Here is a 57,671-nt window from a genome sequence, read left to right as displayed (position 1 = left end):
TGCGGATGTTTGTCTTTTAATGGTAGATGCGTATCGTGGATGGGAAAAACAGGATATGAATATTTTTAAACTAGTGAAAAAAAATCATAAAGGTATTATAATTCTTATTAACAAATGGGATCTATTTTATAATAAAAATTTTTATACACAAAAAGATTACGAATTATTTATAAGAAAAAAAATTTCTCCATTTGATAATGTTCCCATTATTTTTATATCCGCTAAAAATAAAGATGGAATACACAATATTCTTCCCATGGCTTATCAGGTTTTAAAATCCCGTAAAAACAGATTAAAAACGAATATTTTAAATAAAATTATGTTACCAATTTTAAAAAAAAATCCTCCTACTCCTAATAAAAAAAATAAATTCATAACTATAAAATATTGTACTCAATTACCTTCATGCACGCCAAAATTTATTTTTTTTTCTAATTTTCCTCAACACATAAAAGAATCTTATAAAAGATTTGTTGAAAATCAAATTCGTTCTCATTTTGATTTTATCGGAGTTCCTATACAAATTTTTTTTAGAAAAAAATAATAGGATTTATTATCTATTGATGATATCGTGATAACACACTTAAGAGGAAAGTTAATAGAAAAAAATCAATCTTATTTAATTATAGATTGTCATGGAGTAGGATATCATATTCATATATCCTCATATACCTATTCTTCTTTGTTAGAAAAGGAAGGGAAAGATATTTGCGTACATACTTATCTGTTGATAAAAGAAAACCAACATGTTTTATATGGCTTTTTTGACAAAAAAGAAAGAAAAATATTTTCTTATTTGATATCCGTAAATGGAATTGGTCCAAGTTCTGCTATCATGTTATTATCATCTCTTACTCCATATGAAATCGAAAAATCTATATCTAAAGAAGATATAAAAATGTTTAACCAAGTTAAAGGAATTGGAACAAAAACAGCTCAAAGAATTATTATTGAACTAAAAGATAAAATTATTCAAGATCCTAAAAAAGGAAAAAATGTAAAAATTTTGGAAAATACATCTTATTTCATAAAAAAAGAAGCTTTAAGTGCTTTGAGGGTGCTTGGATTTTCTTCTCAAGAATATCAAAAAGTTTTGGATGATATTTTAGATGAAAATCCAGAATTTTCTGTAGAAAATCTTATTAAAGAATCTTTAAAAAAAATTGTGAAATCATAAAAATTATTCACTTATAAAAAACAAATTTGAATAAAATACTTTTGTTTTTTTTTAATTCAATAATACCTCTTATTATGAAACTTTTTTATCCATCAATTATAGTGGTTCTTTTTTTCTTATCTATATTTGATCTTATTGTTGGTTTAATTAATGATGCTGTTAATTTTCTAAATTCTGCTATTGGATCTAAAGTAGCATCTCGTAGAACTATCATGATTTTTGCTAGTTTGGGTATTTTATTAGGAGCTTTTTTGTCTAGTGGAATGATGGAAGTAGCAAGAAAAGGAGTTTTCGATCCTTCCTATTTTTATTTTTCAGATATTATTTTTATTTTTTTATCGGTTATGATATCCGATATTATTTTACTGGATGTATTTAACACTTTAGGATTACCCACTTCTACTACAGTCTCTATGGTCTTTTGTTTATTAGGCGCGGCTTTCAGTATAGCCATGATAAAAATGACTTCTCCATTTAATAATGAACCCTTTCATCATTTAACTCTATACATTAAAGCTGAAAAAACATTAACCATTAGTATAGGTATTTTTTTATCTATTATTATTTCTTTTACTTCCGGTGCTTTCATTCACTATTTTATTCGTTATTTATTCAGTTTTGAATATAAAAGTAGATTAAAATATGTAGGGGTAATATGGGCTGCAATTTCATTGAGCAGTATGACTTATTTTCTTATTGTAAGAGGATTACATAGTACTTTACAGGGTTTTATTGATGAAAATTTAACAGGATTTTCCTTATTCATTCAACATTTCATAAAATGGATTCACCATAATTTTTTTGTTTTTTTGTTGATATTATTATCAACGTGGACTATTATAGCAAAAATATTTGTTTCTTTAGGATACAATATATTAAAATTTGTCGTATTATATGGGACTTTTTCTTTAGCTATGGCTTTTGCAGGAAATGATTTAGTCAATTTTATCGGTATTCCTATAGCTAGTATACAATCTTATAATATATGGAAAGAATCGGGAAGTCCTCCTGCCGAAAAATTCAATATGAAAAGTTTATCTGGAAATGTACAGGTTCCATCTTCTATTTTAATTTTTGCAGGAATGATTATGATATTCACTCTTTGGTTTTCCAAAAAAACAAAAAACATCACAAGTACAGAAATTAATTTAAGTAGACAAAATGAAGGACCAGAAAAGTTTTTATCCAATTCTTTTTCTAGAGGAATTGTTAGATTTTTTTTATATTTAGGATATCATTTATTTAAATTTTTTCCTAAAAGACTTCTAGTTAAAATAGAAAGAAACTTTAAGCAAAAACAAAAAGAAGAAAACGTTGCTTTTGATCTTGTTAGAGCTTCTGCTAATTTGACTATATCCAGTATATTGATATCTATAGCGACAGTTCAAAAACTGCCATTATCTACCACTTTTGTTACTTTTATGGTATCTATGGGGACTTCTCTTTCAGATAGAGCATGGGACAGAGAAAGTGCTGTTTATAGAGTTTCAGGTGTTTTAAAAGTTATAAGAGGATGGTTTTTAACAGGTTTAATAGCCTTTACCATGGCAGGAATTACAGCTACTTTTTTATATTTTTTGAAAGCATGGGCTTTATCCTTTCTTATTTTTTTAATTTTATTTGTTTTTTATAGAAGTTATAAAAACTATAATAAAATGCAATATCAAAAAATAGAAGAAAAACCGTTTTTTGGTATAGTGAATTTAACTTTAGAGACGACTTTAAGTAATACCTTAGATATTATAAAACCTATACTTGAATATATTGAAAGTATTTACAAAAAAAGTATAGAAGGAATTACTCAAGAAAATTTAAAAATACTTCAAGAGAGTCGAAATAATTTTTTAAAAGTAAAAGAAAACTTTACAAATATACATCATTCTTTAATTAAAGTGATTAGAAAAACGAAGAATAGCGAACCAATTGCTGGAATCTTTTATCTACATATATACAATAAAACTAAAGAAATCATAGAATCTTCAGATATTATTACGAATCATACATTGTTTCATGTTATCAATAGCCATAATCCTATAAAATATAGACAAAAAAAGAATTTACTAACACTTGAGCATCTTATGATTGAACATTTCAACATTATAAAAAGAATAACAAATGATAGAAATTGTAAAAAAATTCAATACACTATAAAAAATAAAATTATAAAAAAAATTGAGGAACAAATGAATCAACAGGTGATGGGAATTATCCATAATAAATATGGAACAAAAAACACATTTTTAATGTTGGATATTCTTTTACAATCAAAAAAAATTACGGAAAATATAGAAGAGATCATTCTATTGTATAACGATACATTATCCCATATTTCATCTGAATCAACAAAAAAAGACGCATCCTTTTTGGCTTTCTAATAAATAGTCATGAGATTACATCCTCGCATGTCTGAAAAATCTATTCTTCCTAATACTTCGAATTCATTATCATTGATTTTTTTTCCTAGATCTTCGGTAGAAATAAAAGGACAAGATAAATAATTCGATAAATCTATAATATCAATCCCTCCTATTTTATTATTATCTACATGTATAAAAGGATCTTCCGGATCTCTTATATATATTTTCATCCAAGGAGGACATTGAAATATCCCATTTTTTTTTGCATATGCTTGAGAAAGCAATTCTGTCATTCCATATTCCGAATGAATTTCCTTTACACAAAAAAAATTTTTTAAAATATTGTGTAATTCTTCTCTAATGATTTCTTTTCTTATTCCCTTCATTCCTCCTGTTTCCATAATAATGACTTTGTTTTGATGTTCATTTTGTTTCATATGATTATTTTTTTCTATAAAATCCAATAAAGAAAAACTTAGTCCGAAAATTAAAATATTTTTATCATTTTGAGCAGGAACAATACGTACATCTTGATAAGAAGTATAAGGCACAAAATGACTTCCATTTTCACAGGTTTTTTGTATAAAATATTTTATCATATAAATTAAAGAAGAATCTTTTCTATTTGTAGGAAAAAATCCTAAGAACTTAAATTTTTCTATTGGACCATAAAAAAACTCAAAACCCTTTCTAATACTATCAATATATACATTTAAGTTTTTTACATAATGTTTACTTTTGATCCCAGTAGTTCCACTGCTGTTAAAAATGACATCGTAACACCTACTACTACAAATACGATGCGTTTTAAAAAAAGAAATAGGTAAAAAAGGAATTTTAGAAATATTTTTTATTTTAAATGGATCTACATCTAAAAATTTTAGATAATTTTTATAAATTTTGTTATTTTTAATTTGATAATGGAATATATCCCATGTCAAATTATCAAATTCTTTTTTTGATAATATAGAAAAAATCTTTTTTTTAAAATTCATAAAATTTAAAATACAATTCTTTCAATTTATTCAATAAAGATCCTTTTTTATAGAAAAAAAATTGAAATTCTTTTTCAAAGGAATTTTTAAAAAAGTTATAAGGAAAGAGATCTACTTTTTCATTTGCTTCTTTTAGAAAAAGAATACATATTGAAAGAAAAAAAAAATATTTAATCATACCTAATATTACACCTCCTAATCTATCTAGGGGTTTCATCCATGTGATTATCATTATAATTTCTATTATTTTTTTAGCTATAAAAGCTAAAAAAATAATAGAAATTAGAGAAATTATTAAAGAATAAATTATAAAAATATAGGATTTTTGGCTTACTATATTGACTTCTTTGAAGATTTCTTTTACAAAATCATAAACATAAAAACCTTTGAAAATCAATATAAAAAATATCATAAATATGAATAATTGAGAAATTAATCCTTTTTTATATCCATGGTATCCACCATATAAGACTAAAATTATAATAATTATATCTAACATAACTATTTTTTTATATATACTATATACTAAATAAAATGGAAAAAAAATTTATGCAACAATTTCATATCAAATGGAATAAAGTCATGTCATATATACAAAATAATTTTTCTATAGAAGGAAAAATTGATATAATTGGAATTATTTATCTAATAGGAATTCAAGAATTAGGAAAAGGTAAGAATCAATTTTTAAATAGAGAAGATAAAATCAACATTCTACATATTGCAATATGTAGAATACTAGAACCTTTTGGTTATTATTTGTTTATTGGAAAAGATAAGGAAGGATGGCCTCATTATATATTGAAAAATAAGATTCCTTTTAACCAAGAAGAACAATTATTCTTAATTAAAAAAGCTATTATTCGTTATATGAATGAAGAAAATATTATTGAATAAATTAAATATGGACAAAGAAATAGAAAATATTAAAAAAGAAATAAAATGTTTTCACATTAAAACATATAATGATTTAGAAACATTCAGAATTAAATTTTTAGGTAAAAAAAAAGGAATTGTAACAATTTTATTTAAAGAGTTAAAAAAAATTACTATTTGTAAAAGAAAAATTTATGGAAAAATTATTAATGATTTAAAAAAAGAAGTTCAAAATAAAATAAAGATTTTTAACTCAAAAAATGATATTCAAAAAAATGAAAAAGTACTAAAATTAGATCCTACTATACCGGGAAAATCTATAGAAATAGGATCCATACATCCCCTGTCTATTATAAGAAATAGAATCATAGATATTTTTATCAAAATTGGATTTACTTATGTAGATGGACCTGAAATAGAGGATGATTGGCATAACTTTACGGCTTTAAATATTCCTATATTTCATCCATCTAGAGATATGCAGGATACATTTTTTTTGTGCAAAAATCCAGATATTTTATTACGTACACATACTTCCTCTGTACAAATACGGTATATGAAAAAACATAGTCCGCCTTTTCGTGTATTATCTATAGGAAAGGTATATAGAAATGAAACCATATCATCACGTTCCAATTTCATGTTTCATCAAGCGGAAGGATTTTATATAGATCAAAAAGTTTCTTTTTCAGATTTAAAACAAACGATTCATTATTTGATTACTTCTTTTTTTGGAGAAGTAAAAATCAGATTCCGTCCTTCTTATTTTCCATTCACAGAGCCGAGTGCTGAAGTAGATATATATTGTAATGGTGAATGGTTAGAAATCATGGGCTGTGGAATGATAGATCCACAAGTTTTGGAAAACGTAAATATTGATTCAGAAATTTATTCTGGATTTGCTTTTGGATTGGGAATTGAACGTTTAGCTCTAATAATTTATCAAATAAAAGATATTAGAATTTATTTTGATAATGATATTCGTTTTTTAAGACAATTTAAAAGCGAGTTTTAGATTTATATTTTTCTTTGTCTAAAAATCTCATATAAAATAATGCCACAAGCTACAGACACGTTTAAAGACGATATTCCTTTCATTGCTGGAATTTTTGCTTTTTCGCAGGAAATTTTTAAATATTTGTAAGAAATTCCTTTTTCTTCATTTCCTAATATTAAAGCTGTTGGACCTGAAAAATCAATATTGTACCAATATATATTGGATTTTTCTGTAGCAGAAACGATTTTCAATCCAGAGTTTATCAAAAATTCTATTGTGTTCAATATATTTTTTTCTTGACATATTGGAACTTTAAATAAAGCACCTGAAGAAGTTTTTATAGAATCGGACCCAATCATCGCTGTATCTTTTTTTGGAATAATGATAGCATCTGCTCCTGCACATGCAGCAGTACGTATTATAGATCCAAAATTTCTTACATCTGTAATCCTATCTAAAATGATCAAAAGTGGATTTTTCCCTTTTTCATAAAATATAGGAAGCAAATCTTCTATATGATAAGTTTCTATAGGAGAAAGAATAGAAAAAACTCCTTGATGATTTTTATTTTTCAATTGATAAAATTTTTGTTTTGAAACGGTTTGAATTGGAATATGCTCTTTTTTGGAAAGATTTATTAATTTTTTGTAAGCATTTGATTCTTGTTTTGATCCTATTTGAAAAAAAATCTTTCTAATAGTTTTTTTAGCTAGAATTGCTTCTATCAATGGATGTATTCCATAAACAATTTCTAATTTTTTCATAATAGATTATTTATCAAAAATTTTAATAAAAGATTTATTCAATAAATTTTTTATAAGAAATCGTGTCATATTTCTACCAAAAAAAAATATGATAATAAAAATTATCAAATATAAAATAGTTAGAATTCCAAATCCTATAACATAATTTCCAAAATAAAAAGAAAGAAAAAAGCATAAAGAAAGGCTGACTAAAAAAAAAATAATAATGCAAAATATCAATAATAAAAAATTCAAAAAAACCTCTGTCATAATGGAAATCAATATTTTAATGACTTCATTTCTAAAAATACACCATTTCTTATGAATAAAATTTCTAATAAAAATGAACATTTTAAAACAATAAATAACTTATTATATTAAGTTTTAAGTTCCTAATTCATCTTCTACTTGATCCATTTTTTCTATTTTATTTTTTTTCCACTTAGCTTCAAAATTTGATTTAATTTTATGCACTTTTTTTCCAATTTTTTTACCAATTTCCTGTAAGTTATCTCTGAGTTCTTCTGTTTTTTTTTCTAGTATATTTTTGATTTTATCCTCTTTTTTTGGAGCTAATATCACACTCACTATTAAACCAGCTATGGTTCCTAGAATAACTCCCCAAAAAAAACTTCCTCCTTTTTTCATAAAGAATAATAATTTTATATTTTTACTTTTACTACGGATAAATTTAATCATACAATATTTACATACAAAATTGTATTTATGTATTTATGAAATATTTTTTACATGTTCATTAAACAAAACTTTCAAAATTGTATTTATGTATTTATGAAATATTTTTTACATGTTCATTAAACAAAACTTTTCTCTCAAAAAATTTAATACATTTGGAATAAATGTTTATGCTCGTTATTTTGTAAAAGTGAAAAGAATAGAAGAAATTCAAAAAATTTTGAATATATATCCATCTATTCCAAAACTTTTTTTAGGAAATGGAAGTAATATTCTTTTTTTAAAGAATTATTATCCGGGACTAGTAATGAAAATGGGTATTAAAGGAAAAAAAGTCATTCAAGAAAATGATTATCAAGTTATTGTTCAAGCTTTTGCTGGAGAAAATTGGAATGAATTTGTAAACTGGACGATCAAAAAAGGATTTGGTGGTTTAGAAAATTTATCATTTATTCCTGGTACAGTTGGGGCTGCCCCTATTCAAAACATTGGAGCATATGGAACAGAAGTAAAAGATACTTTGATAAAAGTACAAGCATATGAAACATATAATAGAAAAATAAGAGAATTTACACTTGAAGAATGTCAACTAAAATATCGTGATTCTTTCTTTAAACATCCTCATTGTATAAATAAATTTATAATTTTATCTGTTTTTTTTCTTTTAAGAAAGAAATATAAACAATTAAATACATCTTATGTGGAAATTCAAAAAGAATTGGAAAATATGAATATTAAAATGCCTACTATTAATGATTTAAGTCAGGCTATTTTTAATATTAGACATAGAAAACTTCCTAATCCAAAAAAAATTGGAAATGCTGGTAGTTTTTTTATCAATCCTGTAGTAGGGATATTGGATTTTAATAAACTAAAATATAAACATCCTACTATTACAGGCTATAACATTTCTAATAATCAAATTAGACTATCTGCTAACTCATTAATTGAAAATATAGGATGGAAAAGAAAAAAAATTGGAAATGTAGGAATATATAAAAAAAAACCTATCATTTTAGTAAATTATGGAAAAGCTACTGGAATGGAAATATATTCTTTTTCAGAAACAATAACGAAAAATATAAAAAAAAAGTTCGGTATTCCTTTATCAAGAGAAGTAAATGTCATACAATAAGTCAAAATGAATCAAATGATAAAAAAATAAATAATGAAACAATTTACCTTTGTTTTATTTTTACCTTTTAATTGGGGTGGGGGGTTAGTGTAATTTGATAAAAACTTGAATTTATGTCAATGACTATGACTTTAGAAAAATCAAAACAATACATACAAAACAAAATCAAAGAAAAACCTGATTTTGGAATTTTATTATTAGGAAGTCAATTCGATAAACTGATAGAGGAAATAAAAAATCCTATATGCATTTCTTATGAAGAAATACCTATTTTTTCAAAAAATAATTTATATGGAAAATTTTTATTCGGTAAAATAGAAGATAAAAATGTAGTTTTTTTAATAGAACCTTTTTATGAAAAAAGTAAAACCAACAATTTCCCTATTGTATTGTGTAAAAATATAGGAATAGATAAATTAATATTGATTAATATTTCTGGTGGGGTGAATCCAAACTACAAAATGGGAGATGTTATGTTGGTTAAAGATCATATTAATTTTTTTCCAGAAAGTCCTAATATAAAAGAATTTATAAAAAATAGATTTTTTGAAATTATAGAACCATATGATAAAAAAATGATAGAAATTGCAGAAAATATTGCGATGAATCATAATATCATTATTCAGAAAGGAGTATATGTTGCTTCTCCTTATCCTAATTATAAAACCTATGCAGAGTATGCTATGATACGATCTATGGGAGGGGACTGTGTAGGCATGAATATAGTAAAAGATGTCATAACAGCCAGATGTATGAATTTACGAGTTTTTGCTATATCTATTGTAATGGGATTATATGAAAAACCTAAGGATAAGGGATATAATTCAGATGAATTTTTAAAGCCATTTTGTCAAGAAATAGAAAAATCTATATCTCTTCTAATATTAATAATAAAAGAATTTATAAAACTTTGTTTATAACAATAAATATTCATTCATGCAATTGATTGATAATATTTTTCGTAATGTTTAGAAAAATATTTCTAATATATTCGTTTTTTAGAACAATAGGAATTCCTAAATCTGAATATTCTCGTATTTTTTGTAACATAGGAATTTCTCCAAGAAAAAAAATATTCATTTCTTTGGAAAAATTTAATACTCCATTTTTTCCAAAAAAATAGCATTTTTCTTTAGTTTTCTTTGAAAGAACATAAGACATATTTTCTATAATTCCAAGTATGGGAACATAAATAGATTGAATACGAAACATTCCTACAGACCTATTTACATCCGATAAGGCTATTTTTTGAGATGTGCTTACTATAACGATTCCTTTTAATGGAATTTCTTGCAAAAGAGATAGATGAATATCCCCTGTTCCTGGTGGCAAATCTACAATTAAAAAATCTAAATTTCCCCAATTTGTTTCATGCATAAATTGTCTCAAAACTTTAGTGACCATGGGCCCTCTCCAAACAATAGCCTGTCCATATTTTGAAAAAAAACCTATAGATAAAATTTTTACCCCATAACTAGTAATAGGATTCATAATCCCATTTTTATGTTGTAAATTAACAGGTTTTTCTTCAATATTAATATTAAACATTAATGGAATAGAAGGACCATAAATATCCGCATCTAATAATCCAACATGAAAACCCATTTTAACTAAAGAAACAGCTATATTTGTTGCTATTGTGGATTTTCCAACACCTCCTTTTCCAGAAGCTATAGCTATTATGTTTTTTATTACAGGTTCTATTTTTTTATCTTTATCTGATTTTACTTCTATTTTTATGCGTATTGTATCTGAAATATTTTTATTTTTTATAGAATTGGTAATATCTTTGATGAGTTTATTTTTTATATGCATAGCAGGATTGGATAAACTCAAATAGATTGTTATTTTATTATTTAATAAATCTATTTTTTTTACCAAACCAGATTCAACAATATTTTTATTATCAACAATAAAAACATTTTCTAACGCTTTTTCAATTTTTTTTTTCATATATACATACATCATATATTCGCAATAGTACAAAAAAAAATGGTTAGATTTAAAGAAATTATAAAATAAAAATAGAGTGTTAAAAAAATGAATTTTGGGACCTATAAGTTTCGTAACTATCATACGATAATCATAGTTTTTAAATGGAAACATTTTTTTAACACTATGTTTTTAAGAAAACTTTTTCTTTCAGATAAGGATAAGATGTTTTTTTTATCATTATCAGAAAAACGAAAAAGAGAATTTTTAGGGATACGTTATGCTTTGAAATATATAGGCATAAAAATGAATATTTTTTATGATGAAAAAAGAAAACCTTTTCTTTATCCTGAAGGAAAACATATTTCTTTAAGTCATTCTTTTGAAAAAATAGCCATAGCTATAAGTTCTTATCATATAGGAATAGACATAGAAAAATTACGAAAAGATAAAAAAATAGTGAAAATAAAGAAAAAATTTATTAGAGATGATGAATCTCTTTTTATTCATACAAATTATGAAGAAGATTATCTACATATTATATGGGGAATTAAAGAAAGTTTGTATAAACTAGAAGGAGGAATTTTCTATAGTTTTTTAGATCATTATAAAGTTTCTCCTTTTTGCCTTCAAAAGAATTCTTGTGTATCATGCTGGATTATAAAAAATTCCTATAGTAAGCGGTTTTCTGCTTTCTATAGAAAAATAGAAAAATATTATTTAGTTTATATTATAGACAAATGAATATGAATCTGATGAATGATTGGATAGATCATATTTTATCTCCCTATTATTATAATAATAGTTTTTTTCACATAATTTTAGAATTTACAGCTGTAGCATTTACAATATTTAGTGTTTTTTTTGCTCAAAAAAATAATATATGGGTATATCCAATAGGAATAGTCAGCACTACCATATATAGTTATTTAACTTTTATAACTTCTCTTTATGGAGATTTTATTATTAATTTGTATTACACGTTGATGAGCTTTTATGGATGGTATGCATGGATGTATAAAAAGGATAAAAATCAAAAAATACCTATTACTTTTTGCAATAAAAAAGATTATTTTTACACTTTTATTTTATTTATATTCTCTTGTATTTTCAGTATGATGATTTATTTTTTTTATGGAAAACTTCAATCTCATTTTGATTGGATGGATGTACTTACAACGGGTATTTATTTTTCCGGAATGTATCAAATGGCTATGAAAAAAGTAGAAAATTGGATATTTTGGATAATTGGAAACGGAATTTCCGTTCCTCTTTATTTTTTTAAGGGTTTGGTATTGACAGGAATTTTATTTATAATTCTTGTTCTATTGGCTATAGTAGGATTTTTTATTTGGAAGAAAAAAGCACTCAATCAAATTTTATCATAATCTTTTTGTTAATTGATTTACAATATCATTAATGTTATCGTATTCTTTTTCTGTTCTTTCTTTAAGATTTTTCATTTTGATTTTATTTTTATTGATTTCATTTTTTCCTATACTAATAGCAAATGGAATATTGTTATCATTAGCATATCTAAATTGTTTTCCTATTTTATCCGCATTAGGATATAATTGAGTATAAATTCCTTTTTTTCTCAAAAATTTTATTATTTTGTATGCATATAAAACCTCTTCATTTCCAAAATTAATAAACAATACTTTTGAAGTATAATTAGATATAGTTTGTAACAAATTTTCTTGCTCCATTGCTAAATAAATTCTATCCAAACCCAAAGAAATTCCTACTCCATAAATATTGTTCATTCCAAATAAATTAGCTAATGTATCATACCTACCTCCTCCTCCAATAGAAATAGAGTTTCTATTGTTGAATGGAACAATTTCTAGTATTGTACCTGTATAATAATTCATTCCTCTGGCTAAAGAAAGATTCCATTCCAATCTTGTCTTTTGTAAAGAAATATTATTTATATTTTTATAAATAAAACTCAGATCTCGGATCCCTTTTTTTCCTTTTTCAGAATCTTGTAAGGCTACAGTCAAATATTTTTCTTTATTATAGAAATTTTCTTCCATATCGAAAAAAAATGCTACTTTATCAAATGATTTAGATGAAATCCCTTTATAAAGCATTTCTTTTTTGACTAAATTTCGTCCAATTTTATTCCATTTATCTAAAGATGTAGTAAAATCTTTCCATAAATTATATTCTATACCAGCCATTTCAACTAATCCTCCTAATATATCTCTATGATTAATATAGATAATGATAGGAAAATTTAATTTAGTAAAAATTTCGTCACAAAGTTGAATTAATTCTATTTCTTCCCATAAAGACCAAGATAACGAGATCACGTCCGCATCACATTGATAAAATTCTCTCCATCTTCCTTTTTGAGGTTTATCTGCACGCCATACAGGTTGAATTTGGGATCTTTTAAAAGGAAAAACAATTTCATTTTTATGCATCATTACATAACGGACAAAAGGAACCGTTAAATCATATCTCAGTGCCTTATTAGATATATATTCAGTTAAACATTTTGCAACATGAACCGTTTTTTTATTATTCTTGATTTCTTTTAAAAAATCCAAAAAATTTTTTTTTAAAAAATTACCTGAATGGAGCAATTTAAACATTAAATAATCTCCTTCTTCTCCATATTTTCCAACAAGAGTGGAAAGATTTTCAATGGAAGGTGTTTCTATAGGATAAAAACCAAAAAGCTCAAATTGTTTTCGAATAGTCTGAATTAAATAATTTCGCTTACTCATCTCAATGGATGAAAAATCCCTGGTCCCTTTGGGAATATTAGGAAGCATCAATTGAATTCTTTATTTGTATTATTTTCTTTTTTACGAATGCTATTTTGTATTATTTTTTCATTTTCATCTTTGTATGAAATAGGAAGATCAAAACTATCTTCTAGCATATATTTTTTATGTTTTTTTTCTATAAAAAAACTTGAATTTATAGACTGATCAAAAATATTTTGCTTTTGATTCAATGTAAAATCGTTTTTTTTATTATTATTATAATGTTGTTCTAAATGACTTGATTTAGAATAATTTTTTGAAAAAAAAGGATCTATACGTTTAGAATAAGAATGAATTTCTTCCATTTTTTTTAATCTTTGTTCATAAGGTTCTTCTAATTTATGAAATATTTTTTTTTCTTCGTGATTAATAGCCCGTTGGATTTCCGTAGGAAAACCTGTAGCCACTATGGTAACAGAAATACTTTCTTCCAAATCTTCGTCTTCTCCTATCCCCATAATAATGTTCGCATTATTCCCTGCTTCAGCTTGTATATAATCACTGATAATTCCTATTTCATCTATAGTAATTTCTATTTTTCCTGAAACAATAAGAAGAAGAACGTTCTTGGCCCCTGTAATTTTATTATCATTCAATAATGGAGAATCTAAAGCTTGTACTACAGCTTCCTTTGCTCTATTTTCTCCAACAGCAATAGCAGAACCCATAACAGCCGTTCCACTTTCTTTGAGAACAGTTCTTGTATCTCTTAAATCTATATTTTGTTTATAATGATGAGTGATAACTTCTGCAATACCCTTAGCTGCAGTTGTTAAAACTTCATCTGCTTTTGCAAAACCGGCTTTAAATCCTAGATTCCCATATAATTCTCTCAATTTATCATTATTAATAACAATGAGAGAATCCACATTTTTTCTTAATGCCTCTATTCCTTTTTGAGCCTGTTGTAATCTCATTTTTCCTTCAAAATGAAATGGAATTGTTACAATTCCTACAGTAAGAATTCCTTTTTCTTTAGAAATTCCAGCAACAATTGGAGCTGCACCAGTTCCCGTACCTCCACCCATTCCTGCTGTAATGAAGGTCATTTTCGTATTAGAATCTAAAATACTTTTTATTTCCTCCAAACTTTCTAATGCGGCTTTTTCTCCTACTTCTGGATCTGCTCCAGCACCTAATCCTTCTGTAATAGAAGCTCCTAATTGAATTTTTATAGGAACTGGATTATTATTTAATGCTTGTGCATCCGTATTACACGCTATAAAATCTACACCAGTAATTCCTTGTTCAAACATATGACTTAAAGCATTACTTCCTCCTCCTCCTATTCCAATTACTTTGATTGCAGCTGAACGATTTTTTGAAAATCCAAATTGAGGGTTTTCTTTTTTTGGTATAAAATCTTCTTTTTTCATTTCATGGTTTATTATTCTGAGTCATTCAATATTTGACGGAACTTATCTGCCCAAATTTCAAGAAAAGATTTTGATTTCGTTTTATTTTTTTTCTTTTTATGATCCTCATCATAATTTAATCTACGATTTTTATCATAAAATTTTGTAGAAATAAACTCAAAATTTTCATCATGTCCATATTTATGTCCCATATCTGCGGTAGTACAAAGATATTTTTTTTTATCATCAAGTCCTTTAATGACTAATCCTATAGACGTGGCATATTCTGGATTACTTATAAGACCGTTTTCATCTCCTGCTATGTGTTCATTAGAATAACCTATACGAACGTCCATTCCAGTAATATATTCTGTTAATGGACGAACATGTTTAAGTTGAGAACCTCCACCTGTCATGACTAATCCTGCAATAAGTCTTTTCTTTTGTTCTTCATTCCCATAATTTTTTATTTCTACATTTACTTGTTCTAGAATTTCACATACTCGTGTATGAATAATTTGTGAAAGGTGTTTTAAAGAAATTTCTTTAGGGTCACGACCTCGTAATCCAGGAATACAAACAATTTCTGTTTCTTTATTTTCTCCTGGCCATGCAGATCCAAATTTTATTTTTAATAATTCTGCTTGCCGTTCAATAATTAAACAATCTGTTTTTATATTTTCAGTGATGACATTTCCTCCAAAAGGAATAACGGCAGTATGACGGATAATGTTGTCTTTAAATATAGCAATATCCGTAGTTCCTCCTCCTATATCTACTAAAGCAACACCTGCTTCTCTTTCTTCAGTGCTTAATACAGCTTCAGCAGAAGCTAAAGGTTCTAAGGTCATTCCAGATAAATTTAATCCTGCAGCTTTTACACATCTTCCAATATTCCGTATTGAAGAAATTTGTCCTACTACTACATGAAAATTTGCTTCTAAACGACTTCCATACATTCCTATAGGTTCCCTTATTTCGGCTTGACTATCGACTTTATATTCTTGTGGAAGAACATGAATTATTTCTTCTCCTGGTTGCATGACCAGTTTATGAACTTGATCTATTAATTTTTGTATATCTTTTTGACTAATAACATTTTCAAAATCTAATCTAGTAATATAATCATTATGTTGTAGACTTCTAATATGTTGTCCTGCTATTCCAACAATAACTTCTTTTATTTTTAAACCAGAACTCTGTTCTGCTTCAGATACAGCTTCACGAATAGCTTCAATGGTTTGAGTTATATTATTTACAACTCCTCTATGCACACCTATACTTTTAGATCTCCCTATGCCTAAGATCTCAATTTTATTATATTCATTTCTCCTTCCTACCATAGCTACAATCTTCGTGGTTCCCACATCAAGACCTATAGCTATATCTTGATATTCCATAAACTTATCTTTTTTTTGCGACTACTTGGTCTTTATATTGTAAATCAATACTTTTATATTGGTTAATATCTATTTTATTTAGGTATTGCTTATAAAATGCTTTTAATTTATTCAATTTATTTTTAAAATCCTTTATATTTCCTAATATAATATAATGATTCCCTATTTTTGGAATCAAAACAAATGAATTTTTATTATTTTTTTTTATGCTAATAATTTGGTTTTTTAATAATTCATCTGAGTTTATGAATTTGACTAAATTCGTTAAATATTTTTTTTCTTTTTTCAAAAAAAGTCCTTTTGCTAAGATAACTTTTGATGAATAAAAAGAAGAAAGTTCTAAATTTTCCGCATCTTTAGTAAGATAATATTCTTTATTTCCATTTTTGATTCTTAATATGGGTTCTTTTTCCCAAATTTTAATATTAAGGGTCCCATCTACACTGAGAAACACTTCCGATTTTTTTATAAAAGGGTAATTATTTAATTTATTTTCCATTCTCAATATACATAATTGACCGATTTTTTTTTCAATTTTTTCTGTTTTATAAAATAGAATATTTTTAATAATTTCTTCATTTACAAAATGATCTTTAGATAGGGGATCAATGACAATATTAATTTTTTTTAAAGTTCTGTTTTGATGTATTTTTTTAGAGAAATAAAAAAGCGATATGATACAAATCATATATAATAATAAAATAAGGATGAAGAATGTTTTATTATTTCTCATTTATTTTTATTTATATTTATCCATATCGTTTATACAACCATTCTTTTATAGGAATAATTAAGGAATCTATATCCCCAGCTCCTATTGTCAAAATAATATCAAAATGTTTTTTTTCAATTTTTTCTAAAACTTTAGGTATAGTAGATACTTCTTTAGAACTCATTTTTATTTTTTTTAATAAACTATTGGAATTAATCCCATTTATGGGGAATTCTCTAGCTGGATAAATATCTAGTAAAATTAAAATATCAAGATGTTCTAAACTTTTTGCAAAAGATTCTTCAAAAAATTTAGTTCTACTAAATAAATGGGGTTGAAAAATTCCCAATATCTTTTTATTTGGAAAACATTTTCTTACAGTATCGATCAAAGCATTGATTTCGGTAGGATGATGTGCATAATCATCTATATATATTTTTTTTGAAGATTGATAGTGAATGGAATATCTTCTTTTGATCCCTTTAAATAAAAATAAAGCTTTTCTGATTTCTTCTTTAGGAATTTTTAGATAGTCAGATATAGATAATGCTGCAGTAAGGTTTTTTAAGTTATGTATACCTGGAATAGGTAAAGGTAAAGATTCCCATATTTCTGTAGGAGTATGAAAATCAAAATACCACTTATTTTTTTTTACATAAAGATGATGGGAATAATAATTTTCTTTTTTTATCACGGAATAATATATAGCGTTATTGGATAGAAAAGATTCTTCTTCGCAAAGAAATATTTTTTTATATGGTTTTTTTATTCTCTTGGAGAAAGCTATATAAGCCTTTTTCAAGGCTTCTTTTTTTGGATAAATGTCTACATGATCTTGGTCAAAAGACGTTATACATGCTATATTAGGAGATAAATACAAAAAAGAATGGTCAAATTCGTCAGCTTCCACCAAAAAAATTTTTTTTCCATTCAATACATTATTCAATATCAAATTGGATTGATAATTTTCAGAAATTCCTCCTAAAAAAGCAGTTACATTCATTCCAACACTATATAAAATGTGTCCTAACAAGGTACAAGTAGTTGTTTTTCCATGTGTTCCTCCTATAGCTATACAAATTTCATTTTCTGTAATTAAAGCTAGTACTTGAGAACGTTTTTTTATATTTTTTCCATACTTTTTTAAGTATATCCATTGTTTATGATGACTAGGAATTGCTGGTGTATATACAATCAAACATTGTTTAGATAACACCCATTTGGGTAAAATTTCTATACTATCATTATAATTGATGGATATTCCTTCTTTTTCCAATTCTTTTGTTAAAAAGGTTTTCTTTTGATCATGACCATAAACAGTTTTACCCATAAGATTAAAATATCTAGCGAGGGAACTCATTCCAATTCCTCCTATTCCTATAAAATAAAAAGAATCAATTTGGTTTAAGTTCATAAAATAATTTGTAAAATCTCGTTTACAATATCGTTTGTTGCTTTAGGTTTTCCTAATTCTAATATGTTTTTACTCATTTTTTGTTTCATGATGGAATCATTCATTAATTGTATAACAGAATCCACTAATTTTTGTTCTATTTCATCATTTTTTATAATTAAAGCTGCCTCTTTTCCTTCTAATATTTTAGCATTTTGATTTTGATGATCATTTGAAGACCAAGGAAAAGGAACCAATATATATGGTTTTCCTACTAAACATATTTCTGATATGGTTAAAGCTCCAGCTCTAGATACAATGATATCTGCAGCCGCATAACATATCGGTATATTTTCAATAAATTCCATGAAAATAATATTAGAATGATGAGAAATTTTATTTTTTTTAATCTTATGAAAATCTAATTTTCCTACCTGCCAAATAAGTTGAATGTCCAATTCTATTAATTTTTTTAATCCTTTTATCCAAGCATTATTTATACTATTGGAACCTTGACTCCCTCCTATAGATAAAATAATAGGTCTTGTTACTTTTAATCCTAAATGAATACAGGCTTTTTCTTTACTAGGCAATTGTAATATTTCAGATCTTACTGGATTTCCAGTTATGATTGTTTTTTCTTTTGGAAAATATTTTTTTGCTTGCTCATAAGCTATGCATATCCTATTCGCGTAACGAGAAAATATTCGATTGGTTAATCCAGGAAAAGAATTTTGTTCTTGAATCAAGATAGGTATTTTATTTTTTTTTGCAGCATACAAGGTAGGAAAACTAACAAATCCACCTGTTCCGATAACTATATCTGGAGAAAATTTTTTAATAATTTTATTTGCCAAAAAAAAGCTATATATTAATTGTATAGAGACAGTAAAGCCTGATATAGAAAAAAATTTATCTTTTCCACCTGAAATACAAATTTTTTCAATAGAATATCCGAATTTTGGAATTTCTTGCATTTCCATATGATTTTTAGATCCTATAAACAAAATATCGGTTTTTGGAATTTTTTTTTTAAGTTCATTAGCAATAGCTATTCCCGGATATATATGACCTCCGGTCCCTCCACTTCCAATAATTATTCTAGGATAAATATTATGGTTCATGATGAGTTATAATTTGAATGGTGTTAGTCGAGTTTTTATATATCATTCGACTGATACTTAATATAATGCCAAAACTAAAAAAAGTAACCCACATAGAAGTCCCTCCAGCACTAATCAGCGGCAAAGTTTGTCCTGTAACTGGAAATAAACCAACAGCTATTCCCATATTAATGAGTGCTTGATTGATAATAGGTAAACCTACAGCAAGGACCAACAAAGAACAAAAATAATTTTGAACTTTCGTAGCTATTATCATAATTCTCATTAAAATTAGTATATAAATAAATAAAAGTATTATTCCTCCAACAGATCCATATTCTTCTATGATAATAGCATATATAAAATCTGAAGAAGATTGCGGAAGAAAAGCTTTTAAAACACTCTTTCCAGGACCACGACCAAATTTATTTCCTAAAACGATAGCCATTTTAGATTGTTTCATTTGATAACTTTCTTCAGATTCATGATCTATAAATTTTTCTATACGACTTTTCCATGTGTAAACTCTATTTATAGGTTTTTTATCTCCCCATTTTATAACAGAATAAATATATATTCCTGAAAATAAAATACCCATTAAAAAAACTCCTATAACACTTGTTAATGGATATCCTCCTATAAATAGTAAAATTAAAACAGATATAAAAACAATAGCAGCAGTAGAGCCATTAGCGGGAAAAATCAGTCCAGTGATAAAAAATATTGGAAATAACAAGGGAAAAAAAGAATTTATAAAATTTATTCGTTCTTTCTTTTTTTGAGCTAAATATCTGGCACAATAAATGAAAAGGACTAATCCAGCGATACTGGAAGTTTGAAAAGATATATTAATAATAGGAATATATAACCAACGAGAAGCATTAACCCCATCTAATTCTTTTCTTTGACTCATAGTAAAAATTAATAAAACGAAAACTATAGGCATAGAAAAAATAGACATGCGATAAAAATATTTATAGTCTATAAATTGAGTGAAAAAAAGTATACAAAAGCCAATTAACAAAAAAAGAGCATGTTTTAATAAATAACGAAATACTGTATTCGTTCCTCCATATGTAGTTACCAAGTTTGTACTAGCAGAATAAACGGGCAAAAAGGAAAATATAGCCAACAAAGATATGAATGCCCATAAATATCTATCTCCTTTTATATATCTATTTAAAAATAGATCTATTTTTTCAGAAATTTTCATCAATTAGTTTTCTTACTTCTTGTTTAAATTTGTTTCCTCTTTCTTTATAATCTTTAAAAAGATCAAAGCTAGAACAAGCAGGAGAGAATAAAACATTATCTCCATGAGAAGATAATATATAAGCCATATAAACAGCTTTTTTAATATTTTTTGTTTCCCAAATAATATCAATGATATTTTTAAAAAAATTTAAAATTTTTTCATTGTTGTTTCCTAAACAAATTATAGCTTTCACTTTTTTTTTAACCAAAGGAATTAATTCTATATAATTATTTCCTTTATCTTCTCCTCCTGCTATCCATATAATAGGCGCATTTATACTTTTTAATGCATAAAAAACTGCATTGACATTAGTGGCTTTAGAATCATTAATAAATTGTACTCCATTTATATTTAATATTTTTTCCATCCGATGTTCTATAGGTTTCAATTTCAATAAGATGGAAATTATTGATTCTTTTTTTACGTTTAATATTTCGGATATAATTAATGAAGCCATAATATTATAGAGATTATGATCTCCTATTAAAGGAATATTGTTTACATTTAAAAAACATATTTCCTTATTTTTTTGATTTCTAATAAATATTTTGTTATCTTTCACATAAGCACCCATACGTAATTCTTTCTTTATAGAAAAAGGAATACAATGAGACATAATAGGATATTTTTTTATCCTTTCTCTTATAATAGGATCATCATGATTATAAATGAAAATATCTTCTTTTTTTTGAAAGATTGCGATTCTAAATTTGGAATGGATGTAGTTTTCAATATCATCATATCTATTTAAATGATCTCTTGTTATATTTAATAAGACTGCAATATTCGAACGAAAATTGAAACAATCATCTAATTGAAAACTACTCATTTCTAATATATAAACATCTTTTTTTTTATGACTTTTTTAGAAAAACTATGGCCAATATTCCCTGCTATTCCTACATTTATTCCTTTTTTTTTGAGTATTTGATAAAGAATGGAACAGGTTGTTGTTTTTCCATTGCTTCCTGTAATTCCTATTACATAAGAATTTTCAATATAACTTTTACCAAATTCTAATTCAGATTGTAGAGGGATCCCTAAAAAATTGATTTTTTTTATCAAAGGATTATTTCTGGAAATTCCAGGACTTTTTATCACTTTAATAGCATTTTTAATGATTATATTTTCTGTATGTCCTTTTTCTTCAAAAGGAATTTTATTTTTTATTAAAATTTTTTTGTATTTTTTTATAATAATTCCAGAATCCGATAAAAATGTTTTTAACCCATTTTTCTTAGCTAATAAAGCTGCTCCTACTCCACTTTCTCCTCCACCCAATATAACTATGAATTTTTTTTTCATTGCTTATTTTTATTTTTTTTTTATATAACTAATAAAATAAATACTAACATAGAAAGCATCATTTGTATAATAATAAAACGATTGAAAATTTTATTTTCATGATATCCTAGTTTTTGAAAATGATGATGTAAAGGTGCCATGAGAAAAATTCTTTTTCCTATGCCATATTTTTTTTTGTAATATTTAAAATACAATACTTGTATGATTACAGAAATATTTTCTATAAAAAAAATTCCACATAAAATAGGCAATATTAATTCTTTTCTATTTATAATAGCTAGTGTAGCGATGACTCCTCCTATAGTTAAGCTTCCAGTATCTCCCATGAAAATTTGAGCTGGATAAGTATTATACCAAAGAAAACTTATTAAAGATCCTAAAAAAGAAAAAGAAAATATGATGATTTCTTCTAAATGAGGAATATATATAAAATTAAGATAGGAAGAATATATTTCATTACTGGAAATTATAGATAATAAAGATAAAGTAGCAAAAATAATAGAAGAAATTCCAGCTGTTAAACCGTCTATTCCATCAGTTAGATTAGCTCCATTCGATAAAAATGTAATAATGACAATAACAATAGGAATGAACACAATCCAGGCATATTTTTCCCATTTTTTATTATACCAATTTAAAAGATAAGCATAGTCAAATTCATGATTATGATATATGGAATAAAAAATGGGAATAGTGGTTTTGAATCCATATTTTTTTTCTTGAAAAAAGTGTGAATTTTTTGATTCTATTTTTTCCTTTTGAATAGAAATGTTTGTGTTAAAGTACATAATACTTCCAATAAAAATTCCTAACAGAATCTGACTTAATATTTTACCCATAATACTAAGTCCTTTTTTATTATATTTTATTTTAATATAATCATCTATAAATCCAATACAACCCATATACAATGTAGTCATAATCAACATTAATACATATATGTTATTCAAAGTAGAAAAAAATATTGTAGAAATTAATGTGGAAAATATAAGAACAACACCTCCCATTGTTGGAGTCCCTTCTTTTTCTTTTTGACCAAAAAGTCCAAGATCTCGTATTTTTTCTCCTATAATACTATTTTTTTGATTCCAACATATAATTCTTTGATACAAAATCAAAGCCATACAAAACGATAAAAAAAAAGCTAAAATAGCTCTGTAAAAAACAGAATTGTTATTGATAAAAAAATTAATCATCTTACTTATCGTAAGTTTTTAACAAATTTTTAGCTATTTTCATGTCATTAAAAGAATAACGTATTCCCTTAATTTCTTGAAAAGTTTCATGTCCTTTTCCAGCTATTAGAATAATATCTTTTTTTTTGGCAATTTGAATTGCAGTTTGAATAGCTTCTTTTCGTCTCACAAAGGTTAAAATAGATTTTTTTTTTAGATATGATTTAAAATTTTTCATATCATTGAATATTTTATTTAAATCCTCATTTCTAGGATTATCGGATGTAAAAATAGAGATATCACATGTTTCATAAACAATTTTACCCATTAAAGAACGTTTTTTTATATCTCTATTTCCTCCACAACCTATGACACAAATTAATTTTTCATCATTTTTTTTGATTGTTTTAATAGTATTCAAAATGGATTTTAATCCATCTGGATTGTGTGCATAATCTACAATAATATGAATTCCTGAACTGGATAAAAATTGCTCAAAACGTCCTTTTATGGGTTTAATATATTGTATTTGTTTCAGAATATTATCTTTTTTTTTACCTAATAAGATGGCTGTAGCGTAACTAGCTAATAGATTATAAATATTAAATCTTCCTATCAAATGGGTAAAAACTTTATGACCATCAATTAGGAATTGATTTCCATGAATATTTTCTTTTATAATTTTAATTTTAAAATCTGAATTTTTTTCTATACTATAAAAATAGGTTTTAGCTAAAGTTTTTTTTATTATTTTATGCGAATTTTCATCATCGGAATTAATTAATGCAAAAGCTTTTTTAGATAAATTTTCAAAAAAAAGCCTTTTGGTAGATAAATAATGATCAAAAGATCTATGATAATCTAAGTGATCATGTGTTATATTAGTAAAAACTCCTCCTTTAAATAACAATTCTGCAACTCTTTTTTGATGTATTCCATGTGAACTTACTTCCATAAAAGCATATTTGCATCCTTTTTGTATTGAAATATTTAAATATTTATTAATTTCAATAATATTCGGAGTTGTATGTGTAGTAGGATATTTTCTAGATAATATTTTTATACCCATAGTAGAAATCAGAATATTTTTTTCTCCCATTTTAGAAAATAACTGATGAAGTATAGTAGCTACAGAGGTTTTTCCATTCGTTCCGGTAATTCCTATTAATTTTATTTTTTTTGTAGGATGATCATAAAAATTAGATGATATAATCCCTAAAGCTTCCATGGAATCAGGAACGAGTACATAAGTGATATGTTTATGAATATAAAAAGGATTTTTTTCACAAATTATAGTACTAGCACCTTTTTGTATAGCATCTATAATAAATTTATGTCCATCTGTTATTTTTCCTTTTTTGGCTACAAAAATCATATTGTCCTGTACTATTTTTGAATTAATAGAAATTCCTTCTATAAATTTAGAAGTATTTTTGCCTATCATTTTTAACACATGTACTTTTTTTAAAACATCTTTTAATAATTTTTTCATTCTTCTAGTTTCAAAAATATAATCTGATTTTTTTTCAATTTTTTTCCTGGTTTAACAGATTGAGTAATTACTTTTCCTATTCCTTCATATCGTATGTTAAACCCCCTATTTTCTAATATAGGTATGATTTCTTTTCCAGGAACAGATATGATATTAGGCATAATCCATTTATCGATAAAAAAATTTTTTGATTCTATAATTTTATTTAATAGATTTTCTTGATTTTTTAAAAGTGTTTTTTTTTCTATTCTTGGATAAATAGACTTGGCTATTTTGTCAAATACAGGAACAGCCACTTCAATACCGTAGTATCCTTTTTCTGGTTTTGAAATAACTACAATACAAGAATATTTTGGGTTTTTAGCAGGAAAGTATCCTACAAAAGAACTATTGTAAGATAAAGGTTTTCCTTTTATCCAATAATTTAACTGTGTTGTTCCCGTTTTTCCCGCATAAGGATATTCTGGATTATAATATTTTTTAGCTGTTCCATTTTTTACTACTCCTTCTAACATATTTTGAATTTTAATTAAAGAAGATTTTTCAGCTATAGAAGGATTCATTACGATAGGTTTGGTATATTTTTTTATACTTTTTCCATGATGTTTTATCTCTCTAATAAATAGAGGTTTAATCATCTTTCCCTGGTTTGCTATAGCATTATAGAAAGTTAGTATTTGTAAAGGAGTTAGTTTAATATTATATCCAAAAGTCATCCATGGCAAGGTAATGCTGCTCCAATTTTTTTTTCCAGGTTTTGGTATAAAAGGCATACTTTCCCCCGGAATATCTATCCCTATTTTTCTATCTAATTTCCATTTACATAAGTGTTTTATAAATTTTTCCGGATTTTCTTTATAATTTTCATAAATAATTTTTGCTATGCCTACGTTTGAAGATAATTCTAAAATTTGTTTGGGATTTATTTTAACATATCCATTGTAATGACTATCGCGTATTTTTTTTCCTCTTAATTTCATGACTCCGCCTTGGGTATTTACAATCATATCCACATCTATTTTTTTATCTTCTAAAGCGGCAAGAATAGACATAGTTTTAAAAGTAGATCCAGGTTCACTTCCTTCCCATACTGCAAAATTTCTTAAATCTTCGTAAGTATTTTTTTTTGTTTTTTCCAGATTAATCATAGCGGGAATTTCTCCACTTTTTACATCCATCAAAATAACACATCCATGATCTGCTTGAGAAATGAATAATTCTTGAAGTAATGCATGATAGGCTATATCTTGTAAATATATATCTATAGTGGAATAAACATCCTTTCCATCTTCTGGATTAATCTCGTTTTCTGATTTTAATGGTTTCCATATTTTGAAACTAATACGTTGTTCTAATCTTTTTCCATCTTTTCCTTTCAAATATTTGCTAAAGGCTCCTTCTAATCCGGCTTTTCCTCTATGATCATCATATCCTAATATTCTTTTTCCAATATTTTCCAGTGTATGAATTCTACATATTTTTTTTTCTACAATAAACCCGCCTCGTATTTGTCCCTTATTGAAAATGGGAAAATTTCGTAATATTTTAAAATGTGGATAATCTAAATTTTTTGCCAATAAGAAATATCTATTTCCCTTTTTTTTTTCATATTGAAATTTTTTATAGAAAAAAGATTTTGGTTTTTTAAATAAAGATTCTAAAGAATGACATAAAGAATAAATATTTTTTTGAAACAATTCTTCAGATATAGATCTAAAATCAATGTGAATATCATATCTAATGACAGACATGGCTAAAATACTACTATCTGACGCATAAATATTTCCACGTTTAGCCTTAATTAAATTGGTTCTAATAGTTCTCTCTATAAAAGATTTTTGATATCCTTCTGAATAATTTTGAATATAGAATAAATTGAAAATAATTAGTGCGGCAATAAATATGAATAAAAAACCAATTAAGTAAGATTTATATAATAAAGTATATCTTTTTTGTTTCATTCTTTATTTTATTGTACTTTTTGGTCTTCTATGATTAATTCGTATGGAGGAGATTCTAAATGTTTTAATCCATTCACCAATTTTTTTCTTATAAAAGAGGCTAATTGCATTTTCATACATTTACTATGTATATCTGCATATTCAGATTTTAATTCCTTTATTTCTTCACTAATTTTAGTTATTTTTCTAATTTTTCGGTCCATCATATGTGAACTGGTAATACTAATTAAAGATAGTATTGTAAGAAAAACAATAAAATTCCAACTACGATAAGCATCTTCTTTTACTAAAAATTTTCCTTTCAGGATATCTTGTATATTCGTTCTCATTTTTTTTTTTGTTATTTTTTAAGCCTTTTCTGCAATTCTTAATTTAGCGCTTCTAGATCGTGGATTATTTATGATCTCTTGAAAACTTGGTTTAATGACTTTTTTATGTATCATTCTGAATGGTATAGTTTTAAAATTAATTTCATTTATTATAATACCCTTTTTAAAAAAATATTTTATGATTCTATCTTCTATAGAATGATATGAAATAACGGCTATCCTTCCTCCTGGTAAGATAATTTTAGAAGATTCTAATAAAAAATTCTTTAAAGCATTTATTTCATTATTAACTTCTATTCGTATAGACTGAAAAAGTCTAGAAAAAAATCTTTTTTTCTTTTTAAAAGATCCTTTTATGAAAAAAAGATCAACTAAATCCAAAGTAGTAGTAATGTTTTTTTTAAAACGTTTTTTTAATATTTTATCTGCAATTTTTCTTGCATTTTTAAATTCTCCATATTCATAAAATATATGAAATAACTCTTTATTTGAACATTCATTTAAAACATTTTGAGCAGAATAAGAAGATTCTTGGTTCATTCTCATATCCAAAACACAATTGAATCGATTCGAAAATCCTCTTGCAGGATTATCTATTTGTAAAGATGAAATCCCTAAATCTGCTAATATACCTGATACTTTATCAATGCGATTTTGATTCAAAATATCACGTATGTGAATAAAATTATTGTGAAATAGATGAAAACGTTTATCTTTAATAAAATTTCTTTTTATGGATTCCTTGTCCTGATCTAAAGCTATTAAAGTTGCTTTTCTACTCAATTTTTTTAGAATAGCATAAGAATGCCCTCCTCCACCAAACGTAGCATCTACATAAATACCGTTTTGATCTGTAATTAAATTTTTTATACTTTCTTTTATAAGAACTGATTTATGATGGTATTGAAAATTCATTTTTTATCTTATCTATATTCCTATAAGGACGAAATTATGTTTTATAATTATATGTTGCATATGTCATTTAAATTTAAAAAAAATGAAATTTAACTTAATTAAAACGGATAGTTCTTCCAAAGCAAGAATAGGGATTTTAAAAACGGATCATGGTAAAATAGAAACCCCTATTTTTATGCCAGTCGCTTCAAAGGGTTATGTAAAATCTGTTCCAATACATGAACTTTATAAAATATCTAAAATAATTCTTGGAAACACTTATCATTTACATTTTCAACCCGGTATTCAAGTATTACATAAAGCTGGAGGAATTCATTCTTTTATGAATTGGAAGGAATCTATATTAACAGATAGTGGAGGATTTCAAATTTTTTCTATGAAAAAATTAAATAAAATTACTGAAGACGGAGTTTTATTTAAATCTATTATAAATGGATCCTATCATTTTTTTTCTCCCGAGAAATCTATGAAAATTCAACGTTTCATAGGTGGAGACATTATTATGGCTTTTGACGATTGTCCCCCTTTTCCCTGTAGTCATACAGAAGCTAAAAAATCTCTAAAAAAAACACATCATTGGTTAAAAAAATGTTCTTCTTATTTAGAAAAAAATCCAGAAATATATAATTATAAACAAAGTTTTTTTCCTATTATACAAGGAAGTATTTATACAGATCTAAGAAAATATTCTGCAGAAGAGATATCCTTGTTAGAAGCTGAAGGGTATGCTATAGGGGGTTTAAGTTTAGGAGAAGAAAAAGAACAAACACATACTATTACTGATTTATTAACAGATTTTTTACCTAAAGAAAAACCTAGATATTTAATGGGAGTAGGAAATCCTGTAGATATTTTAGAAGGAATTGCTCTTGGAATAGATATGTTCGATTGTGTTATTCCTACAAGAAATGGACGTCATGGAATGCTATTTACATGGAAAGGAATCATGAACATAAAAAACAAAAAATGGGAAAAAGATTATTCTTGTTTAGATGAATTCGGAAATTCTTATGTAGATCAATTATATAGTAAATCTTATGTAAGACACCTTTTTTTGTCTAAAGATAATTTAGCAAAAGAAATAGCTTCTATTCATAATCTTTCTTTTTATTTTAATCTTATTCAAGAAGCAAAAATTCATATTATGCATAATGAATTTTTTTCTTGGAAAAAATCAATGATTCCTTTATTACAAAAACGTTTATAAATATGAAAATTATTGATCGTTATATTATTCGTAATTTCATTGGTACTTTCATATTTATTACTATTTCACTGCAATTATTATCTGTGTTGATAGACATTTCTCAACGAATGCATCGTTTAGAAAACAATCAAGGATCAATTAAAGAAGCTTTAATTTTTTATTATCCTTTTTGGTCCATATGGTTAATTAATACTTTTTATCCTATTTCCGTTTTTTTGTCTGTTATTTTTTTCACATCTAAATTAACCCATAATTCAGAAATCATAGCGATTCTATCAAGTGGAATTAGTTTTAGAAGATTGACTTTTCCTTACTTAATGTCAGCTATTGTGATAGGAATTTTAGCTTTAATAACAAATTATTATTTTTTACCTGTGGCTAACAAAAAAAAAAATGAATTTCATTATCAATATCTTTTAAGTCCAAAATACAAAAATAAATATGAAAAAAATCAAACAATAAGTACTCAAATTTCAAAAAATGAATATATTTTTATTAGAAATTTTTCAAAAAAAGAAAATATAGGAAAAGAATGTGTATATCAGAAATATAATGGAAAAAAGTTAATATACATTCTAAAATGTAGAACTATTTTTTGGTCTAAAAAATATAGAATATATATTTTATTTGATTACATAGAAACTATAATAAAAAAAAATCATGATTTTTTAACTGTAGGAGATTATAAGATTAAGAAATTCCCCATAACCCCTGAACAATTTTTACCAGAGGAATATATAGCAGAAACAATGAATATTCATGAATTGAAAAAATTTATTGATATAGAAAAAGACAAAAAAAATATGAACATACATTTAAATGAATATTATCAAAGAACAAGTTTACCCTTTTCTACTTTAATATTTACCCTTTTGGGATTATCTATATCTACATCTACAAAAAGAGAAAAAGGAGAAATTGCTTATAATATTATTATAGGAATTGTATTAGCTTTTTTTTATGTTTTTTTTATAGAAATAACAAAAACATATTCTAACAAAGATTACATTCCTTCTTATTTAGCTGTTTGGCTTCCTAATATTATTTATGGAATAATTACATTGTTTTTTTATTGGAATAGAAGTATGAATTAATTCATTTCAAATCCTGCTATATATACTTGTCCATTTTGTTTAATAGATTTTATGGTAACATCTCCTGAATATTTTTTTAAAACTCTATCAACATCATTAGGTTTTTTCATTTTTTCTCCATTAATAGATAAAATTATGTCTCCTTCTTCCAAACCTATAGCACTTAAACGACCTGTTCTTATCTCTATAATTCTAATCCCATAACCAATACCAAACTCTTTTTTAGACTCTTTACTAAGTGGTTCAAATATAGCCCCTAATAATTCAGATGGAGTAATTTCCTCTTTAGTCCTTATTTTTATTCTTCCTTGCAAATCTTTCAAAGTTACGTGAAAAGTTTTTTTCTGTCTATTGCGTATAATATTCACTTTTACTTTATCCCCTGGATGTTTTGTTCCGACAATAAATGATAAATCTGCAACATTTTGTATAGGTTTTCCATCTATGCTTTTTATAATATCTCCTTTTTTAAGTCCGGCATCTGCTGCTCCACTTTTTTCAAAAACTTCTCCTATTAAAAAACCCGGTTGTGATTTTATATTTTGATGTGTTTCTTTATTATAAGCTTTTAGATATTCTGTTTTAGAAAGATCCATTCCTTTCACTCCTAAATATGCACGTTGTACGGTTCCGTATTTTTTTATATCCTGTATCACTTTTGCTACCAAGTTAGAAGGAGCTGCAAAACTATATCCTATAAAACTTCCTGATGCTGAAGAAATGGCAGTATTAATTCCAATTAACTCTCCATTAGTATTGATTAAAGCCCCCCCACTATTTCCAGGATTTACAGCTGCATCTGTTTGAAAAAAAGATTCAATAGCTGATTGTGTTTCTCCTCTTAATATCCCCAAACTTCTATTTTTTGCGCTTATGATCCCTGCTGTAACTGTAGAGTTTAAATCAAAAGGATTTCCTATCGCTAAAACCCACTCTCCTACTTGTACTTTATTGGAATCCGAAAAATAAATAAAAGGTAAATTTTTTTCATTAATTTTTAATAAAGCAATATCCGTACTAGGATCTGTTCCTATTAGTTTAGCTTTATAAGTTCTTTGATCGTTAAGAGAAATTTCTATTTTTTCTGCATCTTTTATGACATGATTATTAGTTACAATATATCCATCAGGGGATATGATGACCCCAGACCCATGAAGTCCAGGAATATCATTTTTTTGAGGTTTTCTTCCTCTATTATTTCCAAAATCATCAGGAAATCCAAAAAAGAAATCAAATGGATCAAACTGATTATTATATTTTTTTGAATAATTTTTTATATTGACTACTGCATGTATAGTTTTAGATACAACTCTGGTAAAGTCAGGAAATCCTGCAGAACTAACCAATGGGGAAGTATCTGAAGAGGTGAACTTTGTTTTTGATAAAGATGATGTGTATGGAAAAAGTATAGGTTCTTCTTTAGTGTATTGTTTATATGCAGCAATAGTTATTATTGAACTCATAATACTGCTTAGTACAATATAAAAAACTATTTTCTTCATATATATTAGTGATTTAAAACAAACAAATATATGGAAATTAATAATTTTATAGTTCTAAAAATAATATTAACTTCGTTGCTATGGAATTAGATTTTTATAAATATCAAGGAACGGGAAATGATTTCATACTTCTAGATTATAGAAAAAAAAAAGAAAAAATAGGAAATCCTTTTTTGTTCAAAAAATTGTGTGATAGACATTTTGGTATTGGAGCCGATGGAATTATTTTAGTTAAAAATGATGATGAAGATGAAAGTGATTTTTATATGAAATATTATAATTCCGATGGACAAGAAAGTACAATGTGTGGAAATGGGGGAAGATGTGCTATTTCTTTTGCTTATAAATTAGGAATCATAAAAAAAAATAAAATTCATTTTCGAGCTATAGATGGATATCATGATGGATTTATAATAAAAACTAAGGATTTAGTTTCTATAAAACTACTTGATGTAGATAAAAATACAATAGAAATTCATAAAAAATACGTTTTTTTAAATACAGGATCTCCACATCATATTCAATTTGTAGAAAATATAAAAGAAAAAAATGTATCTGAAGAAGGTAAAAAAATTAGATTTCAAAGTCCTTACTTGAAAAAAGGAGTCAATGTTAATTTTGTAAAAGTACTTGAAAATAATACGTTACAAGTACGTACTTATGAAAGAGGTGTAGAGAATGAAACTTTATCCTGTGGAACAGGAGTTGTTGCTTCTGTAATTGCCGCATATAAAACGGATAAAATAAAAAATAATCTAGGAGAGATTTTAGTTCAAACTCTTGGAGGTAAATTATGGGTTTCACTAACGGAAACAAAAAATGAATATAAAAATGTTTCCTTAATTGGACATGTTAAATTTATATTTAAAGGATACATTATTATTTAATTTTTAATTAATAAATAGAAAAAAAAATGAGTAATTATTCAATTAATAGTGATTCTATTAAATTCCTAGAGAAATATTTGAATGAATATTCTCCAACAGGATGTGAAAATGAAGGGCAAAAAATCTGGATGAATCATATTAGTTCTTATGTAGAAAAAGTACAAACCGATTTATATGGGACAGCAGTAGGGATTATTAACCCTAATTCTCCATATAAATTAATTATTGAAGCTCATGTTGATGAAATATCATGGTACGTTAATTATATCACAGAAGAAGGAATAATATATGTTTCTCGTAATGGAGGATCTGATCACCAAATTGCTCCATCTAAAAGAGTAATTATTCATACAGAAAAAGGATTCGTACATGGAGTATTTGGATGGCCTGCTATTCATACAAGAAAACCTTCAAAAGAAAAATCTCCTAGTGTAGATAATCTATTTATAGATATTGGTGCTTCCTGTAAGACGGAAGTAATTAATATGGGTGTTCATGTAGGTTGTGTGATTACTTATCCTGATAAATTTTTTGTTATGAATAACAATTATTTTGTATCTAGAGCATTAGATAATAAAATAGGAGGTTTTATTATAGCAGAAGTAGCAAAAATGCTAATAGAAAATGATATTGATTTAAAATTTGGATTATATATCGTGAATTCAGTTCAAGAAGAAGTAGGATTAAAAGGGGCTAAAATGATATCTCAAACTATAAAACCCAATGTGGCTATTGTTACAGATGTTACACACGATACTTATAGTCCTATGATTGAAAAAAAAATACAAGGTGATATTAAATCTGGATTAGGACCTGTAATTGTATATGCACCTTCAATACATAAAAATATTAGAGAATTAATTATTAACACAGCTAACAGTAAAAAAATACATTTTCAACGTTTAGTATCATCTAGATACACGGGAACAGATACAGATGCTTTTGCTTATTCCAATAAGGGGGTATCGTCCGCTTTAATTTCCATTCCTCTAAAATATATGCATACCACAGTAGAAATGGTTCATAAAAATGATGTAGAACAAGCTGTATTACTAATTTTTGAAACTTTGCAAGCAATTAATAATAATAATCAATTTTTTATTGATTGAATCGAAAATGAATGATATCTCCATCTTGAATGAGATAATTTTTTCCTGCTAATAATATTTTTCCTGCTTTTTTAACATTTTCTTCAGATCTATATTTGATAAAATCATCATAATGAATAACTTTTGCTCTAATAAATCCTTTTTTAAAATCTGTATGAATAGCTGAAGAGGCTTCATAAACTGTGCATGGATTAGGAACAGACCAAGATCTAATTTCTTTTTTTCCTACCGTAAAAAAACTTTGTAAGTTTAATAACTTATAGGTTTTTTTTAGTATCTTATCAATTCCTATATAATTTTTTTTCAACGATAGAATTACCAAAGTAGAATTTTCCATTTTTACCATTTTTTTCATATTTTCTATATATGAATTGGTTGTATAATTTAACTCATCATCTATATTACATACATAAATAATAGGTTTAACAGTTAATAACTGTAAATCTTTGATATGTTCTTTATCATCTTTTTGAAATGGATACATTCTAATGTTTTTTCCTTTTTTTAAAAAAGAAAAAATACTTTTCAATATATGTGTAGATTTATTGACTTTATTTTTTGTATGAATTTTTTTTAATCTTTTTTCTATTGTTTCCAGATCTTTAAACTGCAATTCCATATCAATAATCTCTTTATCTCTAATAGGATTAACGGATCCTTCTACATGCATCACACTTATATCGTTAAAAAAACGTATCATGTGAATAATGACATTGGTTTCACGAATATGAGATAAAAATCTATTTCCTAAACCTTCTCCTTTATGCGATCCTTTAATTAATCCAGCTATATCTACTATTTTTATTTCGGATGGAATTATTTTTGTAGGATTAATGATTTTTTTGAGTTCATGCAGTCTTTCATCTGGAACTTTTGTAATTCCATAATTAGGTTCTATGGTACAAAATGGAAAATTTTCTGATAAAGCTTTAGAATTAGAAATCAAATTAAAAAATGTTGATTTTCCTGTATTTGGAAGACCTATAATTCCACATTTCATTTTTTTTCTTTCTGATGAAAATTACAATTTTTATCGAAAAGAAATATTATTTTACCAAAATTTAATTTTTTTTATGAATGAACGAAAATAAAATGCCGTTCTGGAAACATATTGATGAATTAAGAAAACATATAATCCATTGTTTTTGTGCAATAGTCATTGCTATGATTATTTTAATGAACAATAGAAAAATTATATTTGATTGCATTATTTTTGGTCCAGCAAAAACAGATTTTATTACTTACCGTATATTTTACAAATTGACAAATTCTTTTTTAGGTATCCATTTTAGTTCCGTTTCTTCTTCTTTTCTGTATAAAAATTTAGAGATACAAAATAGACAAATATTCGGACAATTCAATATTTATGTATGGACTTGTTTTATAGGAGGTGTAATTTTATCTTTTCCTTATGTTTTTTATGAATTTTGGAAATTTATAGAACCGGCTCTTTCGGAAAAAGAGAAAAAATATTCTATATGGATACTGATGTTAGTATCTTTTCTATTTTTATTAGGAATTTTTTTCGGTTATTTTATATTATGTCCATTTTTAATTCATTTTGGATATTCTTTTAGAATAAGTCATGTTCCAAAAAACATATTCGATTTATCAGATTACATATCTTTAATCGTTCATTCAGTGCTTTCTATGGGAATTATTTTTTTATTTCCATTTTTTATATTCTTTCTTACTAAAATGGAATTAATATCCTATACATTTTTAAAAAAATACAGAAAACATGCTTTTATGATTATGTTAGTTATAGCTTCTGCTATAACACCTGGAGATATTTTAAGTACAATTATCGTATTAATTCCTCTTCTAATACTTTATCAAGTAAGTGTATACATATCTTTTCACACAAACAACAAATAAAAAAGTCTCTTGATCAAGAGACTTTTTTATTTGTTGTATTGTATATGTTATGATTTTCGTATTGTGATTTCAACACGTCGTCCTTTTTTCTTTCCTACTCCTAATCCTCTAACTTCTATTCTAGAAGAATCTACTCCTTTAGAAACTAAAGCTTCAAATACGGCATGAGCTCTTTTCACAGATAAAATTTTATTATAATAGGATTTTCCATTAGCATCTGTATATCCATTTATGTAAAATTTAGAATTAGGAAGATAGTTTCTCATGATTTCAGCAATTTCATTAATAATTTTTAAGGAACGAGAAGATAATGAAAATTTACCCAAATCAAATAAAATGGGGTTAAAAACTACATCAGGACATCCTTTATTTTCTTTTTTTCCAAATTTTTGAGGACATTTATCTTCATAATCCGGAATATTATCTGAATCTGTATCAGGGCATCCTTTAAATTTTTTTAATCCAAATTCATTTGGACACAAATCTTCTTTATTCAAAACTCCATCATTATCTGAATCTTCTTGATTATCACAACAAATTTTCTTTTCTTTTTCTTCTACAAAATGTTTTTCTTCATTTTTTTTCTTTTCCTTTTCCTCGTAATAAGTATCTTTTTCTGTTTCTGCTACGATTTTATGATCAGGATTAATTTTTAAATTTCCAAAACGAAAAATCAATCCTACATTATGTTTCCAAAAATTCAAATAATCTTTCGATTGTTTTGCAAATACATGATTATAAGTACTTTGTAAGTTAATCCCAAAATTAGATACCAACCATAAATTTAACCCTAATCCTCCATCTAACAAAAAGAAGTTTTTCTTATTCGTTCTAAAATATTTTGTTTCTGAAATTCTCAATTCTCTGTTTATATAATTATTGAACTTATGATAACCTCCTCCTAATCTTAAATAAGGATCAAACTTGTAATGAGGTAAAATATATAAATTAACCCCATGACTTAACTTTAGAAAGAAACTGTTTTCTACCAGCCATCTCATATTATCTACCATACCTAATGAAGCATCTAAATACAAACCTATATGTTTCTTAATATTATGTTCTAATTCTATACTAGAAATAACAGGATTAAAACTATTATTTTTTTTAAGAAAAAAATCTTTAAAAGGAGACGTTATAGGATGATAATTGATGTCATGTGCTCCTATTCGAATAAACCATTTTTCTTTCGAATCTTGGGAAAAGACAGACGAAAAAAAAGCAAATAAAACAACAATAAAAAAATTTACGTTTTTCATAAAACTATAATTTCTTTAAATCTAAACAAATATAAATATTTGATTTTAAAAATAATTTGATTTTAAAAATAAATTAAATACGATTTTTTAATTTAAAAGATTGCTTGATTTCTCTAATCAAATCTTTTTTTCGCAAAGATTCACGTTTGTCATATGTTTTTTTTCCTTTAGCTAAAACTATTTTGATTTTTATATATCCTTTATCATTAAAAAATAATTCTATGGGAATTAAAGTTAAACCTGGATTCTTCAATTTCTTATTTATTCTTATTAATTCTTGTTTTTTTAATAATAATTTTCTTTCTCTTACACTTGAGTGATTCCAATTGGTTCCAAATTTATATTCAGCTATATACATATTAATAGAATATAACTCTCCATGTTTCATTTGACAAAAACTTTCCATTATATTGACCTTATTTTGTCTTATTGATTTAACTTCTGTTCCAAACAGTTGTATTCCAGCTATATAATGTTCCAAGAAATGATACCTAAATCTTGCTTTTCTATTTAGAATACTCATAATTAATCGTTATTTTTGTGAAATAGTCAAACGAAAATACAAAGATATACAAACACAAAAATTGAAAAAAATGAATGTACGTTATTTAAAAGATTTGTGTATTCAAGTGAGAAGAGATATTTTACGTATGGTAAATGATGCGAAATCTGGACATCCTGGCGGATCTTTAGGATGCACAGAGTTTTTTGTGGCTTTATATCAAAAAATTATGCATTATAATCCAAGTGAATTTTATATGGATGGAATAGGGGAAGATCTTTTCTTCTTATCTAATGGACATATATCTCCTGTTTATTATAGCATATTAGCTCGTTCTGGATTTTTTTCGATTAAAGAATTATCTACCTTCAGAAAATTAAATTCTCGTTTGCAAGGACATCCTACAGTACATGGAGGACTTCCTGGAATACGAATTTCTTCTGGCTCCTTAGGACAAGGAATGTCTGTATCCATTGGTGCTGCTTTATCAAAAAAACTTAACAAGGAATCTCATAGTATTATTTACAGTTTACATGGAGATGGAGAATTAAATGAAGGACAAATTTGGGAAGCTGTTTTGTATGCGGGGTCTAGAAAAATAGATAATTACATTGCTACTGTAGATTATAACGGTCAACAAATTGATGGAACAACAGATGAAGTATTACCTCTAGGTAATTTGAAAAAAAAATTTGAATCTTTTGATTGGAAAGTTATAGAAGAATTAGAAGGAAATAATGTTGAAAAAGTGATTAATATTTTAAATAAAGCCAAAAATGAAACTGGAAAAGGTAAACCTGTTTTAATCATATTATATACTCAAATGGGGTACGGTGTAGATTTTATGATGGGAAATAATGCATGGCATGGAAAGTATCCTAATAAAGAAGAATTAGAAAAAGCTTTATCTCAACTTCCTGAAACTTCTTTAGAAGATTATCCATTATAAAAAATATATATTATGAAACAATATAAAAATCAAGGGCTGAAAGAAACTAGAGCAGGCTTTGGTAAAGCTTTAACTTTTTTGGGAAGAAAAAATAATAAAGTGGTCGCATTATGTGCGGATTTAACTACCTCTCTATTTATGGATCAGTTTTCTAAAGAATTTCCTGAAAGATTTTTTCAAATAGGAATAGCAGAAGCTAATATGATAGGAATAGCAGCTGGACTTAGCATAGGTCAATATATTCCATTTGCTGGAACATTTGCAAATTTTGCGACATCTCGTGTTTACGATCAAATACGTCAATCTATTGCTTATTCTTACAAAAATGTAAAAATATGTGCTTCTCATTCTGGGTTGACCCTAGGAGAAGATGGAGCTACACATCAAAGTTTAGAAGATATAGGAATGATGAAAATGTTACCTGGGATGACTGTTATTAATACTTGTGATTATAATCAAACTTATGCAGCTACTTTAGCTATATCGAATTACTTAGGACCAGTGTATTTACGTTTTGGTCGTCCTGCTGTAGCTAATTTTACAGATGAAAATCAGATATTCGAAATAGGAAAAGCCGTAGTCTTAACAGAAGGAAAAGATGTGACTATTGTTAGCACAGGACATTTGGTATGGGAATCTTTAGAAGCATCTAAAATTTTATACAAAAAAAAGGGAATAGAATGTGAAGTAATTAATATTCACACAATAAAACCATTAGATGAAAATACGATTTTGAAATCTATTAATAAAACAAAATGTATTGTAACTGCAGAAGAACACAATTATTGGGGGGGATTAGGAGAAAGTATTGCAAGAGTATTGACCACACACAATAAAAAATGGTCAGTTATTCAAAGTATAGTAGCTGTTAATGATACTTTTGGAGAAAGTGGAAAACCTATGGAACTTTTAAAAAAATATAATATTGATCGTGATTCCATTATAAATCATGTACAATTTGTTTTGAAAAATAAACAAAAAAAAATATAAGTTTTGGAAATCAAAAATTTACAAAAATTAGTTCATGATTGGATAGAAAATCATGGAATTCGTTATTTTGATGTGTTAACTAACACAATTCTTTTGTCTGAAGAAGTAGGTGAAGTTTCTAGTATAATTGCTAGAAATTATGGGGAACAATCTAAAAAAAAAAATTGTAAAAAAAATGAAGATCTTGGAGAAGAATTATCAGATGTCTTATTTATTATAGCTTGTTTAGCAAATCAGACTGGAATTGATTTAGAAAAATCCTTTTATAAAAAACTAAAAAAAAAGGAAATTAGAGATCATGCTAGACATCATGAAAATAAAAAATTAAAATAAAAATATGTCTTCTTACATTAAAATTTACAAAAATAGAAGTTCTTTATATGGTTCTATATCTATAACGGGATCTAAAAGCATATCTAACCGTCTTTTAATTTTAAAAGCTATTTATAAAAATGATATTCATATTGAAAATATTTCTAACTGTGAAGATACAGAAGTATTAAAAAAAAGTTTAATTAGTACTTCTAATATATTGGATATTCATCATGCTGGAACTGCTATGCGTTTTTTAACTTCTTATTTATCTATACAAGAAGGAAAAAAAGTAATATTAACAGGATCAGATAGAATGAAAGAAAGACCTATTTTTATACTCGTAGAAGCTTTAAGAAAGCTAGGATCCGAAATTGATTATTTAGAAAAAGAAGGCTTTCCTCCGATAAAAATTTTTGGTAAAAAAATTTTAGGAGGAGAAATAGATATGAATGCAAAAATTAGTAGTCAGTATATCAGTTCTCTTATGTTAATAGCTAGTCAATTTAAAATGGGGTTAAAAATTTTTCTAAAAGGGAATATTACATCTATTCCCTATATAAAAATGACTTTTGATTTATTGACTTTAGCCGGAATAAAAGCAAATTGGAAAGAAAGAATGATCCATATTTATCCAGTAAAAAATAAGGGGGAAAAATATTTTTATGTAGAATCAGATTGGAGTTCTGCTTCTTACTATTATTCTATGGCTGCTATTGTAAATAAAAGTAATATTGTTTTACGATCATATAACAATGTTAGTTTGCAAGGAGATAAAGAAGTTTCTTATATATATGATAAATATTTTGGAATTTCTACTATTTTTGATAAAAATGTAATAACATTAAATAAAAAATTAAATTTCGTATTACCAAAATTTATTGAATTAAATTTAAATAAAACACCAGATCTTGCTCAGACTATTGTTGTTACTTGTGCTGCTATTGGTATAAAATGTAAATTAAAAGGATTAGAAACATTGAAGATTAAAGAAACTGATAGATTGCAAGCATTAAAAGAAGAGCTTTTAAAATTTGGAGTGATCACAAAAATTACAGATTCTTGTTTAGAAATAACAGGTTTTTATAGAGAAAAAATTGATTCTTTTATAAGAATTAAAACTTATCAAGATCATAGAATGGGAATGTCTTTTTCTACATTTGGATTATGCTCTAATTTTATAGAAATAGAAAATCCAAATGTTGTAGAAAAGTCATATCCTAATTTTTGGAAGGACTTAGAATCTTTAGGTTTTTTAATTGATTCTTATGAAGAATAAAGAATTCTTCTTGCCACAATGAATCTATGATTCCAATATTTTTGATATAATTGAGATATAACTACCCCATTGGATGTAGATGCGTGAATAAAAAATATATTATTATTGCTAGCATTTATCACCATACCTACATGATTTATTTTTTTAGATGTTCCTGTTGCAAAAAATAATAAGTCTCCTTTTTTTATTTTACCTTTTGGTACAAAAGAACCTTTTTTAGCTTGATTGTAAGAAATACGTGGTAAAAATATATGATAAGAAGCAAAAATATTTTTTATAAAAGCAGAACAATCTATTCCAGTTTTAGTACTCCCTCCATACCTATATGGAGTATACATATAATTTTTAGCATTTTCTATAATACATTCTGTCTTTTCTTGAAAAAAAAGTTTTTGATTCAAAAATTGAAAATAAATTTTTGAATTATTTTTATATAACTTTTTTTTTCTGAAATAAATTTTTTCATATTTTTTCTTACATTCTACATTTCCATATAATGAAGTAGAAATAAGATGATAATAAAAAATTATAAGTAAAATAATTTTAGAATTGATGATAAGCTTTTTTTCTTGTTTAAGATTTAATAAACAATCCAGATGAAAAAAAAGAGATGATCAAATGTAAACAAAATACTTGTATTAAATATAAAAAAAATTTAATTTGTGTCATTAATTTTTTTATAAAAGGCCCATTCGTCTATTGGTTAGGACGTCAGGTTTTCATCCTGGAAAGAGGGGTTCGATTCCCCTATGGGCTATAATTATTTTTTATGGCAAATCATTCATCTTCTTTAAAAAGAATAAGACAGAATCATACCAGACGCTTACGTAACAAATATATGTATAAAAGTACCAAGACAGCTATAAAAAAATTGTTAATAGATAAAAATAAAAAACAATATTCTATTGTTATTTCCATGATAGATAAATTAGCTAAAAAAAATATTATACATGTGAATAAAGCAGCTAGATTTAAGAGAAAATTGAGTAAAATATTTTATAATTAATTTAATTTTTTATGAAATTTTTATTAAAACTTCATCATTATATAGCTTATTTGTTTATGATTTTTCTAATCATAGAAATGATATATATTTTATACTGTAAAAAATGTTCAAAAATAAAAAGCGTATTTTTTTTTTAAAGTAGTATTGAATTTTACAGTATTCATTATTTGTGTTCAAATTTTTATTGGTTCACTGTTAATGTTATTTAACTTTATTTTTTTATCCAAAAATGGAGTTGATATTGTTGAAATTTTCAAACAAAAAAAAATTCGTTTCAAATTGATTGAACATCCAATTATGATGATAATTGGATTTTTTATATTTATTCTTTTATACAAAAAATTATATAAAAATCAACCATATCAAAAAATTACTCGTACAGTTTTATTTTTATTTTTTTTATCTGTATTAACTTTTATGATTCGTTTTCCTTTTAATTCAAATTAAATATGAAAATAAGTCCATTATCTCCAATAGGAATATTTGATTCTGGAATTGGCGGACTTCTTATAGCTAAAGAAATTAAAATTCAAATGCCTAATGAAGATTTTATTTATTTTGGAGACACCAAAAATATGCCTTATGGGGAAAAATCTAAAAAATTTATTAGAAAAAATTCTATAAAAATAGCTTCTTTTCTTTATCAAAAAAAGTGTAAAGCTTTAGTCATAGCATGTAATTCTATTACATCTAATGCTTTGGATTTGATTCAAAAAAAATTTCATAGAAAAATATTAATATTTAATGTTATAGATCCTGTTGTAAACAATAAAGTTTTTCTTTCTTATAAAAAAATAGGAATCATCGCGACTCCAGCTACTATACATTCAAATTTTTATCTAAAAAAAATTAAAAAATACTATCATAACTTAGATTTAGTTCAAATATCTACTCCTTTATTAGCTCCTGTTATAGAAAATGGTTGGGAAATGAAAAAAATAAATCCTATTATAAAAAATTATTTAAATGATTTAAAATCAATAGATGCAATATTACTGGCTTGTACTCATTATTTATTTTTGAAACAAGAAATAAAAAATTTTTTTCTCGGAAAAGTTCATTTAATTGATATACAAAAAATAGTAGTACAAGAAATAAAAGAAAAATTAAGTGAAAAAAAATTATTATGCCTCCATCCTAACTGGAATAGGTTTCCTGTTTTTTATACATCTAGTTCTATTCCCTTTTTTTTTGAAAAAAAAGTACGAATTCTTTTTGGAAGAAAAGTATTATTTAAAACACATGTTTTTAATTCTGTCTAATTTGTGCATCTATTACAGCTAAAGTAGTGAGATTAACTATTTCTTCTATGCTTGATTGCATTTGCATAACATGTGCCGGTTTACGCATTCCTAACATGACAGGGCCAATAGTTTGCACATCTCCTAATCCTCTAATAAATTTATAAGTTAAATTTCCTGATTCTAAATTTGGAAAAATGAAAATATTTGCTCTTTTTTTAACAAGTTTAGAGAAAGGAAATTTTCTAGATAATAAAAATTCATTCAAAGCAAAATCAGGCTGTACTTCTCCATCCACTATCAAATCTGGATATTTTTTATGTAAAAAGGCTACTGTTTGAGAAACTTTATAAGATGTTTTTGAATCAGATGAAAAATTTTGAAAAGATAACATGGCTATACGTGGTTCAATATCAAAATTTTTCACTACATTAGAAGCCATGAGAGCTATTCTAGCTAATTCTTGACTTGTTGGATCTAGAATGACAGCTGTATCTGCTAAAAATAGAGGACCACGTTTCGTTAATAAAATCATCATTCCTGCCGTTTTTTGAACAGAATTAGCTTTACCTATAACTTCTAACATAGGACGTAAACTTAATGAAAAACTTCTAGAATATCCCGTAATAACTGCATCTGCCTTTCCTTGATCGACCATCATAGCACCAAAATGATCATTAGTCCGCATACGAATTTTGGAATCATACAAAGTTAAACCTTTTCTATTCCTTCTTTTCCAAAGTATTTGAGCAAAATTTTCTACTTTTTTTATATTTTCTTCTTTTTCTGGATCTATAATTTTTAATTCAAGATCTAAATTATTTTCATTAATCAAACGGTTGATCCTATCTTCATTTCCTAAAACTATGGGAATAGAAACTATTCCTTCTTCATGAAGAATTTGAACAGATTTAAGAATATCGTACTCTTCTCCATTACAAAAAACAACTTTTTTAGGATTTGTACGGGCTCTATTTTGAATCATTCTAAGCATTTTACTTTCATACCCCATTCTATCGAGTAACTTTTCTTGATAGATTTCCCAATCTAAAATAGGATTTCTTGCGACTCCAGAATCCATAGCGGCTTTTGCTACTGCAGGAGCTACACGAGTAATTAAACGATTATCAAAAGGTTTCGGAATGATATATTCTTTTCCAAAAGAAATATTTTTTTTATTATAAACAATATTTACCTGTTCTGGAACAGGTTCTTTTGCTAAAGATGCAATGGCATGTACTGCAGCAAGTTTCATTTCATCATTGATTACATTAGCATGAACATCTAATGCTCCTCTGAATATATAAGGAAATCCTAATACATTATTAACCTGATTGGGATAATCACTCCTTCCTGTGGCGATAATAACATCTGAACGTACTTTTATAGCCAAATTGTAATCTATTTCTGGATCAGGATTAGCCATAGCAAACACAATTGGATTTGGAGCCATACTTTTTAACATATTAGGAGTTAATATTCCTCCTATAGATAAACCTATGAAAATATCCGCATTATTAATAGCCTGTTCCAATTTTTTAATGGGATAAGTATTAACGGAAAATTCTTTTTTCTCTTGATTTAAATCCTTTCTTGAAGTATGTAATAAACCCTTACTATCAAACATAAGAATATTTTCAGGTTTTACTCCAAGTTTCTTATATATTCTTGCACAAGAAATTGCTGCAGCACCTGCTCCATTAACTACCATTTTAATTCCATCAATTTTTTTTCCTACATAAGTGATAGCGTTAAGAAGTGCAGCTCCTGAAATAATTGCTGTTCCATGTTGATCATCATGCATTACAGGAATATTAAGTTCTTTTTTAAGTCTTCTTTCTATTTCAAAAGCTTCTGGAGCTTTGATATCCTCTAAGTTAATTCCGCCAAAAGTAGGTGCAATCGCTTTTACTGTTTCTATAAATTTTTCTGGATCAGATTCGTCAATTTCTATATCAAAAACATCAATACCGGAAAATATTTTGAATAAAAGTGCTTTACCTTCCATGACAGGTTTAGAAGCTAATGCTCCAATATCACCAAGTCCTAATACAGCAGATCCATTGGTTATCACAGCTACAAGATTCCCCTTGGAAGTATATTTGTAGACTTCTATGGAAGAACGAGCAATCTCCTTACAAGGTTCAGCAACACCTGGGGAATAAGCAAGAGATAAATCTCTCTGACTACTATATTTTTTTGTAGGAGTTATTTGTATTTTTCCAGAAGGAAATTGACTATGGTAATTTAAAGACTCTTCACGAAAATTACTTATGTTTTTTATCATTATGTTTAAAATATTAAAATATTGAAAATAAATAAGAAATATTTATATGTTGATTCCAATAAATATCTTTTTCAAAAAAATATTTTTTATTTATTTTCCATCTTATTATGAGTTTATAATATCCTTTTTTTAAAAATCTTTTAGGAATCAATAATATTTTTTTTGAAGATTTCAATATTTTGAAAGATTGCGAAAAATCTAAATCTTTTGAAGAAGATCTAAATAAAGTAAAAAAACCATAAATATCATTGTTAACAGAAGGGAATATTATTTCAATTCCAGAATACAAAATGAAAACTTTTATTTTTGTAGGAAGTTTTAACATATTTTTTTTTTCATTTATAATTTCTTGATATTTCATTTCTTCTTCATAATATCTATCTGACACAAGTTGACTTCCTACATGTGGAAAAAAGAAAGCAATGTAAGTAATAAAGATTATAAAAACAACTAAAGGTAACACAATTCCAATATCCCAATTGAATTTTATTTTCATAATTCAAACTTTAAATTTTTTTTAAATAGAAAACTTTACTATAGAATAAATTATATTTTACTCCATTCTGTTATTTTTCTACCTTGAGGAGCTTTTCCTTTTAAAGATTTTTTAAATTTTTTATTGATAAAATAAACATAACTGGATATTTTTTCAATATCATTTCCTTTAATTTCTCCTGATTGACCAAAAGCACGCATAGTTGGATTATTATCGCTTCCATTCCATATTATATAAAATATGTTTTTAAATAAATCTTTTTCTTTTGCATTTATCCAATAATCATCTGTTAAATTTGGACCTATATTTCCACTACCATCCGAGTTATGACAAGTAGCACAATTTTCTTCGAAAAGAATTTTTCCTTTATTTATTAAATTTTCTCTAAAAGATGCATTTTCTATAGTTACTTGTGGAGTATTTTTTTCAAAAATTTCAATTTCTTTTAATTGATTTTTATAAGCTATATCATATTCCTTATAAGGATTAGAAAAATCTATTAACAAATAAGAAAAAAAATAAATTGCGGAAAAAACAATTGTAAGATAAAAAAGATGAATCCACCACATAGGTAATTTATTATCTAATTCTATAATTCCATCAAATCCATGATCTATTTTTTTAACATCATCATGATATATTTTTTTAGAATCAAAAAACATAAATCTATAAAGTCTATAAAAATAATTTCCTTCATTTTCTTCAAAAATTTTTTTTCTTTCTTCTTTTGAAAGAAATTGTAATTTTCTTATAAAAATCAAATGATTAATAGATTCTAAAACACACAATAATATTGTAATTATAATAAAAAAAAATATAGTAATAGGATGTACTAAATAAGATATGTGATTATAACTTACAAGAAATACATAAAATATAAATATTACAACAGATAAAAAAGAAGGAATCATGATAAAAGAAGAAATTTTAGATCTCATACCCTTTCTTTTTCTTCTTCTAATTCTAATTCCAAAGGAATTAAACTTATTTTATTATAATATTTTTTAGATTTTGAAAATACAAAAAATATTACTAAAAAAAATGCTAATAAAAATAAAATTAACATAACAGACTGAAAAACACCTATATTTTTTTCTCCTGTAAAATATTGCTTAAAAAAACTTATCATGAACTTTTTTTTTAAGATTTTATATCTGTACCTAACCGCTGTAAATAAGCAATAATAGCTATAATTTCTCTTTTTTCTAAGGGAATAAATTTTTCTTTTTCTATTTTTCTTTGTTGATCTATTTCCTTTTTTAAACTTGGATATTCTTTATAAATATCATATACAATTTGATTGGCTTGATGATCCATATCTTGATTTACATTTTTTATATATTTCAAAGTATATGGAACTCCTAATTTTACCATTGCCTGCATTTTTTTTTCTGTATTAGATCTATCCAATTTATTATAAATTAACCAAGGATATCTAGGCATAATAGATCCAGGAGATGTAGAACGAGGATTGTACATATGATTAAAATGCCAAGAATTAGGGTTTTTTCCTCCTTCTCTAGCTAAATCTGGGCCTGTTCGTTTAGATCCCCAAAGAAATGGATGATCGTATACAAATTCTCCAGCTTTAGAATATTCTCCATAACGGACGACTTCGTCTCTAAATGGACGAACTTGTGCACTATGACAAGCATTACATCCTTCTCTTACAAATAAATCTCTTCCTTCTAATTCTAAAGCTTTGTAAGGTTTAACATTATGAATTGTAGGTACGTTAGATTTAATCACTAAAGTAGGGATAATCTCTATAAAACCTCCAATAGCTACTGCTATAAAAGAAAGAATTGTTAATTGTATTGGCTTCCTTTCTAACCATCCGTGAAACGTTTTCTCTTCAACTTTTCCATAATTACCGTAAAATGGATCACACTTAAATTCTTCATTATCTAATGAATAACCTTGTCTAATTGTTTGAAAAATATTATAAATCATTAAAATAAAACCTAAAAAGTAAATGATTCCACCTAAAAACCTTATTTTATAAAAAGGAATGATAGACAAAACAGAATCTAAAAAATTTTTATAAGCTAAGGTCCCATCAGGATTAAATTTTTTCCACATGACAGATTGTAAAATAGATCCGAAATACATAGGAAAAATATATAAAATGATACCTAAAACCCCTAACCAAAAATGAATATTAACTAATGATGTAGAATACAATTTTGTATTCCATATTTTTTGAGTCAACCAGTATATGATTCCAAAAGCCATAAAACCATTCCATCCTAAAGTTCCTAAATGAACATGTGCTATGACCCAATCTGTGAAATGTCCTATGGAATTTAGAGTTTTAGTTGCTAACATAGGCCCTTCAAAAGTAGCCATTCCATAGCAGGTAATTCCAACCACAAAAAACTTCAAAGTAGGATTTGTTTTCATTTTACTCCAAGCTCCTCTTAAAGTAAGCAACCCATTCAACATTCCTCCCCAAGAAGGGGCAATCAACATAATTGAAAAAATAGTTCCTAACATTTGAGCCCAATTAGGAAGAGATGTATACATTAAATGATGAGGACCCGCCCAAATGTATATAAATATTAAAGACCAAAAATGTATAATAGAAAGTTTATAAGAAAAAATAGGTTGATTAGATGCTTTTGGAACAAAATAATACATTAGTCCCAGTATAGGTGTAGTTAAAATAAAGGCCACCGCATTATGACCATACCACCATTGCATTAATGCATCTTGCACTCCAGCATATATAGAATAACTTTTAAAAGATAAAAGAGATATAGGCAATTCAAGATTATTAAATACATGTAACATCCCTACAGCTACCCATGTTCCTAATAAAAACCAAACGCTAACATATAAATGTTTAATTCTTCTTTTAAGAATGCTCCCAATCATATTTATTCCGTAAACTATCCAAATCAAAAATATTCCTATATCTATAGGCCACTCATGTTCAGCATATTCTTTACTTGTATTAATTCCTAATAAAAAAGTAATCCAAGTAGAAACAATAAATAATTGCCATCCCCAAAAATGAATCCAACTGAGAATATCACTGAAAATTCTTGTCTTTAACAAACGTTGTAAAGCATAATAATACCCTGTGAAAATAATATTTCCTACAAAAGCAAAAATAGCTGTGCTTGTATGAAGCATTCTCCATCGACCAAATCCCATAACTCCTTGAGAATACTTTAGTTTGTTCCCAAAAATAAGTTCAGGAACTTCAGGATAAAATAATAATAAAGCTACAAATAACCCGGCTAAAAATCCAACAAAAGCCCAAAACATCGTAGCATATAAAAAAGCTTTTACAATACTGTTATTATAATAATATGTTTTCAATTTCATCAAAAAATTTAATTTTTTTCAAAATCATCAATTAAAATTCTAATACTAGGAGATTCATAATCATCAAATTGACCAGAATAAAGAGCCACTAAAAAAAATATAAGAAAAAATGCTCCCAAAGAAATACTAGATAATATCATAATAATTAATATGTCCATAGGCATAAAGTTAAAATATGAATTTGCGAGAAACTATCCAAGTAGATATAATAGAAAAAAAAATAACAGAAAAAGAACTTAAAGGCATTAAAATAGCGGCTATAAAAGGTTTTAAATTACCGGTAACGGCAAAAAAAATTCCTACACTATTGTAAAATAAACTAATCATAAAATTTATAAATACTAATTTTTTAGATATTCTGGATACTTTTAAAAATAAAAAAATTTTATTCAAACAATTGGATTGCATAAAAGCGTCACAACTTGGAAAAAAACCAGTTGGATTTTCCGATACAGCAATTCCTACTTCACTTTGATTTAATGCAGCACAATCATTAATTCCATCTCCAAACATTATAATTTTTTCTCCTTTATCTTGTAATTTTTTAACATAATCTAATTTATTTTCTGGACTTTGATTGAAAAAAACCTTACTTGATTTTGGTAAAAACGATTTTAAATATTTTTTTTCTAATTCATTATGATCTCCAGAAAGAATAATAATTTTATATTTTTTTAAATCTTGAAACATTTTTTCTATTCCCTTACGATAATAGTTTCTAAATAAAAAATAACCTACAAATTTATTATTTATAGAAATAAATACTGTTGTTTGATTAATTTCGTTTGTTCTTTTTGTAATGCCTAAATATTTTGGAGAACCGATTTTAACAGGTATATTTTGGATGATTCCTTCTAATCCTTTTCCTATGATTTCTCTAAAATTTTTTACAAAATAAAAATCTTTTATAGACAATTCTGATAATATTCTTTGACTTAAAGGATGACTTGAATTTTTTAATAAAGAAGCTATAATTTTTTTTTCTTCATTTTTCATATTTCCTACAAAATATATTTTTTCTTTATTAGGGTCAGTGATAGTTCCTGTTTTATCAAAAATTAAAGTTTCAGATGAAGAAATTCTTTCCATTGTATAAATGTCTTTTATATAAAGACCCTTTTTAGAAAAAAAACGTATAATATTTCCAAAAATTAATGGAGTAGAAAGAACTAAAGCGCAAGGACAAGTCACAATTAAAACTGAAAAAACTGTCTGAAAAATTTTTGAAACATCATTACTAAAAGACCAATATACTCCAGTAATAATGGAAATAACCAAAACAATAGGAGTAAAATATTGACTAAATCTAGTTGTTATTGAATTTAAATAGAATAATTTTTTATGACGATACTGATTAGATTTATTCTTATTCCATAACAAACTTAAATAACTGTGATCTACATTCTTGATAACTTTTATAATGATAGCTTCTCCTTTTTGTTTAGAACCAGCATAAATTCGTTCTCCCATTTTTTTATTTATTAAGTAGGATTCTCCTGTTATAAAACTATTATCTAATACAGCGTTTCCTTTCATTAATATAGAATCAACAGGAATAATTTCTTCATTTCTGATTAAAATGAGATCTCCTTTTTTCAAAGAAGAAAGCAAAATTTTTTCTTCTCTTTCATTTTTTGTACTATGGACTTTTGTTATCAAAACTGGATAACAAGATTTATAATTCTTATCGAAAGATTGAATTTTATTATGAGTATGTATTTGAAATATTCTACTGATAAGTAAAAATAATGAAAAACTAGAAAGGCTATCAAAATAACCCGAACCTAAATCAAAAAAAATTTCATAACAACTCCATAAAAAAAGAACTAATATTCCAATAGAAATTGGAACATTCATATTCAAAACATGTTTTTTCAATCCTAATACAGCATATTTTATATGATCATAAAAAGAAAACGTGACTACTGGCAAAGACAAAATTAACATTAAATAGCGAAAAAAATTTCGGTTTTCCATAAACCATATATCTTGTTGAGCACCCACATATTCTGGTATAGCTAAAAGCATAATATTACCAAAACAAAAAAAAGAAATAGCCAGTTTTCCTATTAGTTTTCGATCATTTGAATTATGATTTGTATTTTCTATAGATTCAAAATCTACAGAAGGTCCATATCCTATATTATCAAGTAACTTAGCTATATCACTAAGTTTAAATTCAGTGTTATTAAACGTGATCCAAATTTGTTTACTACAAAAATCAACAGTAGAATCAAAAATATTTTGATGTGATTTAGATAAACTTTCTAAAATAAAAACACAAGAGCTACAATGAATAGAAGGAATTAAAAAACGAACTGTGGTAATATTTTTATGATTAAAATCAATTATTTTATTTGCAATTTTTTCATCATCAAGAAAATCAAAAATTTTCTGTTTTTTCATGTTTGATCTCCTAATTAATTAGACTTATGTATGAATTTTTTGTATTCTTCTGAAGACATTAATGCATCATATTCTTTTATATATAGGATTTCTATCCGGATGATCCATCCTTCATTATAAGAGCTTTTATTAATTAGTTCTGGTTGAGATAATAATTTATTATTAATTTCTATAATATTGCCAGAAACAGGCATAAACAAATCCGAAACCGTTTTTACCGCTTCGATTGTTCCAAATGAATTTTCGGCTTTTATTTTTTTACCTATCATAGAATCTTCTATATCCAAATAAACAATATCTCCTAACTCATTTTGAGCAAAATGAGTAATACCTACATAAGCTTGATTCTTATCATTTAGTATACCTATCCATTCATGATTTTTGCTATACCTTAAATTATTCGGGTTCATATTCAATAAATTTTAATTCTAAGAATAATTTCACGATTCAATTTTCTTTTTATTTGTAATTAACAAAAATATTTTATAAAAAAAACGCAGTTTTTTACCCAACATTCTTAAAAATGAATCTTTATTTTTATGCATTAACATTATATAATTCAAATATTGATTGATTCTTTTTTCTATACTACAAGAAGTCTTTTGATCAAACTTCCATAAATAATATTTTTCTATTTGATCAATTAATAAATCTGCATAATTTAAGGATGTAGCATAACCTGCTTTTTTAAGTTCCGTAGCCCAAGCTTGATAATCTTCTTTTTTAAGAAGAAACAATTTAGAATAACGTGGTTGTTGTAAAAATTTAGAATGATCATGAAAAGATTCTTGCACAGAATCATATTTTCGAAAACATTCTTTCGGAAAATCATCATCATGGTAATAAACATCCCCCATCCAATTTTTTCCACATTTAATTCCAAAATGATTATTTGTTGCTTTAGACAAAGAACTGTTTCCGCTAGAAGATTCTAAAATACCTTGACCCAATTTAATACTAGCTGGAATTCCAAATTTTTCCATTTCTTCAATAGCAAAAACAGCATATTTTTTAACATATTCAATTACATTTACATTTTCTTTCCTTTTTTCCTTTGAAAAAGAGAACCATGATATCAAAAAGAATAATATAAAATAAAAAAAATTTTTCATTTTTATTAACTCTCGACAAATAAAATTACATTTTTTTACAGAGAAATTTTGTAATCAAGTAAAAAGATTCCACAAAAAACCAGTTTGAATAAACCATTTATTATTATTATTAGGATTATAAATGTTATAAAAACCCATATTTTGAATACTGAAATAAAATACAGTTCTGTATATCTTAAAATTTAAGAAATAATCTATAAAAGGAATTTTATCAATTCTTTTATTAGAAATATACTCTTTATCAAAAAAATAAGATTGAAAATTAAAAGGATAATGAATTTTTTTATGATAAAATTTACTGAAATAATGAAAAGAAAAACCTATTTGCATAAATAAGGCTTTTTCAAAGTAATTATCTTCATAAAATATTGTGCTTCTTGATATAAAATTTGGAATATAAAAAATTGGTGGATTATAATTATATTTTTGATATAGGAAAATGTTATTAAACTGAAATTTACATATACTGTGTGTAGATTTTATTTTAAATCCATATAACTGAATGTCCTTATTATATAAAAATTTTTCCATTTCTTTATGTTTAAAAGAATGATTCAATCTAGATATATAAAAAGAAATATGATTTTTTTTATCGTAAGAACTTAAAGAAAAATCTATGGCTTTTTCTCTACCGATACAAAAATCTTGATTTGTATTAAAAATACGATTAGAAATCAAATTATTATAAATTCCATTATCATTTTCAACAATATTAAATTGAGTTATAAAGAAAAATTTTGAAAATAAAAATGCATTCAACATGATATCAGCCTCATAATTAGACTTTTTAATGCTATTATTTTCTAACATCCATTTTACGTTTGAATAAAATTTGAAAACATTATTAATAGGATAATTTATTTTGGTTTGTATTGAAAAATTATTTATATTTTTATTTTTATAGTTATTAAATACATTATTAAATAATTTATAATATATTTTATCAAAAACAGATCCTATTTCTATATTCATTTTTCTTTGATTAAAAATTAAAAATAAACCATTTCTCAAGTAAGAATGATTTATTTTTTTTTTTTGCAAATCTTGAGTAGAATCGAATTTATAGGGATAATGAAAAGAATGATTTTTATAATATTTTTCGTATTCCATATAAGACTTCAAGAATAATGATTTTTCTTTTAAAGAAAAAATTTTTTGAATAAGACTCACATAAAATCTACTATGAATTAATTTTTTATGATATGAATATGAAAAAATATCTTTAGAATTTCTACTATTCCATTTTTGAACTTCTTCTTTATCTATGGTATCAAATTTTTGGTAAATGTAATGTCCCCACAATTTATAATTATAATCATTTTGATCTTGATAGTTGAAAGTGGTTAATACTAAATCTTGACTTTTTTTTAAATCCGGTTCATTTTTCAAATAAGAATTCCTATATTCCATGGAATAATTAATTTTTTCATTAAAATTATGAGAAAAAAAACCACCTAATGTTTTTTCTCTAAAAAAATCATTTATATAAAAAATTTCTGAAATAGGAGTTTTTACATCGAAATATTGAATTTTTTCACGATAAAAAAAAGGATCTTTAAAAAAAAGCATTTTTTTAGGCATATTTTCATTAAAACTTTTTTTCATGAATTTTTCATAAGGAATAAAAAAATATTTTTCATTTTTGAAAAAGAATCCAATATAATCCTCTTTAAAAAAATTATGAGAATAATATTTTTTTATAGAAAAATCTTTTTCTCCAAAAGTTTTTTTTAGGTTTATTTCTTCCGTCCAAAATTTATAATCTTGAGAAGTAGGATGATAAAACTTCACATTTTCTTCTTCTTCTTTTTTTTCGTCGGAATATATTAATGGGATTTTTTCTTCCATATTATTAGAATTAGAAAATATAAAAAGAAAAAAAGTTAAAAAGAATATTTTCATAATAATATAATAGAATTATAATATGTCCAAATAGAAAAAATTTATTTATATTTGACATGATGTAAATGTCATTTCTAAAGTAAATGGTATTCTTCAATTAAGTTAAATATTGTATTATCAATATTTTGAGGCTTGTCTTTATGACGGCCTTTTTTTATCATGTCAAAATACCATAAATCATGTTTAAATTTAATTTTATAACTATTCAGAAAAAAATTTTGGCTGATAGTACTACACCAATAGAATTATATTTAAAACTAAGAGATATTTTTCCTAATACATTATTATTAGAATCTTCTGATTATCAAATTTCCAAAGATAATTCTTCTATTCTTTGTATTAATCCTATTTCTGAACTTATTTTAGATAATGATGTTTTGCGAATCTCATATCCTAATTGTGTTCATAAACATATTTTTATAAACGATAAATTAGATCTACAAATTTTAATTGAGGATTTTTTTAAAAAATTTGAAAGTTCAAATACGACTATTTCTTACTCAGGTTTATATGGATATATATCTTATGATAGTATTCAATATTTTGAAAATATTCAATTTCATGCTCCAATTAAAGAAATATATAATCTTCCAAAAATACGATTTGGTTTTTATAGCAACTTGATTGTGTTTCATCATTTTCATCATGAAATATATTTAATTGAACATCAATTTCCTGATATTCCTGATATAGAAAAAAAAACTTCTATAAATCAATTAATAGAGTTAATAAAAAAGAGAAGTTTTCCATCTTTTCCATTTAAATCTGTTGGAAATCGTTATTCAAATGTAACAGATTTAGAGTATAAAAAAATGGTATCTCTAGGAATTAAAGCTTGTTTACGTGGAGATGTATTTCAAATTGTATTATCCCGTCAATTTCAACAAAAATTTAAAGGAGATGAATTTAATGTATATCGTGCTTTGCGATTTATAAATCCTTCTCCATATCTTTTTTATTTTGATTATGGAAACTATAAATTGTTTGGTTCATCTCCAGAATCTCAACTCATCATTAATAACCAAATAGCCTATATTAATCCAATAGCAGGAACAATACGAAGATCAGGTGATGAAAATAAGGATAAAAAATTATCCGAAAATCTCGTAAATAATCCGAAAGAAAATGCAGAACATGTCATGTTAGTAGACTTAGCTAGAAATGATCTGAGTAAAAATTCTTTTAATGTAAAAGTAGAAGGATTTAAAGAAATTCAAGTTTTTTCTCATGTATTACACATGGTATCTAAAGTATCTGGAGAATTAGAAGATAATATATCAATGATAAAAGTATTTGGAGATACTTTTCCTGCAGGGACTCTTTCTGGAGCTCCTAAATATAAAGCTATGGAACTTATTGATAAAATTGAAAATCAACATAGAGGGGTCTATGGAGGAGCAATTGGTTTTTTTGGTTTTAATAACTCTTGTATTAATACAGCCATAGTTATTCGTTCTTTTGTGAGTAAAAATAATATTCTATTTTTTCAAGCTGGGGCAGGTATTGTTTCTGATTCTAAGGAAGAAAAAGAGTTAGAAGAAGTAAATAATAAGCTTATGGCCTTATTTAAAGCTATAGAACTAGCTAAAAATATATGAAGTATTATGAATAAAATACTGATTTTGGATAATTATGATTCTTTTACTTATAATCTTGTTCATGTTGTAAAAAAATTAACAAAAAACCCTATACAAGTATCTAGAAACAATGAAATTAAACTTGCGGACATAGAAAAATATAATAAAATTATTCTTTCGCCGGGTCCTGGAATACCTGATGAAGCGCATATATTAAAACCTTTAGTAAAAACTTTTGCTTCTACTAAAAGTATTTTTGGAGTTTGTTTAGGTCAACAAGCTATAGGCGAAGTATTTGGAGCTACTCTTCTAAATACAAAAGAGGTTTATCATGGAATATCTAGTTTAATCAAAATTGTAGATCCACAAGAAATTTTGTTTCAAAAATTACCTACAGAGATTCAAGTAGGACGTTATCACTCTTGGATTATATCTCAAAAAAATTTTCCTGAAGAACTTAAAATTACAGCTATTGGAGATAAAGGAGAAATTATGGCTTTACGTCATAAATTTTATGATGTACGCGGAGTACAATTTCATCCAGAATCTATTTTAACTCCATATGGTGAAAAAATTATAGATAATTGGTTGAATTTAAGTTGATTATGAATATATTATTAGAAAATCTTTTTTTAGAAAAAACATTGACAAAACAAGAAGCTAAAAATCTTTTGATAGAATTATCAATGGGAAGAATTAATAAGACACAAGCTATAGCTATAGCAACTATATATAATATGAGATTTCCTACTTTAGAAGAAATATTAGGTTTTAAACAAGCTATGATGGAGTTATCCATAAAAGTCAATTTGACAGAATTTAATGATAATGCTATTGACATTGTAGGAACGGGTGGAGATGGAAAAAATACTTTTAATATATCTACTTTAGCATGTTTTATAGTAGCAGGAGCAGGAGAAAAAGTCATTAAACATGGAAATTTTAGTTCTTCCTCTATTACTGGATCTTCAAATATATTAAAAGGATTAGGATATCATTTTACTAATAAAGAAGATAATTTGAAAAATCAATTGGATAAAGTAGGAATGTGTTATTTACATGCACCTATATTTCATCCAGTGTTGAGTACTATATCCGGAACAAGAAAGGAACTGGGAGTTAGAACGATTTTTAATACACTTGGTCCATTATTAAATCCAGGAAAACCAAAAAATCAATTATTAGGAGTCAATAATTTAGAATTAGCAAGAATATATTATTATTTGTATCAAAATACAAAGAATAATTATGCTATTGTTC

56 protein-coding genes, 1 tRNA gene and 1 pseudogene (2 of these 58 running past the window's edge) are annotated in these 57,671 nt (G+C 25.6%); 25 read left to right on the top strand and 33 right to left on the bottom strand.

Features of this window, described 5'->3' with window-relative positions; genetic code table 11:
- From der to H0H50_RS01360, 3 genes are all read left to right on the top strand, one after another.
- Window positions 1-544: the 3' end of a ribosome biogenesis GTPase Der gene (gene der, locus H0H50_RS01370; RefSeq protein WP_185867383.1), read on the top strand. 785 nt of this gene lie to the left of the window's left edge; the window shows 544 of its 1,329 coding nt (coding positions 786-1,329); the start codon falls outside the window, past its left edge; its stop codon occupies window positions 542-544.
- Window positions 545-571: 27 nt separating this feature from the next.
- Window positions 572-1,177: a Holliday junction branch migration protein RuvA gene (gene ruvA / locus H0H50_RS01365; protein WP_185867382.1), complete on the top strand. Its 606-nt coding sequence runs from the start codon at window positions 572-574 to the stop codon at window positions 1,175-1,177.
- 74 nt (window positions 1,178-1,251) lie between these two features.
- Window positions 1,252-3,552: an inorganic phosphate transporter gene (locus H0H50_RS01360; protein ID WP_185867381.1), complete on the top strand. Its 2,301-nt coding sequence runs from the start codon at window positions 1,252-1,254 to the stop codon at window positions 3,550-3,552.
- Here H0H50_RS01360 and H0H50_RS01355 read toward each other — a convergent pair.
- On the bottom strand, window positions 3,549-4,529 hold the full coding sequence (locus tag H0H50_RS01355) for a long-chain-fatty-acid--protein ligase (RefSeq protein WP_185867380.1): 981 nt from the start codon (window positions 4,527-4,529) through the stop codon (window positions 3,549-3,551). The genes H0H50_RS01360 and H0H50_RS01355 overlap by 4 nt on opposite strands.
- Complete coding sequence (locus H0H50_RS01350; protein WP_185867379.1) at window positions 4,519-5,028, bottom strand: CvpA family protein; 510 nt, start codon at window positions 5,026-5,028, stop codon at window positions 4,519-4,521. Before H0H50_RS01350 ends, H0H50_RS01355 begins: the two co-directional genes overlap by 11 nt.
- A 35-nt stretch (window positions 5,029-5,063) precedes the next feature.
- Between H0H50_RS01350 and H0H50_RS01345 the strand changes: the two genes are divergently transcribed.
- Both H0H50_RS01345 and pheS read left to right on the top strand, forming a co-directional pair.
- Complete coding sequence (locus tag H0H50_RS01345; protein WP_185867378.1) at window positions 5,064-5,426, top strand: hypothetical protein; 363 nt, start codon at window positions 5,064-5,066, stop codon at window positions 5,424-5,426.
- Window positions 5,427-5,433: 7 nt separating this feature from the next.
- The gene (pheS, locus tag H0H50_RS01340) at window positions 5,434-6,420 is read left to right on the top strand and encodes a phenylalanine--tRNA ligase subunit alpha (RefSeq protein ID WP_185867377.1); all 987 of its coding nucleotides are present in this window, start codon (window positions 5,434-5,436) and stop codon (window positions 6,418-6,420) included.
- Window positions 6,421-6,422: 2 nt separating this feature from the next.
- Here pheS and rlmB read toward each other — a convergent pair whose 3' ends face one another.
- Both rlmB and H0H50_RS01330 read right to left on the bottom strand, forming a co-directional pair.
- On the bottom strand, window positions 6,423-7,166 hold the full coding sequence (gene rlmB, locus H0H50_RS01335; RefSeq protein WP_185867376.1) for a 23S rRNA (guanosine(2251)-2'-O)-methyltransferase RlmB: 744 nt from the start codon (window positions 7,164-7,166) through the stop codon (window positions 6,423-6,425).
- 363 nt (window positions 7,167-7,529) lie between these two features.
- Entirely contained in the window at window positions 7,530-7,844 is a 315-nt protein-coding gene (locus H0H50_RS01330; RefSeq protein WP_238784211.1) for a YtxH domain-containing protein, read from the bottom strand.
- A gap of 109 nt (window positions 7,845-7,953) precedes the next feature.
- On the opposite strand from H0H50_RS01330, the gene murB reads away from it, so the two are divergent.
- The gene (gene murB, locus H0H50_RS01325; protein ID WP_185867375.1) at window positions 7,954-8,976 is read left to right on the top strand and encodes a UDP-N-acetylmuramate dehydrogenase; all 1,023 of its coding nucleotides are present in this window, start codon (window positions 7,954-7,956) and stop codon (window positions 8,974-8,976) included.
- A gap of 113 nt (window positions 8,977-9,089) precedes the next feature.
- Window positions 9,090-9,896: a purine-nucleoside phosphorylase gene (locus H0H50_RS01320; RefSeq protein WP_185867374.1), complete on the top strand. Its 807-nt coding sequence runs from the start codon at window positions 9,090-9,092 to the stop codon at window positions 9,894-9,896.
- A gap of 10 nt (window positions 9,897-9,906) precedes the next feature.
- Here H0H50_RS01320 and H0H50_RS01315 read toward each other — a convergent pair whose 3' ends face one another.
- Window positions 9,907-10,929, bottom strand: coding sequence for an Mrp/NBP35 family ATP-binding protein (locus tag H0H50_RS01315; RefSeq protein ID WP_185867373.1), 1,023 nt, complete (start codon window positions 10,927-10,929; stop codon window positions 9,907-9,909).
- A gap of 87 nt (window positions 10,930-11,016) precedes the next feature.
- Between H0H50_RS01315 and H0H50_RS01310 the strand changes: the two genes are divergently transcribed.
- Both H0H50_RS01310 and pnuC read left to right on the top strand, forming a co-directional pair.
- Window positions 11,017-11,652, top strand: a complete 636-nt coding sequence (locus tag H0H50_RS01310) for a 4'-phosphopantetheinyl transferase family protein (RefSeq protein WP_185867372.1) — start codon at window positions 11,017-11,019, stop codon at window positions 11,650-11,652.
- Between the two features lie 11 nt (window positions 11,653-11,663).
- On the top strand, window positions 11,664-12,296 hold the full coding sequence (gene pnuC, locus H0H50_RS01305; protein ID WP_185867423.1) for a nicotinamide riboside transporter PnuC: 633 nt from the start codon (window positions 11,664-11,666) through the stop codon (window positions 12,294-12,296).
- Here pnuC and hisS read toward each other — a convergent pair.
- The 13 genes and pseudogenes from hisS to rsmH all read right to left on the bottom strand — a co-directional run bounded on the left by hisS (window position 12,291) and on the right by rsmH (window position 28,083).
- Window positions 12,291-13,694, bottom strand: a complete 1,404-nt coding sequence (hisS, locus tag H0H50_RS01300; protein WP_394798965.1) for a histidine--tRNA ligase — start codon at window positions 13,692-13,694, stop codon at window positions 12,291-12,293. The genes pnuC and hisS overlap by 6 nt on opposite strands.
- Window positions 13,694-15,064, bottom strand: coding sequence for a cell division protein FtsZ (gene ftsZ, locus H0H50_RS01295; protein WP_185867370.1), 1,371 nt, complete (start codon window positions 15,062-15,064; stop codon window positions 13,694-13,696). The genes hisS and ftsZ overlap by 1 nt, the downstream gene beginning before the upstream one ends.
- Before the next feature lie 11 nt (window positions 15,065-15,075).
- A complete protein-coding gene (ftsA, locus tag H0H50_RS01290) occupies window positions 15,076-16,443 on the bottom strand; it encodes a cell division protein FtsA (protein ID WP_185867369.1) in 1,368 nt (455 codons plus the stop codon).
- 4 nt (window positions 16,444-16,447) lie between these two features.
- Window positions 16,448-17,131: a cell division protein FtsQ/DivIB gene (locus H0H50_RS01285; RefSeq protein ID WP_238784210.1), complete on the bottom strand. Its 684-nt coding sequence runs from the start codon at window positions 17,129-17,131 to the stop codon at window positions 16,448-16,450.
- Between the two features lie 61 nt (window positions 17,132-17,192).
- Window positions 17,193-18,569, bottom strand: coding sequence for a UDP-N-acetylmuramate--L-alanine ligase (gene murC, locus H0H50_RS01280; protein ID WP_185867367.1), 1,377 nt, complete (start codon window positions 18,567-18,569; stop codon window positions 17,193-17,195).
- Window positions 18,566-19,672 (bottom strand): undecaprenyldiphospho-muramoylpentapeptide beta-N-acetylglucosaminyltransferase, encoded by a 1,107-nt coding sequence (gene murG, locus H0H50_RS01275; RefSeq protein ID WP_185867366.1) that lies wholly within the window; start codon window positions 19,670-19,672, stop codon window positions 18,566-18,568. Before murG ends, murC begins: the two co-directional genes overlap by 4 nt.
- Window positions 19,662-20,864: an FtsW/RodA/SpoVE family cell cycle protein gene (locus H0H50_RS01270; RefSeq protein WP_185867422.1), complete on the bottom strand. Its 1,203-nt coding sequence runs from the start codon at window positions 20,862-20,864 to the stop codon at window positions 19,662-19,664. Before H0H50_RS01270 ends, murG begins: the two co-directional genes overlap by 11 nt.
- Window positions 20,851-22,211, bottom strand: a pseudogene (gene murD / locus H0H50_RS01265) (UDP-N-acetylmuramoyl-L-alanine--D-glutamate ligase). The gene H0H50_RS01270 and the pseudogene murD overlap by 14 nt, the downstream one beginning before the upstream one ends.
- A gap of 20 nt (window positions 22,212-22,231) precedes the next feature.
- Complete coding sequence (mraY, locus tag H0H50_RS01260) at window positions 22,232-23,407, bottom strand: phospho-N-acetylmuramoyl-pentapeptide-transferase (protein WP_185867365.1); 1,176 nt, start codon at window positions 23,405-23,407, stop codon at window positions 22,232-22,234.
- Window position 23,408: 1 nt separating this feature from the next.
- The gene (locus H0H50_RS01255; RefSeq protein ID WP_185867364.1) at window positions 23,409-24,878 is read right to left on the bottom strand and encodes a UDP-N-acetylmuramoyl-L-alanyl-D-glutamate--2,6-diaminopimelate ligase; all 1,470 of its coding nucleotides are present in this window, start codon (window positions 24,876-24,878) and stop codon (window positions 23,409-23,411) included.
- Complete coding sequence (locus H0H50_RS01250) at window positions 24,875-26,839, bottom strand: penicillin-binding protein (RefSeq protein ID WP_185867363.1); 1,965 nt, start codon at window positions 26,837-26,839, stop codon at window positions 24,875-24,877. Before H0H50_RS01250 ends, H0H50_RS01255 begins: the two co-directional genes overlap by 4 nt.
- A gap of 8 nt (window positions 26,840-26,847) precedes the next feature.
- Window positions 26,848-27,168, bottom strand: a complete 321-nt coding sequence (locus H0H50_RS01245) for an FtsL-like putative cell division protein (protein ID WP_185867362.1) — start codon at window positions 27,166-27,168, stop codon at window positions 26,848-26,850.
- A gap of 18 nt (window positions 27,169-27,186) precedes the next feature.
- Window positions 27,187-28,083, bottom strand: a complete 897-nt coding sequence (gene rsmH / locus H0H50_RS01240; RefSeq protein ID WP_185867361.1) for a 16S rRNA (cytosine(1402)-N(4))-methyltransferase RsmH — start codon at window positions 28,081-28,083, stop codon at window positions 27,187-27,189.
- 82 nt (window positions 28,084-28,165) lie between these two features.
- Between rsmH and tgt the strand changes: the two genes are divergently transcribed.
- Both tgt and H0H50_RS01230 read left to right on the top strand, forming a co-directional pair.
- On the top strand, window positions 28,166-29,290 hold the full coding sequence (tgt, locus tag H0H50_RS01235) for a tRNA guanosine(34) transglycosylase Tgt (RefSeq protein ID WP_185867360.1): 1,125 nt from the start codon (window positions 28,166-28,168) through the stop codon (window positions 29,288-29,290).
- 2 nt (window positions 29,291-29,292) lie between these two features.
- Window positions 29,293-30,384, top strand: a complete 1,092-nt coding sequence (locus H0H50_RS01230) for an LptF/LptG family permease (RefSeq protein ID WP_185867359.1) — start codon at window positions 29,293-29,295, stop codon at window positions 30,382-30,384.
- Here the strand turns inward: H0H50_RS01230 and H0H50_RS01225 are convergent.
- Window positions 30,381-31,886: a Do family serine endopeptidase gene (locus H0H50_RS01225; protein ID WP_185867358.1), complete on the bottom strand. Its 1,506-nt coding sequence runs from the start codon at window positions 31,884-31,886 to the stop codon at window positions 30,381-30,383. The two genes, H0H50_RS01230 and H0H50_RS01225, sit on opposite strands and share 4 nt — an antisense overlap.
- Before the next feature lie 80 nt (window positions 31,887-31,966).
- Between H0H50_RS01225 and dapF the strand changes: the two genes are divergently transcribed.
- Window positions 31,967-32,773, top strand: a complete 807-nt coding sequence (dapF, locus tag H0H50_RS01220; RefSeq protein WP_185867357.1) for a diaminopimelate epimerase — start codon at window positions 31,967-31,969, stop codon at window positions 32,771-32,773.
- Window positions 32,774-32,799: 26 nt separating this feature from the next.
- On the top strand, window positions 32,800-33,882 hold the full coding sequence (locus tag H0H50_RS01215; RefSeq protein ID WP_185867356.1) for a zinc-binding metallopeptidase family protein: 1,083 nt from the start codon (window positions 32,800-32,802) through the stop codon (window positions 33,880-33,882).
- Here H0H50_RS01215 and H0H50_RS01210 read toward each other — a convergent pair.
- Complete coding sequence (locus tag H0H50_RS01210; RefSeq protein WP_185867355.1) at window positions 33,872-34,882, bottom strand: redox-regulated ATPase YchF; 1,011 nt, start codon at window positions 34,880-34,882, stop codon at window positions 33,872-33,874. The two genes, H0H50_RS01215 and H0H50_RS01210, sit on opposite strands and share 11 nt — an antisense overlap.
- Window positions 34,883-34,959: 77 nt before the next feature.
- Between H0H50_RS01210 and tatC the strand changes: the two genes are divergently transcribed.
- On the top strand, window positions 34,960-35,760 hold the full coding sequence (tatC, locus tag H0H50_RS01205; protein WP_185867354.1) for a twin-arginine translocase subunit TatC: 801 nt from the start codon (window positions 34,960-34,962) through the stop codon (window positions 35,758-35,760).
- A 47-nt stretch (window positions 35,761-35,807) separates the two neighbouring features.
- Here tatC and H0H50_RS01200 read toward each other — a convergent pair whose 3' ends face one another.
- Window positions 35,808-37,019, bottom strand: coding sequence for an OmpA family protein (locus H0H50_RS01200; RefSeq protein WP_185867353.1), 1,212 nt, complete (start codon window positions 37,017-37,019; stop codon window positions 35,808-35,810).
- Between the two features lie 73 nt (window positions 37,020-37,092).
- Window positions 37,093-37,542: an SsrA-binding protein SmpB gene (gene smpB, locus H0H50_RS01195; protein ID WP_185867352.1), complete on the bottom strand. Its 450-nt coding sequence runs from the start codon at window positions 37,540-37,542 to the stop codon at window positions 37,093-37,095.
- A 70-nt stretch (window positions 37,543-37,612) separates the two neighbouring features.
- Between smpB and H0H50_RS01190 the strand changes: the two genes are divergently transcribed.
- From H0H50_RS01190 to H0H50_RS01175, 4 genes are read left to right on the top strand one after another with little or no spacing between them, the layout of a single operon-like run.
- Window positions 37,613-38,470, top strand: coding sequence for a transketolase (locus tag H0H50_RS01190; protein WP_185867351.1), 858 nt, complete (start codon window positions 37,613-37,615; stop codon window positions 38,468-38,470).
- 12 nt (window positions 38,471-38,482) lie between these two features.
- The gene (locus tag H0H50_RS01185; RefSeq protein ID WP_185867350.1) at window positions 38,483-39,460 is read left to right on the top strand and encodes a transketolase family protein; all 978 of its coding nucleotides are present in this window, start codon (window positions 38,483-38,485) and stop codon (window positions 39,458-39,460) included.
- A 3-nt stretch (window positions 39,461-39,463) separates the two neighbouring features.
- Window positions 39,464-39,793, top strand: coding sequence for a MazG nucleotide pyrophosphohydrolase domain-containing protein (locus H0H50_RS01180; protein ID WP_185867349.1), 330 nt, complete (start codon window positions 39,464-39,466; stop codon window positions 39,791-39,793).
- A gap of 4 nt (window positions 39,794-39,797) precedes the next feature.
- Window positions 39,798-41,051: a 3-phosphoshikimate 1-carboxyvinyltransferase gene (locus tag H0H50_RS01175; protein WP_185867348.1), complete on the top strand. Its 1,254-nt coding sequence runs from the start codon at window positions 39,798-39,800 to the stop codon at window positions 41,049-41,051.
- Here H0H50_RS01175 and H0H50_RS01170 read toward each other — a convergent pair.
- Window positions 41,039-41,452, bottom strand: a complete 414-nt coding sequence (locus H0H50_RS01170) for a C40 family peptidase (protein ID WP_238784209.1) — start codon at window positions 41,450-41,452, stop codon at window positions 41,039-41,041. The genes H0H50_RS01175 and H0H50_RS01170 overlap by 13 nt on opposite strands.
- A 284-nt stretch (window positions 41,453-41,736) precedes the next feature.
- On the opposite strand from H0H50_RS01170, the gene H0H50_RS01165 reads away from it, so the two are divergent.
- The 4 genes from H0H50_RS01165 (at window position 41,737) to murI (ending at window position 43,319) form a co-directional block, all read left to right on the top strand.
- Window positions 41,737-41,808 (top strand) — tRNA-Glu (locus H0H50_RS01165).
- Window positions 41,809-41,820: 12 nt separating this feature from the next.
- Window positions 41,821-42,057: a 30S ribosomal protein S20 gene (gene rpsT, locus H0H50_RS01160; protein ID WP_185867347.1), complete on the top strand. Its 237-nt coding sequence runs from the start codon at window positions 41,821-41,823 to the stop codon at window positions 42,055-42,057.
- Window positions 42,058-42,255: 198 nt separating this feature from the next.
- On the top strand, window positions 42,256-42,504 hold the full coding sequence (locus tag H0H50_RS01155) for a hypothetical protein (protein WP_185867346.1): 249 nt from the start codon (window positions 42,256-42,258) through the stop codon (window positions 42,502-42,504).
- A gap of 2 nt (window positions 42,505-42,506) precedes the next feature.
- A complete protein-coding gene (gene murI, locus H0H50_RS01150; RefSeq protein ID WP_185867345.1) occupies window positions 42,507-43,319 on the top strand; it encodes a glutamate racemase in 813 nt (270 codons plus the stop codon).
- On the opposite strand, the gene H0H50_RS01145 is transcribed toward murI, so the two are convergent.
- The 10 genes from H0H50_RS01145 to H0H50_RS01100 are packed head-to-tail and all read right to left on the bottom strand — an operon-like array spanning window position 43,306 to window position 54,780.
- A complete protein-coding gene (locus H0H50_RS01145) occupies window positions 43,306-45,585 on the bottom strand; it encodes an NADP-dependent malic enzyme (protein WP_185867344.1) in 2,280 nt (759 codons plus the stop codon). The two genes, murI and H0H50_RS01145, sit on opposite strands and share 14 nt — an antisense overlap.
- A 13-nt stretch (window positions 45,586-45,598) precedes the next feature.
- Entirely contained in the window at window positions 45,599-46,081 is a 483-nt protein-coding gene (locus H0H50_RS01140; protein ID WP_185867343.1) for a FixH family protein, read from the bottom strand.
- A 50-nt stretch (window positions 46,082-46,131) separates the two neighbouring features.
- Window positions 46,132-47,019, bottom strand: coding sequence for a cbb3-type cytochrome c oxidase N-terminal domain-containing protein (locus H0H50_RS01135; protein WP_185867342.1), 888 nt, complete (start codon window positions 47,017-47,019; stop codon window positions 46,132-46,134).
- Window positions 47,016-47,210: a CcoQ/FixQ family Cbb3-type cytochrome c oxidase assembly chaperone gene (locus tag H0H50_RS01130; protein ID WP_185867341.1), complete on the bottom strand. Its 195-nt coding sequence runs from the start codon at window positions 47,208-47,210 to the stop codon at window positions 47,016-47,018. Before H0H50_RS01130 ends, H0H50_RS01135 begins: the two co-directional genes overlap by 4 nt.
- A gap of 11 nt (window positions 47,211-47,221) precedes the next feature.
- A complete protein-coding gene (gene ccoN / locus H0H50_RS01125) occupies window positions 47,222-49,414 on the bottom strand; it encodes a cytochrome-c oxidase, cbb3-type subunit I (RefSeq protein ID WP_185867340.1) in 2,193 nt (730 codons plus the stop codon).
- An 8-nt stretch (window positions 49,415-49,422) separates the two neighbouring features.
- The gene (ccoS, locus tag H0H50_RS01120) at window positions 49,423-49,578 is read right to left on the bottom strand and encodes a cbb3-type cytochrome oxidase assembly protein CcoS (RefSeq protein WP_238784208.1); all 156 of its coding nucleotides are present in this window, start codon (window positions 49,576-49,578) and stop codon (window positions 49,423-49,425) included.
- Between the two features lie 4 nt (window positions 49,579-49,582).
- Window positions 49,583-51,820 carry a heavy metal translocating P-type ATPase gene (locus H0H50_RS01115; protein ID WP_185867339.1) on the bottom strand — a complete coding sequence of 746 codons (2,238 nt, stop codon included), beginning with the start codon at window positions 51,818-51,820 and terminating at the stop codon, window positions 49,583-49,585.
- 14 nt (window positions 51,821-51,834) lie between these two features.
- On the bottom strand, window positions 51,835-52,230 hold the full coding sequence (gene gcvH / locus H0H50_RS01110) for a glycine cleavage system protein GcvH (RefSeq protein ID WP_185867338.1): 396 nt from the start codon (window positions 52,228-52,230) through the stop codon (window positions 51,835-51,837).
- Between the two features lie 30 nt (window positions 52,231-52,260).
- Window positions 52,261-52,932 (bottom strand): glycoside hydrolase family 73 protein, encoded by a 672-nt coding sequence (locus H0H50_RS01105; protein WP_185867337.1) that lies wholly within the window; start codon window positions 52,930-52,932, stop codon window positions 52,261-52,263.
- A 54-nt stretch (window positions 52,933-52,986) separates the two neighbouring features.
- Complete coding sequence (locus tag H0H50_RS01100) at window positions 52,987-54,780, bottom strand: putative porin (RefSeq protein WP_238784207.1); 1,794 nt, start codon at window positions 54,778-54,780, stop codon at window positions 52,987-52,989.
- Window positions 54,781-55,013: 233 nt separating this feature from the next.
- Between H0H50_RS01100 and H0H50_RS01095 the strand changes: the two genes are divergently transcribed.
- The 3 genes in view from H0H50_RS01095 to trpD are tightly spaced (at most 6 nt apart) and all read left to right on the top strand, a layout consistent with a single transcriptional unit that may run on beyond the window.
- On the top strand, window positions 55,014-56,432 hold the full coding sequence (locus H0H50_RS01095) for an anthranilate synthase component I family protein (protein WP_185867335.1): 1,419 nt from the start codon (window positions 55,014-55,016) through the stop codon (window positions 56,430-56,432).
- A 6-nt stretch (window positions 56,433-56,438) separates the two neighbouring features.
- Window positions 56,439-57,014, top strand: a complete 576-nt coding sequence (locus tag H0H50_RS01090) for an anthranilate synthase component II (RefSeq protein WP_185867334.1) — start codon at window positions 56,439-56,441, stop codon at window positions 57,012-57,014.
- Window positions 57,015-57,016: 2 nt separating this feature from the next.
- Window positions 57,017-57,671 carry the 5' portion of an anthranilate phosphoribosyltransferase gene (gene trpD, locus H0H50_RS01085; RefSeq protein ID WP_185867333.1) on the top strand. It continues 350 nt past the right edge of the window, so only the first 655 of its 1,005 coding nucleotides appear in the window; its start codon is at window positions 57,017-57,019; its stop codon lies beyond the right edge, outside the window.

The organism is Blattabacterium cuenoti, from assembly GCF_014252015.1.
GTDB lineage: Bacteria > Bacteroidota > Bacteroidia > Flavobacteriales > Blattabacteriaceae > Blattabacterium > Blattabacterium cuenoti_U.
Note: the sequence above shows the minus strand (reverse complement) of the source record. Positions and strands in the feature narration are given on the sequence as shown.

Bases quoted from the DNA above. Each gene is read 5' to 3' on its own strand.
- H0H50_RS01360 (WP_185867381.1), top strand. From the start codon at position 1,252: ATGAAACTTTTTTATCCATCAATTATAGTGGTTCTTTTTTTCTTATCT.
- H0H50_RS01355 (WP_185867380.1), bottom strand. From the start codon at position 4,529: ATGAATTTTAAAAAAAAGATTTTTTCTATATTATCAAAAAAAGAATTT.
- H0H50_RS01350 (WP_185867379.1), bottom strand. From the start codon at position 5,028: ATGTTAGATATAATTATTATAATTTTAGTCTTATATGGTGGATACCAT.
- H0H50_RS01345 (WP_185867378.1), top strand. From the start codon at position 5,064: ATGGAAAAAAAATTTATGCAACAATTTCATATCAAATGGAATAAAGTC.
- pheS (WP_185867377.1), top strand. From the start codon at position 5,434: ATGGACAAAGAAATAGAAAATATTAAAAAAGAAATAAAATGTTTTCAC.
- rlmB (WP_185867376.1), bottom strand. From the start codon at position 7,166: ATGAAAAAATTAGAAATTGTTTATGGAATACATCCATTGATAGAAGCA.
- H0H50_RS01330 (WP_238784211.1), bottom strand. From the start codon at position 7,844: ATGATTAAATTTATCCGTAGTAAAAGTAAAAATATAAAATTATTATTC.
- murB (WP_185867375.1), top strand. From the start codon at position 7,954: ATGTTCATTAAACAAAACTTTTCTCTCAAAAAATTTAATACATTTGGA.
- H0H50_RS01320 (WP_185867374.1), top strand. From the start codon at position 9,090: ATGTCAATGACTATGACTTTAGAAAAATCAAAACAATACATACAAAAC.
- H0H50_RS01315 (WP_185867373.1), bottom strand. From the start codon at position 10,929: ATGAAAAAAAAAATTGAAAAAGCGTTAGAAAATGTTTTTATTGTTGAT.
- H0H50_RS01310 (WP_185867372.1), top strand. From the start codon at position 11,017: ATGAATTTTGGGACCTATAAGTTTCGTAACTATCATACGATAATCATA.
- pnuC (WP_185867423.1), top strand. From the start codon at position 11,664: ATGAATGATTGGATAGATCATATTTTATCTCCCTATTATTATAATAAT.
- hisS (WP_394798965.1), bottom strand. From the start codon at position 13,694: ATGCTTCCTAATATTCCCAAAGGGACCAGGGATTTTTCATCCATTGAG.
- ftsZ (WP_185867370.1), bottom strand. From the start codon at position 15,064: ATGAAAAAAGAAGATTTTATACCAAAAAAAGAAAACCCTCAATTTGGA.
- ftsA (WP_185867369.1), bottom strand. From the start codon at position 16,443: ATGGAATATCAAGATATAGCTATAGGTCTTGATGTGGGAACCACGAAG.
- H0H50_RS01285 (WP_238784210.1), bottom strand. From the start codon at position 17,131: ATGATTTGTATCATATCGCTTTTTTATTTCTCTAAAAAAATACATCAA.
- murC (WP_185867367.1), bottom strand. From the start codon at position 18,569: ATGAACTTAAACCAAATTGATTCTTTTTATTTTATAGGAATAGGAGGA.
- murG (WP_185867366.1), bottom strand. From the start codon at position 19,672: ATGAACCATAATATTTATCCTAGAATAATTATTGGAAGTGGAGGGACC.
- H0H50_RS01270 (WP_185867422.1), bottom strand. From the start codon at position 20,864: ATGAAAATTTCTGAAAAAATAGATCTATTTTTAAATAGATATATAAAA.
- mraY (WP_185867365.1), bottom strand. From the start codon at position 23,407: ATGATTAATTTTTTTATCAATAACAATTCTGTTTTTTACAGAGCTATT.
- H0H50_RS01255 (WP_185867364.1), bottom strand. From the start codon at position 24,878: ATGAAAAAATTATTAAAAGATGTTTTAAAAAAAGTACATGTGTTAAAA.
- H0H50_RS01250 (WP_185867363.1), bottom strand. From the start codon at position 26,839: ATGAAACAAAAAAGATATACTTTATTATATAAATCTTACTTAATTGGT.
- H0H50_RS01245 (WP_185867362.1), bottom strand. From the start codon at position 27,168: ATGAGAACGAATATACAAGATATCCTGAAAGGAAAATTTTTAGTAAAA.
- rsmH (WP_185867361.1), bottom strand. From the start codon at position 28,083: ATGAATTTTCAATACCATCATAAATCAGTTCTTATAAAAGAAAGTATA.
- tgt (WP_185867360.1), top strand. From the start codon at position 28,166: ATGAAATTTAACTTAATTAAAACGGATAGTTCTTCCAAAGCAAGAATA.
- H0H50_RS01230 (WP_185867359.1), top strand. From the start codon at position 29,293: ATGAAAATTATTGATCGTTATATTATTCGTAATTTCATTGGTACTTTC.
- H0H50_RS01225 (WP_185867358.1), bottom strand. From the start codon at position 31,886: ATGAAGAAAATAGTTTTTTATATTGTACTAAGCAGTATTATGAGTTCA.
- dapF (WP_185867357.1), top strand. From the start codon at position 31,967: ATGGAATTAGATTTTTATAAATATCAAGGAACGGGAAATGATTTCATA.
- H0H50_RS01215 (WP_185867356.1), top strand. From the start codon at position 32,800: ATGAGTAATTATTCAATTAATAGTGATTCTATTAAATTCCTAGAGAAA.
- H0H50_RS01210 (WP_185867355.1), bottom strand. From the start codon at position 34,882: ATGAAATGTGGAATTATAGGTCTTCCAAATACAGGAAAATCAACATTT.
- tatC (WP_185867354.1), top strand. From the start codon at position 34,960: ATGAACGAAAATAAAATGCCGTTCTGGAAACATATTGATGAATTAAGA.
- H0H50_RS01200 (WP_185867353.1), bottom strand. From the start codon at position 37,019: ATGAAAAACGTAAATTTTTTTATTGTTGTTTTATTTGCTTTTTTTTCG.
- smpB (WP_185867352.1), bottom strand. From the start codon at position 37,542: ATGAGTATTCTAAATAGAAAAGCAAGATTTAGGTATCATTTCTTGGAA.
- H0H50_RS01190 (WP_185867351.1), top strand. From the start codon at position 37,613: ATGAATGTACGTTATTTAAAAGATTTGTGTATTCAAGTGAGAAGAGAT.
- H0H50_RS01185 (WP_185867350.1), top strand. From the start codon at position 38,483: ATGAAACAATATAAAAATCAAGGGCTGAAAGAAACTAGAGCAGGCTTT.
- H0H50_RS01175 (WP_185867348.1), top strand. From the start codon at position 39,798: ATGTCTTCTTACATTAAAATTTACAAAAATAGAAGTTCTTTATATGGT.
- rpsT (WP_185867347.1), top strand. From the start codon at position 41,821: ATGGCAAATCATTCATCTTCTTTAAAAAGAATAAGACAGAATCATACC.
- H0H50_RS01155 (WP_185867346.1), top strand. From the start codon at position 42,256: ATGTTATTTAACTTTATTTTTTTATCCAAAAATGGAGTTGATATTGTT.
- murI (WP_185867345.1), top strand. From the start codon at position 42,507: ATGAAAATAAGTCCATTATCTCCAATAGGAATATTTGATTCTGGAATT.
- H0H50_RS01145 (WP_185867344.1), bottom strand. From the start codon at position 45,585: ATGATAAAAAACATAAGTAATTTTCGTGAAGAGTCTTTAAATTACCAT.
- H0H50_RS01140 (WP_185867343.1), bottom strand. From the start codon at position 46,081: ATGAAAATAAAATTCAATTGGGATATTGGAATTGTGTTACCTTTAGTT.
- H0H50_RS01135 (WP_185867342.1), bottom strand. From the start codon at position 47,019: ATGAGATCTAAAATTTCTTCTTTTATCATGATTCCTTCTTTTTTATCT.
- H0H50_RS01130 (WP_185867341.1), bottom strand. From the start codon at position 47,210: ATGATAAGTTTTTTTAAGCAATATTTTACAGGAGAAAAAAATATAGGT.
- ccoN (WP_185867340.1), bottom strand. From the start codon at position 49,414: ATGAAATTGAAAACATATTATTATAATAACAGTATTGTAAAAGCTTTT.
- ccoS (WP_238784208.1), bottom strand. From the start codon at position 49,578: ATGCCTATGGACATATTAATTATTATGATATTATCTAGTATTTCTTTG.
- H0H50_RS01115 (WP_185867339.1), bottom strand. From the start codon at position 51,820: ATGAAAAAACAGAAAATTTTTGATTTTCTTGATGATGAAAAAATTGCA.
- gcvH (WP_185867338.1), bottom strand. From the start codon at position 52,230: ATGAACCCGAATAATTTAAGGTATAGCAAAAATCATGAATGGATAGGT.
- H0H50_RS01105 (WP_185867337.1), bottom strand. From the start codon at position 52,932: ATGAAAAATTTTTTTTATTTTATATTATTCTTTTTGATATCATGGTTC.
- H0H50_RS01100 (WP_238784207.1), bottom strand. From the start codon at position 54,780: ATGGAAGAAAAAATCCCATTAATATATTCCGACGAAAAAAAAGAAGAA.
- H0H50_RS01095 (WP_185867335.1), top strand. From the start codon at position 55,014: ATGTTTAAATTTAATTTTATAACTATTCAGAAAAAAATTTTGGCTGAT.
- H0H50_RS01090 (WP_185867334.1), top strand. From the start codon at position 56,439: ATGAATAAAATACTGATTTTGGATAATTATGATTCTTTTACTTATAAT.